This window comes from Nocardia carnea (genome assembly GCF_029868325.1).
GTDB classification, from domain to species: domain Bacteria; phylum Actinomycetota; class Actinomycetes; order Mycobacteriales; family Mycobacteriaceae; genus Nocardia; species Nocardia carnea_C.
On sequence record NZ_JARWNW010000161.1, the window covers coordinates 1 to 43,581 of the forward strand.

Annotated in this window: 41 protein-coding genes; 14 read left to right on the forward strand and 27 right to left on the reverse strand. The window is 67.6% G+C overall.

Annotation, left to right across the window (positions count from 1 at the left end):
* Positions 1-144: helix-turn-helix domain-containing protein (locus tag QH196_RS11900; RefSeq protein ID WP_280415867.1), on the forward strand; the 144-nt coding region annotated here is incomplete at its 5' end.
* Between the two features lie 21 nt (positions 145-165).
* On the opposite strand, the gene QH196_RS32525 is transcribed toward QH196_RS11900, so the two are convergent.
* Together QH196_RS32525 and QH196_RS11910 are read right to left on the reverse strand one after the other, a co-directional pair.
* Positions 166-315 (reverse strand): AraC family transcriptional regulator, encoded by a 150-nt coding sequence (locus QH196_RS32525; protein WP_432279478.1) that lies wholly within the window; start codon positions 313-315, stop codon positions 166-168.
* A gap of 36 nt (positions 316-351) precedes the next feature.
* Positions 352-1,044, reverse strand: coding sequence for an O-methyltransferase (locus tag QH196_RS11910; protein WP_280415831.1), 693 nt, complete (start codon positions 1,042-1,044; stop codon positions 352-354).
* 122 nt (positions 1,045-1,166) lie between these two features.
* Here QH196_RS11910 and QH196_RS11915 point away from each other — a divergent pair, with 122 nt between their 5' ends.
* Positions 1,167-1,877, forward strand: coding sequence for a TetR/AcrR family transcriptional regulator (locus tag QH196_RS11915; protein ID WP_280415832.1), 711 nt, complete (start codon positions 1,167-1,169; stop codon positions 1,875-1,877).
* Positions 1,878-2,150: 273 nt separating this feature from the next.
* Positions 2,151-3,287 (forward strand): nuclease-related domain-containing protein, encoded by a 1,137-nt coding sequence (locus tag QH196_RS11920; RefSeq protein WP_280415833.1) that lies wholly within the window; start codon positions 2,151-2,153, stop codon positions 3,285-3,287.
* Positions 3,288-3,321: 34 nt separating this feature from the next.
* Here QH196_RS11920 and QH196_RS11925 read toward each other — a convergent pair whose 3' ends face one another.
* Positions 3,322-3,966, reverse strand: coding sequence for a DNA alkylation repair protein (locus QH196_RS11925; protein WP_280415869.1), 645 nt, complete (start codon positions 3,964-3,966; stop codon positions 3,322-3,324).
* Between the two features lie 161 nt (positions 3,967-4,127).
* Positions 4,128-4,634, reverse strand: a complete 507-nt coding sequence (locus QH196_RS11930) for an MmpS family transport accessory protein (RefSeq protein ID WP_280415834.1) — start codon at positions 4,632-4,634, stop codon at positions 4,128-4,130.
* 252 nt (positions 4,635-4,886) lie between these two features.
* Between QH196_RS11930 and QH196_RS11935 the strand changes: the two genes are divergently transcribed.
* The gene (locus tag QH196_RS11935) at positions 4,887-7,055 is read left to right on the forward strand and encodes an elongation factor G-like protein EF-G2 (protein ID WP_280415835.1); all 2,169 of its coding nucleotides are present in this window, start codon (positions 4,887-4,889) and stop codon (positions 7,053-7,055) included.
* A 305-nt stretch (positions 7,056-7,360) separates the two neighbouring features.
* On the opposite strand, the gene QH196_RS11940 is transcribed toward QH196_RS11935, so the two are convergent.
* Positions 7,361-8,641, reverse strand: coding sequence for an RNA polymerase sigma factor (locus QH196_RS11940; protein ID WP_280415836.1), 1,281 nt, complete (start codon positions 8,639-8,641; stop codon positions 7,361-7,363).
* Positions 8,642-8,653: 12 nt separating this feature from the next.
* Positions 8,654-9,073 carry a YciI family protein gene (locus QH196_RS11945; protein WP_280415837.1) on the reverse strand — a complete coding sequence of 140 codons (420 nt, stop codon included), beginning with the start codon at positions 9,071-9,073 and terminating at the stop codon, positions 8,654-8,656.
* Positions 9,074-9,338: 265 nt separating this feature from the next.
* On the opposite strand from QH196_RS11945, the gene QH196_RS11950 reads away from it, so the two are divergent.
* Positions 9,339-9,788 carry a DUF7144 family membrane protein gene (locus QH196_RS11950; RefSeq protein WP_280415838.1) on the forward strand — a complete coding sequence of 150 codons (450 nt, stop codon included), beginning with the start codon at positions 9,339-9,341 and terminating at the stop codon, positions 9,786-9,788.
* An 85-nt stretch (positions 9,789-9,873) separates the two neighbouring features.
* Positions 9,874-11,106, forward strand: coding sequence for a cation:proton antiporter (locus QH196_RS11955; protein WP_280415839.1), 1,233 nt, complete (start codon positions 9,874-9,876; stop codon positions 11,104-11,106).
* Positions 11,107-11,161: 55 nt separating this feature from the next.
* On the opposite strand, the gene QH196_RS11960 is transcribed toward QH196_RS11955, so the two are convergent.
* The 4 genes from QH196_RS11960 to QH196_RS11975 all read right to left on the reverse strand — a co-directional run bounded on the left by QH196_RS11960 (position 11,162) and on the right by QH196_RS11975 (position 15,021).
* Complete coding sequence (locus tag QH196_RS11960; RefSeq protein WP_280415840.1) at positions 11,162-12,238, reverse strand: hemolysin family protein; 1,077 nt, start codon at positions 12,236-12,238, stop codon at positions 11,162-11,164.
* Positions 12,231-13,595, reverse strand: a complete 1,365-nt coding sequence (locus QH196_RS11965) for a hemolysin family protein (protein WP_280415841.1) — start codon at positions 13,593-13,595, stop codon at positions 12,231-12,233. The genes QH196_RS11960 and QH196_RS11965 overlap by 8 nt, the downstream gene beginning before the upstream one ends.
* A gap of 138 nt (positions 13,596-13,733) precedes the next feature.
* Positions 13,734-14,414 carry a TerD family protein gene (locus QH196_RS11970; RefSeq protein ID WP_280415842.1) on the reverse strand — a complete coding sequence of 227 codons (681 nt, stop codon included), beginning with the start codon at positions 14,412-14,414 and terminating at the stop codon, positions 13,734-13,736.
* Positions 14,415-14,445: 31 nt separating this feature from the next.
* A complete protein-coding gene (locus QH196_RS11975; RefSeq protein WP_280415843.1) occupies positions 14,446-15,021 on the reverse strand; it encodes a TerD family protein in 576 nt (191 codons plus the stop codon).
* 300 nt (positions 15,022-15,321) lie between these two features.
* On the opposite strand from QH196_RS11975, the gene QH196_RS11980 reads away from it, so the two are divergent.
* Positions 15,322-15,717 (forward strand): MerR family transcriptional regulator, encoded by a 396-nt coding sequence (locus QH196_RS11980; RefSeq protein ID WP_280415844.1) that lies wholly within the window; start codon positions 15,322-15,324, stop codon positions 15,715-15,717.
* 189 nt (positions 15,718-15,906) lie between these two features.
* Here the strand turns inward: QH196_RS11980 and QH196_RS11985 are convergent, their stop codons facing one another.
* The 3 genes from QH196_RS11985 to QH196_RS11995 all read right to left on the reverse strand — a co-directional run bounded on the left by QH196_RS11985 (position 15,907) and on the right by QH196_RS11995 (position 18,560).
* A complete protein-coding gene (locus QH196_RS11985; protein WP_280415845.1) occupies positions 15,907-17,100 on the reverse strand; it encodes a Dyp-type peroxidase in 1,194 nt (397 codons plus the stop codon).
* A 22-nt stretch (positions 17,101-17,122) separates the two neighbouring features.
* Positions 17,123-17,677, reverse strand: coding sequence for a copper chaperone PCu(A)C (locus QH196_RS11990; RefSeq protein WP_280415846.1), 555 nt, complete (start codon positions 17,675-17,677; stop codon positions 17,123-17,125).
* 370 nt (positions 17,678-18,047) lie between these two features.
* Positions 18,048-18,560, reverse strand: a complete 513-nt coding sequence (locus QH196_RS11995) for a hypothetical protein (RefSeq protein ID WP_280415847.1) — start codon at positions 18,558-18,560, stop codon at positions 18,048-18,050.
* 106 nt (positions 18,561-18,666) lie between these two features.
* Between QH196_RS11995 and QH196_RS12000 the strand changes: the two genes are divergently transcribed.
* Positions 18,667-19,620: an LLM class flavin-dependent oxidoreductase gene (locus QH196_RS12000; protein ID WP_280415848.1), complete on the forward strand. Its 954-nt coding sequence runs from the start codon at positions 18,667-18,669 to the stop codon at positions 19,618-19,620.
* Between the two features lie 7 nt (positions 19,621-19,627).
* Here QH196_RS12000 and QH196_RS12005 read toward each other — a convergent pair whose 3' ends face one another.
* The 5 genes from QH196_RS12005 to aztA all read right to left on the reverse strand — a co-directional run bounded on the left by QH196_RS12005 (position 19,628) and on the right by aztA (position 23,958).
* Positions 19,628-20,404: a crotonase/enoyl-CoA hydratase family protein gene (locus tag QH196_RS12005; RefSeq protein WP_280415849.1), complete on the reverse strand. Its 777-nt coding sequence runs from the start codon at positions 20,402-20,404 to the stop codon at positions 19,628-19,630.
* 62 nt (positions 20,405-20,466) lie between these two features.
* A complete protein-coding gene (locus QH196_RS12010; RefSeq protein WP_280415850.1) occupies positions 20,467-21,750 on the reverse strand; it encodes an acyl-CoA dehydrogenase family protein in 1,284 nt (427 codons plus the stop codon).
* An 8-nt stretch (positions 21,751-21,758) separates the two neighbouring features.
* Positions 21,759-22,760, reverse strand: coding sequence for a phosphotransferase family protein (locus QH196_RS12015; protein ID WP_280415851.1), 1,002 nt, complete (start codon positions 22,758-22,760; stop codon positions 21,759-21,761).
* A gap of 52 nt (positions 22,761-22,812) precedes the next feature.
* Complete coding sequence (locus QH196_RS12020; RefSeq protein WP_280415852.1) at positions 22,813-23,109, reverse strand: DUF6285 domain-containing protein; 297 nt, start codon at positions 23,107-23,109, stop codon at positions 22,813-22,815.
* 177 nt (positions 23,110-23,286) lie between these two features.
* A complete protein-coding gene (gene aztA / locus QH196_RS12025; RefSeq protein ID WP_280415853.1) occupies positions 23,287-23,958 on the reverse strand; it encodes a zinc ABC transporter ATP-binding protein AztA in 672 nt (223 codons plus the stop codon).
* 59 nt (positions 23,959-24,017) lie between these two features.
* Between aztA and aztB the strand changes: the two genes are divergently transcribed.
* The 6 genes from aztB to QH196_RS12055 all read left to right on the forward strand — a co-directional run bounded on the left by aztB (position 24,018) and on the right by QH196_RS12055 (position 31,691).
* Positions 24,018-26,252 carry a zinc ABC transporter permease AztB gene (aztB, locus tag QH196_RS12030; RefSeq protein ID WP_280415854.1) on the forward strand — a complete coding sequence of 745 codons (2,235 nt, stop codon included), beginning with the start codon at positions 24,018-24,020 and terminating at the stop codon, positions 26,250-26,252.
* On the forward strand, positions 26,249-27,166 hold the full coding sequence (aztC, locus tag QH196_RS12035) for a zinc ABC transporter substrate-binding protein AztC (RefSeq protein WP_280415855.1): 918 nt from the start codon (positions 26,249-26,251) through the stop codon (positions 27,164-27,166). Before aztB ends, aztC begins: the two co-directional genes overlap by 4 nt.
* 60 nt (positions 27,167-27,226) lie before the next feature.
* Entirely contained in the window at positions 27,227-28,381 is a 1,155-nt protein-coding gene (gene aztD / locus QH196_RS12040) for a zinc metallochaperone AztD (protein ID WP_280415856.1), read from the forward strand.
* Between the two features lie 286 nt (positions 28,382-28,667).
* Positions 28,668-30,017, forward strand: coding sequence for a TerD family protein (locus tag QH196_RS12045; protein WP_280415857.1), 1,350 nt, complete (start codon positions 28,668-28,670; stop codon positions 30,015-30,017).
* A gap of 135 nt (positions 30,018-30,152) precedes the next feature.
* A complete protein-coding gene (locus QH196_RS12050; RefSeq protein WP_280415858.1) occupies positions 30,153-30,680 on the forward strand; it encodes a DUF1990 family protein in 528 nt (175 codons plus the stop codon).
* A 204-nt stretch (positions 30,681-30,884) separates the two neighbouring features.
* Entirely contained in the window at positions 30,885-31,691 is an 807-nt protein-coding gene (locus QH196_RS12055) for a FadR/GntR family transcriptional regulator (protein ID WP_280415859.1), read from the forward strand.
* A 1-nt stretch (position 31,692) separates the two neighbouring features.
* Here QH196_RS12055 and QH196_RS12060 read toward each other — a convergent pair whose 3' ends face one another.
* The 9 genes from QH196_RS12060 to QH196_RS12100 form a co-directional block, all read right to left on the reverse strand.
* Complete coding sequence (locus QH196_RS12060; protein ID WP_432279477.1) at positions 31,693-32,589, reverse strand: acyl-CoA thioesterase; 897 nt, start codon at positions 32,587-32,589, stop codon at positions 31,693-31,695.
* Positions 32,586-32,990 (reverse strand): DUF427 domain-containing protein, encoded by a 405-nt coding sequence (locus QH196_RS12065; protein ID WP_280415860.1) that lies wholly within the window; start codon positions 32,988-32,990, stop codon positions 32,586-32,588. The genes QH196_RS12060 and QH196_RS12065 overlap by 4 nt, the downstream gene beginning before the upstream one ends.
* 265 nt (positions 32,991-33,255) lie before the next feature.
* Positions 33,256-34,692: an aldehyde dehydrogenase family protein gene (locus QH196_RS12070; RefSeq protein ID WP_280415861.1), complete on the reverse strand. Its 1,437-nt coding sequence runs from the start codon at positions 34,690-34,692 to the stop codon at positions 33,256-33,258.
* A complete protein-coding gene (locus QH196_RS12075) occupies positions 34,692-36,398 on the reverse strand; it encodes a thiamine pyrophosphate-binding protein (RefSeq protein WP_280415862.1) in 1,707 nt (568 codons plus the stop codon). Before QH196_RS12075 ends, QH196_RS12070 begins: the two co-directional genes overlap by 1 nt.
* A 2-nt stretch (positions 36,399-36,400) precedes the next feature.
* Positions 36,401-37,327, reverse strand: coding sequence for an SDR family NAD(P)-dependent oxidoreductase (locus tag QH196_RS12080; protein WP_280415871.1), 927 nt, complete (start codon positions 37,325-37,327; stop codon positions 36,401-36,403).
* Positions 37,328-37,398: 71 nt separating this feature from the next.
* Entirely contained in the window at positions 37,399-39,222 is a 1,824-nt protein-coding gene (locus tag QH196_RS12085) for a flavin-containing monooxygenase (RefSeq protein ID WP_280415863.1), read from the reverse strand.
* A gap of 39 nt (positions 39,223-39,261) precedes the next feature.
* Positions 39,262-40,623, reverse strand: coding sequence for an aromatic ring-hydroxylating oxygenase subunit alpha (locus QH196_RS12090; RefSeq protein ID WP_280415864.1), 1,362 nt, complete (start codon positions 40,621-40,623; stop codon positions 39,262-39,264).
* 58 nt (positions 40,624-40,681) lie between these two features.
* Positions 40,682-41,527 (reverse strand): SDR family NAD(P)-dependent oxidoreductase, encoded by an 846-nt coding sequence (locus tag QH196_RS12095; protein WP_280415865.1) that lies wholly within the window; start codon positions 41,525-41,527, stop codon positions 40,682-40,684.
* Between the two features lie 7 nt (positions 41,528-41,534).
* Positions 41,535-43,142 carry an SMP-30/gluconolactonase/LRE family protein gene (locus QH196_RS12100; RefSeq protein ID WP_280415866.1) on the reverse strand — a complete coding sequence of 536 codons (1,608 nt, stop codon included), beginning with the start codon at positions 43,140-43,142 and terminating at the stop codon, positions 41,535-41,537.
* Positions 43,143-43,581 lie beyond the last annotated feature (439 nt).

The window sequence follows — 43,581 nt, forward strand, 5'->3', positions numbered from 1 at the left end:
GTCGCGACCGGTGCGACGACGAAGGAGGTGGCCGGCAGCCTGTTCCTCAGCCCGCGGACGGTGGAGGCCCACCTGCGCAGCATCTTCCGCAAACTCGGTGTCACCTCGCGCAGGCAGCTCAAAGACATCCCCGATCTCGGGTGACGCGCCGAGCGAGCAGATCGGTTACACCGCCGCCCCACTACCACCAGAGCCGGGGAGGTCATCGCGATGTTGGGCGCGCCAGTCCGTTGGTGTGCAGCCCAGCACACTGCGAAAGCGGCGCGAGAAGTGCGATGCGTCGATAAACCCGCGCGCGGGCCACAGCGGCGACAGGACGGCCCCGCGGAACCTGTCCGTGAAGGGCCGGAGTCATCGTTTGATCGCGAGTTCGAGACCACCGCGGAACGGCAGGGTTTGGGTGAGCAGGCCGTTGCCCGGGTCATCGATGAATTCGAAGGCGTCGCGGTAGCTTTCGGGATGGTTTTCGGTGTTGTCGATCAGGATCATCCCGCCGGGGCGGAGTTTCGGGGTGATCAGCTCGAGTGCCGGTCGCGCCATGACCGGCCAGATATCGATCAGCGCCAGGTCGACCGGAGCCTCCACGTTCGCGAGCGTTTCCCGGAGATCTCCTGGACGCAGGTCGATATGGGCGTCGAGTCCCGCTCTGCGGAAATTGTCCGTGGCAGCCGCGATTTTGCCGGGTTCGTTCTCGGTGCCGATCACCACGCCGGTACCACCGTCGGCTTCGGAGACGAGCCGTACGGCCTGGGCGAGGTAGAGCGTGGAAACCCCGAAGGACGTCCCGACCTCCACAATCCGGCGCGCCCGCAGCGCCAGGCACAGCCGGTGGCACAGCAGCGCCTTGTCATGTTCCAAGGCTACGAGCTTATCGGCGAGGAACTCGTTGGCTGCGGTATCGAGTGCGCTCAGATCGGCGGCGTTGCCTCGATCGGCGCGATCGGCGAAGTAGCCGGCGATCCCGGTGATCTGGTCCGAGCTTCGCTGTTGCAGCTCGGCGACAAAACGGTCGAGTTCAGGATTCTGCAGGGGGCTGGAGTTCATCGTGGGCCTTTCGGTCGCGCGGTTCGGGCGCCACCACAGGCGGCGGCACCTCAGTGTCCGAGCAACGCTCCTTGATGTCAACGGGTTGTGAACGTCAAGGGTGGTTGGGTAGTGTTCTGCCGATGTCCGAACCGCTTCCACCGGGCCGTCGGCGCCGCAGCCCGCGCACCCGCGCCGGGCGCGCCACGCTCACCGCCGATTCCATCGCCGCCACCATGCTCGAGCTGGCGGGCCGGCGCGGATTTCAAGCGGTGACGATGCAGGATCTCGCCGGTCACCTCGGTGTCACCGTCCGGGCGCTGTACCGACACGTCCAGGACCGGGCGGAAGTCGTCGACCGTGCTGTACAGCTGTGGCTGTCACAATGGCCCGAGCCCGCACTCGACCCCGAGAACTGGCAGGTGAGCCTGCGCGAATTCTGCCGATTGCATCGCCGCATCGCTCGCCGCCACCCCCGGGCGCTACTGGTATCGCTGGACGAACAGGTCGGCGATACCCGGGTGCCGGCCCAGCGCCTCACCGCCCCCGAAGCGTTCCTGCAGTTCCTGACCGAGATCGGGCTCGGCCTCGATGATGCCCTGCTCGTCCACGCGGATGTCATGATCCGGATCTACGGATTCGTGTTGCTGGTCGACTACCGGGCGGACACCGGCGCCCCGGTAGACCAGCAGTATCCGGCCCCGCAGGCCTGGCTCGAACACCACAGCGACCTCGAACTCCCCCTGCTGCACCGCGCATCGGCGCAGACCGGTTTCGGCGCCGACCGCCTCTTCGACCATATGGTCACCGAGGTGACCCATACGATCGAACGCCTCATCAGCTCTGCCGAATGAGAGGCCGCATGTTCCGGACTCCGGCGAATCGCGGTCCCGCCACGAGCTCCCCGTCGCTGGTAGCGGCGGCTACCTGATCGCACGGTCAGGGGCGGGCACTGCTCGGCGCACCGCGACGCCGGCTCCGGCACCTCCCACGACGCCGTTCTTGGACATTGGCTCGAGTACGCCATGGGCTGGCCCAGGAATAGCTTCTCCCACAACCGTTCTCGAAGCGAGAAGCCCGCGGCGGCTATGGTGGCGACATCACCAGCGAAGGGAGGGGTGGGCTCGATGCTCGTCATCGCCGACAAGCTCAGATCCGGGGCGGAGAAGCGGGTCGTCTCCTGGCTGCGGAAATGGCAGGACGATTACCGCGTTCCCGGTGTGGCGATCGCGAACTGTTTCGTTTCCGGGCAAGAAGTCGACCTGGTGATCATCACCCCGTACACCACCGTCGTCTGCGAGATCAAGGGCTTGAACCCGGGGATAACCAACGGTGTCCTGCACTGCACCACCAACAGCCGGTGGAAGGTGCCGGGGTTCGACGGCGACCCGGTCGGCGTGCGGCAGAACGACACCACGCCCTACGACCAGGTCAGGGACGGCGTTTTCAAGGTGAAGAACGCGGCCGCGCGGGCCGGTGGGCCCGCGTTCGTCACCGGCCTGGTGGTCGTGGTCCCGCCGCGCGGATCGAAGCTGCGACTCGACAAGAGGTCGGCACCGCAGGGTTGCGATGTGCTGCTGTGCAATACGCAGAACCCGCTGCGCGCCTGGTTCCATCGCGCCCATCACCGCGCCGCCGTCGTGTGGACCGCGGAACAGGCCTACGCCTTGATCGAGGCCCTGGAACACGGCGACAGCACCAGCGTCGCCGGCCTGGCCGCGGAAGGTTTTCCGATGGAAGCGCCGGCGCAACCGTCCGCACCGCTCACCGCCGGGCCCCCTTCAGAAGCGGCAGCGCCGACCGTCACACCGCCGAGCCGAACACCGCCGCACCCCGTAATTCGCACCCCGCCACCGTCTTCCCGACCCCCGCTCCCGCCGCCGGCAGCGCAGCCGAATGTTCCGCCTTCACCCCCTGCGCAACCCACGCCTCCACCCCAGCGCGATGATCCGGTTCCGGAGCCCGCCCCAGCACCACCGGCTGCAGCAGCACCACCGTTACCGGCCGCCGACGCCGTCGACGACCGCCGTCACCGCCGTGCCCAAACCGCCGCGGCTTTCGCGGCGATCGGCGTCCTGGCCGCCGGGATCTGGCTCGTGGCCCAACTCGGCAACGGCCGCACCGAACCCCGGGAGACCCCTGGTCACCACCAGAACAGCGCGGTCACCGAACAGACGAGCACGCCGCCCCCGCCGCCGCTCGCGCCGGAAACGAAACCACCCGCACCCCCGGCCGCCTGTTTCCCCTTCCAGCCGGACTGCTGACCTGCGCCCTACTCCACGAGTAGCGGCATGACGCTCACTTGCTCTCTTTCCGGCGCACGATTTCGGTGATCCAGATCGGCGCGAACGGGGATGTGCAGTTCGGGGGTGTCGGGTAGTCCTTCAGGACCTCCAGGCGCTCGCCGATCTCGAGGGCGCGGGCTCGGTATTCGGCATGGTCGATCCCGATCTGGGCCAGGCAGTTGTTCATCGCCCACTGCAGGCGGTCCGGTGCTGTTTTCATCTCGGCCTCGATGATGTCCAGCAGTCCGGGCAGGTCGAGGCCCTCTGGTTTCTTCGCCACCCGCTCGGTGGTCAATGCCCAGCCGGCGCTCGCCACCACCGGGTCGGGGTCGGCGAACCAGGCCACTCGCAGTTCCTCGGCGTGCGGGTTCTTCTTCACGACATAGCTGACCAGCCAGTCCTGGACCTTGGGGGTGGCGGCCTGGCGCAGCATGGTGTCCAGCTCGGTTCGGTCGAAGGCCTTCGGGCGGCAGATCAGCAGTGCCAGTAATCGCGCCGCGCCGTCCCCGGTGTTCCAGAGTTCCCGGGCGAGGTCGTGCCGGGTTTTCAGCTGTTTCCCGAGCGCGCGCAGTTTGGTGAGGTTGACCCCGTGGTCGTCGCCGTGTTTCTCGTTCACCGCACGGATCCTGGGATCCTCGAGCGCGGCAAGTTCGGCCATCACGTCGGCCACGGTTACCGGGTTGGTCGTAGCCTGGGCCACCTCGATCTCCTTCCAGCATGTCCGCCACTCAGCGTACGACGGCGGCCGGCCCTCGAGGTCGGCCGGCGGACGGTCTCGCGGCGGCGGGGGCGCCGCAGACCTACGCCGCGAGGCAAGCCCTACCGTTCCCCGGCATCACCCGAACAACTCGCCGAAGCGTAGGGACCGCTGGAGGTCTGTTCGGTCATCACCCGGCCCTCGACCAGGATGCGGCAGGTGATATCGCCGCCGCTGGGACCGTTGGCGGCGGTCATGGACACTATCCGGTCCCAGCTGCGGACGGGGACGACCTTGCTCCAGGGCAGCGACACCCCCGTTTCCTGCGCCATACCTTGGTCCTGGCCCAGGTAGGTGACCTCGGCCTCGGAGCCGGTGCCCCGCACCTCGTAGGTCACGGTGATCTCGTTACCTGCGCGCTCGTCGCCCTCGTTCCCGAACAGCGTGAATCCGGCGGCGACCAGAAGGACGAGTATCAGCGCGAAGCCTCCGGCGATCCACGGCCATCTCGCCTTCTGCCGAGGCGGACGGTATTCCGGCGAAGCCATACCGGCGGGCGGGTTCTGCCCCTGCCGGTATCCCTGCGGCTCACCGGAATACTGCGGCTGATCGCCGGAAGGGTAGGACAATGTGCCTCCTCTGTTCGGGGCGCTACCGGACGCCATTAGGAGGTAGATCACATTTTCATTCCGTGATGTTACACCGCTATTTACCCAGTTCATAGCCATAACGGCGCCCGGCCGGACCGCCTACCGGTTCCAACGCGGACGAACAACCGCCGAGCGTTCGGTCCCATCGGTTGCGTCCGGGCCGTGGACCTGCGCGCGTCCGGGTGGGAAGCTCATAGACAACCGCGTGCCGATTCCCGAGGACGGTGAGTCATGGTGGACAGAGCGAACGGGGCGCCACGGCCGGTGGATATCCGGAATGTGGTGCTGGTCGGGGGCAGTGGAGCCGGAAAGACGACCCTGGTCGACGCATTGGCGCTGGCCTCCGGGGCGGTGAACCGGGTGGGGCGGGTCGAGGACGGCACCTCGCTATCGGATTACGACGAGATCGAACAGCGCCGGCACCGGTCGGTGCAGCTGTCGGTGGTACCGGTGCTGTGGGGCGGGGTGAAGGTGAACCTCATCGATACGCCGGGGTACGCGGATTTCGTGGGTGAGCTCCGTGCCGGTCTGCGGGCGGCCGACGCCGCCCTTTTCGTGGTGTCGGCCGCCGACGGGGTCGAGGGGGTCGGCGGTGTGTCGCGGGCATTGTGGGAGGAATGCGCGAGCGTCGGGATGCCGCGGGCCATCGTGCTGACCCACCTCGATACGGCGCGCGCCGATTTCGACGAGATGACGCAGACCTGCCAGGCGCTGCTCTGCGGAAGTTCGGCCGAGAACGTCCTGCCATTACATCTCCCGGTGTACGGGCCGGCCGCCGCGGACGGGCACCGCCCGGCCACCGGGCTGGTGGAATTGCTGGAACAGCGGGTGGCCGATTATTCGACCGGGGAACGACGGTGGGTCCCGGATTCGCCGGACGATACGGCGATCGTCGAACACGCCCGGGAGCGGCTCATCGAGGGCATCATCGCCGAAAGCGAGGACGAAACCCTCATGGACCGCTACCTCGCCGGAGAGGCCGTCGAACTCAGCACGCTGGTCGCCGATCTCGAACGCGCGGTGGCACGCGGCAGTTTCCACCCGGTGTTGTTCGCTGCCCCGGCGGCGGGTGAGGGCCGGCAGGGGCTGGGTACCGTCGAACTGCTCGACCTGGTGACCGCCGGTTTTCCCACCCCGAACGAGCATCCGGTGTCGGCCGTTCATCTGGCGAACGGGTCGAAACCGGTCGCGTTGCGCTGCGACCCGTCCGCGGACCTGGCGGCCGAGGTCATCCGTACCTCCTCCGACCCGTACGTCGGCCGGATATCCCTGGTCCGGGTGTTCTCCGGAACCTTGCACGCCGACGATACGGTGCATATCTGCGGGCACGGCCCGGTCACCGACCACGACGCCGAGGAACGTATCGGGGGTGTGACCGCCCCGTTCGGGCGGGAGCAGCGCCCGCTCGACGAAGCGATCGCCGGGGATATCGCCTACGTGACCAAACTCGGGCACGCCGAAACCGGCGATACCCTCTCGGGCACCGGCTCACCATTGCTGATCGAACCGTGGCGGATGCCGGATCCGCTCCTGCCGACTGCCGTCCGCGCGCACAGTAAAGCCGACGAGGACAAGCTTTCGCAGAGCCTGGCCCGGCTGGTCGCGGAGGATCCGGCGCTACGGGTGGAGAACAACGAACGTACCGGGCAGCTGGTGCTGTGGTCGCTCGGCGAAGCGCAGCGTGACGTCGCGCTGGAACGGTTGCACAGCCGATTCGGGGTTTCGGTGGATATCGAGGACTACCGGGTCGCGCTGCGGGAGACATTTGCGGGCAAGGCCACCGGCCGCGGGCGCCATGTCAAACAATCCGGCGGGCACGGGCAGTACGCGGTCTGCGATATCGAAGTGGAGCCGGCACCGGAAGGGTCGGGGATCGAGTTCGTGGACAAGGTGATCGGCGGGGCGGTACCGCGGCAGTTCATCGGTTCGGTGGAAAAGGGTGTGCGGGCCCAGGCCGCGCGGGGTGTGACCGCGGGATATCCGCTGGTCGATGTGCGCGTCACCTTGGTGGACGGTAAGGCGCATTCGGTCGATTCCTCCGATGCGGCGTTCCAGACCGCCGGGGCGCTGGCGTTGCGCGACGCGGCCGCTCAGGGCCGGATCGACCTGCTCGAACCCATCGCGCAGGTGGATGTCCGTGTCCCCGACGAACATCTCGGTGCGGCGCTGAGCGATCTGTCCGTCCGCCGAGCCCGCATCCTGGGCACCGAACCCATCGAGGCGGGGCGGACGCTGATCCGCGCCGAAGTACCCGAATCGGAACTCGCCCGCTACGCGGTGGATCTGCGCTCACTCACCCACGGCATCGCGCATTTCACCCGGGAGTACCTGCGCCACGACCGCTTACCCGCCCAACTTGCGGACAAGGCCCGCGCCGGAGCGCCGGTGGGATCAGGCTGAAGGGGAACGGTGACGAAGAGCGGGCCGCCCCGCCTCGAACCGGTGGCGGTGGGCCGTCGAGGTCGGTGATGCTCATGGAGCGTCGAGGGCCGCGGAGTCACCAGGTCGACCCGCCGCAACTGGTCCCTGCTCGATGGTCTCCGGGCGGCTGCCGCCATGACTACGCGGCTCAACCGGCTCCGATAGAGCGTGATCGCGAGCGTCACCGAGGCGGCGTCCAGCCGAGGCCGTCCGGAGTCCCGAGTGACGGCGCCGGCTGCGGCTGCACGTCCCGCGTTCTGGGCGCGGCCTGTCGACTCACCGGGTCAGGAGTCGAGGCGCCGGATCTTGTCTTGGAGTACCGCGCGTTCGCGTTCGTTTCCGCAGCGGGCCACCGCGTGTTCCAGTTCCGTGCGCGCCTGCGCCGGGCGGCCGAGGCGGATGAGCAGTTCGCCGCGGACGCTCGGCAGCAGATGCGAGCCGGGCAGCGCACCGGCGGCCACGAGTTCGTCGACGATCTCCAGGGCAGCGGCCGGGCCGTGGGCCATGGAGACCGCCACCGCCCGGTTCACCTCGACCACCGGCGACGGTGCCAGCCGGCCCAGCGCCTCGTAGAGCACAACGATTCGCTCCCAATCGGTTTCCGGGACCGACGGCGCCACGGCATGGCATTCCGCGATCGCGGCCTGTAAACCGTAGATCCCGAGTCCACGCCCGGCTTTCCCGGCCCGGGCCAGGGCGGCCCGCCCGCGGCGGATGGCGCTGCGGTCCCAGCGGCGCCGGTCCTGCTGTTCCAGCAGCACCGGCGCACCGTCGGGACCGGTGCGGGCGGGAAAACGTGCGGCGGTGAGTTCCAGGAGCGCGAGCAGGCTCTGGGCTTCCGGTTCGTCCGGGACCAGCCGGGTCAGCACACGGGCCAGGCGTTGTGCTTCGGCGGCGAGGTCGACTCGGATCAGGTCGGTGCCCGAACTCGCCGACGACCCCTCGGTGAAGATCACGTACACCACCCGCAGGACCGAGCCCAGCCGCGCGGGCCGCTCGGCGGCGGGTGGTACCTCGAACGGCACGCGGGCCGCGGCGAGAGTTTTCTTCGCCCGGGTGATCCGCGCCTGTACGGTGGCCGTCGGCACCAGGAAGGCGCGCGCGATCTCGTCGCTGGTCAGACCGCCGACAACGCGCAGGGTCAACGCCACCCGCGCCTCCGGTGACAGCACCGGATGGCAGGAGATGAACATCAGCGCCAGCACATCGTCGTCGATCCGGTCCGGATCCCACAGCTCCTCCCCTGCCCGCGCCGCCGCGTCACTGCCCGCGGCTATACCGCCCTCGCCGAGATCGCGGGCGAGGGCGGTGTAGCGGTCGTCGAGCGCGGCGCGCCGGCGGAAACCGTCGATGGCGCGCCGTTTGCCGACCGTGAGCAGCCAGCCGGCCGGGTTTCGCGGCACCCCTTCCCGCGGCCAGGTCACCAGGGCTTCGGCGAGTGCCTCCTGGGCGAGATCTTCGGCGAGGGTGAAATCGCCGGTGTAGCGGGTGAGGGCGCCGACGATCCGTGCGGATTCGATCCGCCAGACCGCCGCGACCGCCTCCCGGCCTTCGTGACCGGCCACCGTCGGCACTCCTCAGAGCTGACCGGTGGCTTCGCGCCAGGCCCGCTCCTTCTGGATCCAGATATTGTCCTGCGGGAATTCGTCGATGGTGCTGACCCGGCGGACCTCGGTTTTGAAGCCTGCCCCGGTCATCGGCATCCGCTTGGCCCATTCCACGGCCTCTTCCTTGGAGGCGACGTTGAGAATGTAGAAGCCGTTGAAAAGCTCCTTGGTCTCGCCGTAGGGGCCGTCGGTGACCACCGGGTCCGCGGAGGAATAGTCGACGACCACTCCGTCGGCGGCATCGTCGAGGCCTTCCGCGGCGAGCAGCACGCCCGCCCGGATGAGCTCGTCGTTGAACCGGCCGACCGTTTCCAGCATCTGGTCGAAATCGATCTCCCCCATCTGCGCGAAGGCTTCGTCGGTCGCGCGCATGATCAGCATGTATTTCATGGTCGGTCTCCCTTGTGTCGTAGGGCCCCGTTCGAACCCTTTCACCCATAGGTCGAACGAGGAGCCGGCGGATCGACAACCCGCCGGATTATTTTTCCGCAGTATCGCGACTCGGCACCGAAACCGCGCAGTTCTGTTCGAACTACCTGGCCAGTGGCATAATCCCCCCTCAGAACAAGGGAATCGAAGTGTGGCGTATGAGGGCGTCATCGGCGATCAGTTCTCAGGGTCCGGTGTTGGCCCCTCCCGTCCCGAAGGGAGCACTATGACCACCCAGCCCGCAGCGCAGGCCCCCCGGACCGGGGCACATGCGGCGCCCGAAGAAGGACAACCGGTGAAACAGGCGGTGGCCGGTGGCGCGTCCATCGCCGCCGCCGCGCTGTTGCTCACCGCGGGATTCATCACCCTTTTCCAGGGCATCTCCGCGGTCGCCGAGGACGAGGTGTTCGTCTCCGGTCCCCAGTACGTCTACGAGCTCGATCTCTCCAGTTGGGGCTGGGTGCATATCGTTTTCGGCATCCTGCTGATCCTCACCTCGCTCGCGCTGATGACCGGCGCCACGTGGGCGCGGGTCACGGCCATCGGCCTGGCCGCGCTGTCGATCGTGGTGAACTTTCTGTGGCTGCCCTACTACCCGCTGTGGTCGATTCTGATCATCGCCCTGGATATCGTGATCATCTGGGCGATCGCCACCTGGGACACCCGGCGTATCTGAACAACCGGCGACCGGCACGGAACAGTAACAGCGCTTCGCCGTGTCGGCGCCGGGGGTGCGGGCGCCACGATGCGACCATGATCGAATGACGGTATGGGCGGCGTCCGTGGAGTCGGAACCGTCGGCGATTGTCTCGCTGTTCTGGATCGCGGCCGCCGCCGTGGCGGCCCCGCTGCTGTCGCGGCTACTACGCGGACTGATCCCCGATGTGGTGCTATTACTCGGCCTGGGCGTCGTTCTGGGGCCGCATGTCCTGGCGCTCGCGGGCACCGGTGGCGGTGTCGACCTGCTCAGCGAGCTCGGGCTGGGCATGTTGTTCCTGCTCGCCGGCTACGAATTGGATCCGAAACTCCTCGGCGGCAAACCCGGCCGCACGGCCTGGCTGACCTGGCTGGCCGGGCTGGTGCTGGCCCTGCTGCTGGTGTGGCTGGCGGCGACCGATGCCGGGTTCACGGCGCTCATCGCGGTAGCCATCGCGCTCAGCTCCACCGCGCTCGGCACCCTGCTGCCGATCGTGAAACAGGACGGTGTGCTGGAGCAGCCGCTCGGCCGCGCCGTACTGGCGCACGGGGCGGTGGGCGAACTGGGGCCGGTGCTGGCCATGTCCATCCTGCTCACCGGGCACAATCTGCTGGCTTCGGTGGTGGTCCTGATCCTTTTCGGGGCCGCGGCCGCGGTGGTGGCGTGGGTACCGCAGCGCATCCTGGATCGCCATCCCGGCGCCGATCGAGTGATGACCGCCCTCGCCACCGGAACCACCCAGCTCCCGGTACGCCTGGTGTTCCTGCTGCTGCTGGTCCTCATGACCGTGGCGGAGGTGTTCGAACTCGATGTGGTGCTCGGCGCATTCGCGGCGGGCCTCGTCCTGCGCCGGCTCATGGCCGAAACGCATCCGGAGATCCAGGATTCCCTGGAGACCATCGGCTACGGGGTTCTCATCCCGATCTTCTTCGTCACCTCGGGAATGGGTATCGACCCCGCGGCCGTGGCCACCGAACCCCTGATGTGGGTGCTGTTCGTGGTGGCGATCGGGGTGGCGCGGGGTTCGACGGTGTGGCTGAGCGAAGAATTCGTCCCGCACGGCGCGAATCTCGAACACCCGCACGAACGGGTCCAGCTGGCGTTGTACGCGGCAACAGGCCTGCCGATCATCGTCGCGGTCACTCAGGTCGCGGTGCGGGGCGAACTCATGACCGCGTCCATGGCCTCCACCCTGGTCGCCGCCGGTGCCACCACGGTCCTGTTGTTCCCCTTGCTGGCCACCTGGGTCGGCGGCCGGGCGGACAGGGTGATTCCCGAACGCGATGCCCGCGGCTAGCGGAGGTGGAGCACCGGCACACAGAATCCTGTCGACTTGCGGACCGAGACGTTTCCTACCGTCCTGCTGGTGGGTGACCCGCCTGCCTGCGTGCGGCGCCACCGCTCTCCCGTGATGCCTTGTCCGTGGAGGCTGCGGGGAGCAGTCGCTGGAGGACATCGGTGATGGTGATGAGTCCGATGAGTTCGCCGGTATCGGGGGCGGTAACGGTGGCGAGGTGACTGCGGGTTTCCCGCATGGTGCGCAGCGCCTCGTACACCGGAACAGCGGCGGTCAGGGTCAGCACCGGCCGCATCAGCTGCCGAGCGGTGGTGGCACCGGCCTGCAGACTGTCGCGGACGTGCAGGACTCCTTCGATCCGGGTGCGGTCGCGGACCAGCAACCGCAGGTGCCCGGTCTCGCGTGAGGTGGCCTGGATCGTCTCGGGCGCGGCGTCGGGCGCCACCGCACTGGGGGTGGTGTTGGGGCGCACGATATCGGCGACGGTGAGCTGTTCGAGTTCGAGCGCACTGGTGAGGTTGCCGTGGTATCGCTCGTCGAGGGTGCCGGCGGTGGCGGAGTGTTCGACGAGGTGGCGCAGCGCCGCCGGATCCTGCCCGGTTTCGACTTCGTCGACGGGGCTGACCCCGGCTTTGCGCAGGCACCAGTTGGCCGCGTGGTTGAGCGCGGTCAGCAAGGGGCGGGTGAGCCACATGAAGGCACGCATCGGGAGGGCCAGGATCGTAGCCGATTTCTCCGGGTGCGCGATGGCCCAGGATTTGGGTGCCATCTCACCGACGACGAGGTGCAGAAACGTCACGATGATCAGCGCGAGGACGAACCCGACGATATCGGCGGCCCACAAGGGCGCGCCGAAGCCCTCGAACAGGGGTGTGAGCCAGTGGTGCACAGCGGGTTTGGTGGTCGCACCCAGGGCAAGGGTACATACCGTGATACCGAGCTGGGAGCCGGCCAGCAGTACCGACAGCTCCGAGGAGCTGCGCAACGCCGCGCGCGCCGCGCGGCTGCCGGGTGCGGCGTCTTCGAGGCGGTGGCGGCGCGCGGCGATGAGCGCGAATTCGACCGCGACGAAAAACGCGCTCGCGGCGATCAATCCGACGGTGACGGCCACAACGACCCAGGGGTTACTCATCGCCGGTCTCCTGCGATTCGGTGCGCACGGTGAGGAACACCGAGGAAGGAACGTGGTTCTCGACACCACGCACCTGCGCGGTCACACTCCGGCGCGGTGCCGGCTGGTCGTCGAGGAAATCGGCGCCGTCCCGGGGCAGCGGAATATCGATCCGGTCACCGACATCGGGCAATCCGTTGAAGACGGCGATGACCAGACCGGCGATCGTTTCGTAATCACCGGCGGGCAGGCTCAGTTCGAGCCGGCGTTCGACTTCGTCGAGGTGCACATCACCGGCCACCCGCCAGCCGTCGCCCTCGGCGACGATATCGCCGGCGGTACTCGGATCGTGTTCGTCGGCGATCTCACCGACGAGTTCTTCGGCGATGTCCTCGACGGTGACGATCCCGGCGAAACCACCGTATTCGTCGACGACGAGCGCCATTTCCTCACGCTGCGTACTCAGCCGGGTCACGACCTCCGGCAGCGGCAAGGTTTCGGGCACCAGGACCGCGGGCCGCAGCCGGTCGCCCGCGGTGCCGTCGGCCGCGCCGGCGAGCAGGTCGTGCAGGTGGATCACCCCGCGCAGATCATCGGTGGACGTGCCGACGACCGGGTAGCGGGTATGCCCGGTGCGCATCCGGGCCAGCACATCGGCGACGGTGTCGTCGATATGCACGGTGTCGACCCGGGCGCGCGGGATCATGGCATGCTCGGCGGTGCTGGTCGGAAAGTCCAGGATGCGATCGAGCAGAGTCGACAGCTCGGGTGGGAGTTCACCGGCGTCGCGGGAAGCGGCGACGATATGTTCGAGATCGCGCGGGGTGGCCGAATGCTCCACATCGTGTACCGGTTCGATGCGCAGCGCCTTCAGCAGCAGGTTCGACGACTGGTCGAACAACCGGATCAGCCACCCGAATACCTTCAGGTACACCGTGGTCGATGCGGCCAGCCAGCGCGCCACCGGTTCGGGCCGGGCGATTGCCAGATTCTTGGGAACCAGCTCACCGAACAGCATCTGCACCAGGGTCGAGAACGCGATGGCCAGCACCGCGCCGACGCCGACGCCGACCGCGGTGGGTATGCCGATGCCCCCGAGTAGTTCGCCGAGGCCGCGACCGATGAGAGGTTCGGCGACATAGCCCACCAGCAACCCGGTGACGGTGATACCCAATTGGGCACCGGAGAGCATGAACGATGTCCGGCGCGTGACGCGCAGCGCGCGCCCGGCGGCCTTGTCACCATCGGTGGCGCGGGCTTTGAGCCGGGAGCGGTCCACGGCCATATACGCGAATTCCTGGGCGACGAAGTACCCGGTCAGCGCGGTGATCAGCAGGACCACGGCGATACCGAGCACAATGTTGAGCACGGTCACCACGACCTCACCTCCCGAGGGGTTCCGGGAGGTTGCTCATCACTGGGCGAGCCGGGTTGTCGGTATTTGCGCTTGGCGCGTCTCATCTGCTCTCTTTGTCCGAGGAACAAGGTCGGGAAAGGTTTCCGGCCGGGACAGGCGCTATTTGCGTCCCGCTGCCCAGCGCATCCCCCACTGGTAGGCGCGGTCGAGGTCGGCCTGGCTGCCGGAGATGTATTCGACTTCGCGCTGGACGGTCAGCCCGCTACCGCTGTCGGTCAGCATGGCGACCGCACAGATCTGCGCACCGTCGACGGCGGAATCCAGGGGGACCTCGATCTGCGGGCCGGAGGTCGGAAACATCGTGACCACACCGTCGACCGCCGCCCAGTTCGCCGCGCCCCGATAGATCATCGCGAACACCAGGATCCGGCGGAAGGCGGCCGGATCGGCAAGGTTGATGTGCAGGTTCTCCCCGCCGGCGACGGTACCGGTGCGGTCGTCGCGGTCCAGGGCGATGAAAGGCCGCTTGTGCAGTTCGCCGTAGCTGTTGCCCAGCGCCTGGATGACTCCTTTGGAGCCGTCGGCGAGCTCGTAGAGACAGCCCAGATCCAGGTCGATACCGCCGCCCCCGAGGAGTTTGGCGAAGAAACCGGTTTTGACCGGTTGCGGGTTGCTCCAGTTCAGGTTGACCCGCATCACACCCTGACGTTCACCGGCTTTGGTGAGGTTGACGCTGCGTTCGGTCTTGGTCAGGGTCAATTTGTGCAGACTGACCGCCGGGTCGGCGCCGGGCGCCGACCGGTCGACCGGCGCCGGTTTTTTGTTGTAGTCGATGCCCATCAGGTGTGTATTTCTCCTATCGGTGGGAACGTCAGATATTCACGCCGTAGTCGCGGGCGATCCCCGCCAGACCCGACGCGTAGCCCTGCCCGATCGCGCGGAACTTCCATTCCGCGCCGTGGCGGTAGAGCTCACCGAACACCATCGCCGTCTCGGTCGAGGCGTCCTCGGTCAGGTCGTAGCGCGCGAGTTCCGATCCCGTGCCACGGTCGACGACCCGGATGAACGCGTTGCGGACCTGCCCGAACGACTGCTGGCGCGCATCCGCCTCGTGGATCGACACGGGGAAGAAGATATTGGTGATCGTTTCGGGCGTGGCCGCCAGATCGACATTGATCACCTCGTCGTCGCCCTCACCTTCACCGGTGAGGTTGTCGCCGGTGTGCTCGATGCTGCCCTCCGGCGAGCGCAGGTTGTTGTAGAACACGAAATGCTGGTCCGAGACGACCTTGTGTTCCGCGCCGGTGGCGATGGCGCTGGCGTCCAGGTCGAACTCCGCGCCGGTGGTGGAGCGGACGTCCCAGCCCAGGCCGACCGCGACCGCGGTCAGGTTCGGCGCTTGCTTGGACAGCGAGACATTGCCGCCTTTGGCGAGACTGACACTCATTTCTGCTACTCCTGATCTCGTGCGGTCAAGGAATGCCCTGCGATGTACCGGAATCCGCCCCGCGGCCACCGTGCACCGAGGCAACAATTCGCCGGCCGTCCGGGCCGCCACGCCGAGCCGGCCGTCATGCGGCGCCCGCACTCGCGACCCCGGGGCCGCGTACTGCGGGGAACGTCGACATGTGCAGGTGACACACCCGGCCGGCCATCGCGTGCCGGTGCGGTCGTGGAGTCCCGCTCGTGGACATAGAACCCACACTAGCACGCGGCACTGTATGGTAGGAGGGAAGGGAGGTGACCGATGTCGTCCCTACTGAGAATCGGTGAATTCGCCACACGCGCCGAGGTCAGCCCGCGAACGGTCGATTACTACACGAGTCTGGGCCTGCTGACCCCCGCCGAACGCACCGCCGGCGGCTATCGGCTCTACGACGACGCCGATATCGCCCGCGTCCACCTGATCCGGCAACTCGAAGCCCAAGGGCTCTCACTCGAGGAGATCACCAAAGCCCTCACCGCCGGGACAGGCGATATCAGCGATGCCCTGGCCCGGCTCGACGACGACCTCAAACTCCTGCACACGGTCGCCGAAACCGCCCCCTCCGAAGTCCACGGCCTACTCACCCTGATCAGCGCCCGCGTCCACTCCCTGATCACCGTGGCGCTGCAGATACCACCCGATCTCCCGATCCTGTGAGCCGGCGCGGGGCACCTGGGAAAGGTGCCACCGCACCGCCCGCGCCGAAGACTTCGGCCACAATCCAGAGCAGCCGGACCGAAGCACGAAACCGCAGGGCACGCGCCGGCCGGGTGCCCCGCGGCTCGCCACGCCGAGGCCGTGGACGGAAACCGCCGTGCGCCGGGGCACCCGGCACATCGCGCTGTGTCAGCGCCCGAACAGCTCCTCGCCGATATAGCTACCCGAGCCGATTCCCGGTGGGATCGCGAATGCCGCGGACCCGACGGGGGTGGTCCATTCGTTGAGCGCGTCGAATTCGTCGAGGCGTCGCTGAATGGGCACGAACTGGGCGGTGATATCGCGCTGGAACGAGACGAACAGCAGACCCGAGTTCGATACCTGCCCCGGCACCGGCGGATCGTCGTAGTTGTAGACGCGCCGGAAGATCCGTTCACCTGCATGAGTGTGGTGGGCGCGGGCGATATGCGCACCCGGCGGGATGACCGGTATGCCGTTGCGGTCGGTTGCCGTGAAATCGGGTTCATCGGTTTCGTGTCCACCGGTAAGCGGAGCCCCGGTGGACAGTGTGCGGCCGACGCTGAGCTCGCGACCGGGCCGGTCCAGCTCGTCCCAGGTATCGAGTTCGATCCGGATCCTGCGGATCACCATCGAGGTTCCGTCCCGCATCCACGGCCGGTCGGCGCCGTCGTCCCACACCAGCGAATCGAAATCCGCGGTACCGGGTTCCGGATTGGTCGTACCGTCCACCTGCCCCATCAGGTTGCGCATCGTCGTGCCCGGGGTTTCGGTACCCCGGGCACGACGGAACCCGCGCTGCGTCCACCGCACGGTGACCAGCGACCTGACGTTCTTCAGCAGAACCCGCACCGCGTGCGCGACGGTGACCGGATCGTCGGCGCAGACCTGCAGCGCCAGATCCGCACCTGTGTAAGCCGGGTCGAGGCGGTCGATGGTGAACGCGGGTAGCGGCGTCAGCCACGGCGGCGCGGCATCCGGCCGGCCGAGCGCCACGAAGACACCGGGACCGTATCCGACGGTCACGGTGAGCCGCGCCGGCGCGGCGGCCAAATAGGGTTCGGTATCCGCCAGCGCGGGCCGGCCCTGCGTGAGCCTGGCGATATCGGCCGTCCAGACCTTCATGATGCCGATCAGCTCGGCGGGACCCACCTTCGGCAACAGGTCGAGTCCGGCGAATATCGCGTGCGCTTGCGGCGGGCTGGTCGCGATCCCGGCTTGGCGCGGGCCGTCCCAGGCGACGGTATCGGTTCCGGTGCCGGCTTCCGCACGCTCGGCTCCGTCGACGACACCGTAGATTCCCGCACCGGCTCCCGCGGCACCGACGGCGGCGGCGCTCGCGCCGAGCAGCCGCCGACGGCTCATCGCGCGCCGCCGCGGGTCCCGCTCACCCACCGTGCGCGGGGGTCGACGGGGCGGCCGGGGCATCGGCAGTATCGCCGCCGCCCGGCTGGTAGTTCTCCTGGGCGCCCGCGAAATCGCGAACCTGCGCGGTGAAGGTCATGGTGGACCGGTCCGCAAATTCGAGGGTGATCTCGGTTTCCGCACCGGGTGTCAGCGGAGCGAGCAGATCCATGAGCATGAGGTGGTCGCCGCCGGCGGCGAGTGTGTAGGTGCCGTCGGCGGGGATGACGAAACCTCCGGCTTTCGGCCGCATCACCGGCGCACCGGTATCCCCCGGCGCGATCTCGTGGAGTTCGGCCCATCCGGCCGCAGGTGAGGACGCGGCGACCACACGAACCTCGCTATCGGCAGAATTGCGGAATTCGGCGAATGCCGACGTCATCCCGGAATCGGCGGCCTTCACCCACTGTTCGTGGACAACCACGGAATCGGCCTCGCGGTGAGCGGATTCCGCATCATCGCTGGAACAGGCCCCCGCGAATGCGGCGGCGAACGACAGCGCCGTCACGAAGACGCTGCGTCGGATCGATGTTTTCATTTGTGATCACTTTCGATTCGGAAGTCGGCGAGCATGCACTGTTCCCACCACACGGCTCGCACGCGGCTCGCAGCTCGCGCACACGGCACACGGCACACGGCACACGGATATACGGATCGCGCTCACCGATATCGAGCAACGAGACAACCCGAGGGCGGGGCAGCTCCGGTCGGGACGAGATCTCGTCGATGTCTCGTCCTGTCGTCAGGTGAAATTTTTCCGCCCCACCGTCTCGTGACCTCGGGCACGGACCGATCGAGACCGAGCAGGCGGTCACCGATCTGCCGGAGGAGGCCGGTGGCGCTGCCGGGTCGCGGACGGCAACCCGCTGCTCGACAGCACTACCCGTTCTGCCGGGTGGTGGAGCGGATCAGTCGGCGGCCGGAGGGCCGCGGGTGCCGGTGCCGGAGAGGTCGACGAGTCGCGATGTGCGGGTGACCCGATAGACCGTCACCGGCACCCGCATTGTCCGGACGATGGGCACGGGTCCCGGGCCGGGTACTACGCGCCGGAGTGTGGAAACCGCCCACCGGGAACCCCGCTCGGCGGCATCGATGAGATAGGCCCCCGCGACGACCGCCACCAGATGCGCCCAGAGCATGCGGTTGTCGACCGTCGCGCTGTGCGGGTGTCCGTCCATCGCCGACAGGGCGAAATGGCCGAGTGCCTGCGCAGCCGCGAGGGCGCCCATCAGGCGGATTCGCGATATTCGGCGCTTCGATGCCGCGGCACAGCTGATGGCCGCGCATACGACGATGAGCAGTAAGGCGCCCGCTTCGGACGGAAGCGCCCCACCCCCGGCGCCGTGCGCCGCGGCCGTGACGATCGCCGAGAGCGCGCCGACGGATACGCCACGCAAAACGCGGTTCGCATCCGAGGCCATAACGGAAGTCTAGCTTCTACTACACAGCGTAGTTATCGAGGGTGTGGGCGGTGGGAACCGCGCACGATTCCCACCCCATCCGCCCGACCCGGAAACGGCTCTCATCGTGGCTGTTACTGCTACCTTCGGTGCGGTGGAATTCGGCATCTATGTACCGCAGCTGGTTTCGGAGTACCGGCCCCTGATGGATCTCGCGAAAACGGCCGAACGCACCGGTTTCACCAACTTCTGGCTCTTCGACCATCTCTGGGCACCCGGGTTGCCCGAACATCCTGCCCTGGAAGCGTGGACCGCGGCGACCGCACTGCTCGCCGGCACCACGACGTTGCGGGTGGGCGCCCTGGTGCTGTGCAACAACTTCCGGCATCCGGTGGTACTCGGCCGGATGGCGACGTCACTGGACGTGATCTCCGGTGGGCGGCTCGAATTCGGGCTCGGCAGCGGTTCGATTCCCGGCGAACATCAGCAGGCCGGAGTGCCCTGGGGTCCGGCGCGCGAACGGGCCGAACGGCTGGGCGAAGCGCTCGAGATCATCACCTCGATGTTCGCCCGCGAGCGAACCTCGTTCGAAGGCGAGCACTACCAGGTCAGCGATATTGCCAATGTGCCCGGCCCGATTCAGCGCCCGCGCCCGCCTATCCATATCGGAGGTACGGGCCCGAAGTACACGTTGCCGCTGGTCGCGCGCTACGCCGACGTCTGGAACGTTCCCACCTACGGCCTGCGCGACCACCGCCGGTCGGCCGAACTGCTGGACGCCGAATGCGGCCGCATCGACCGCGACCCCGCCTCGATCCGCCGCTCCCACCAGGCAATACTGGCGATCGCCGAGAACGAACGTGATCTCCCCGAGGTCCAGGCCCGGGCGCGCCGGCATTACGGGGCCGAAGCGTTCGCGATCGACGAAGGCTACGTCGGTACACCGGCCATGCTGGTGGACCGGCTGACCGAACGCGCGGAGCAGGGAATCGATTCGGTGATCTTCATGACCGGCGCGAAGCAGGCCGCCGCAACCATGGAGTTGTTCGCGGCGGAGGTCATGCCGCACCTGCCTGGTTGAGGGTCCGTCAGCCCAAGTCGGCGAAGGACCCGCCGCGGCCCGCACCGTCGGCGAAGCGGCGAGCGCCGGTCGCGGCGTCGGCGAGGGAGATCAAGCCGTGTTCCCATTCGTTGGCCAGGGCTTCCTGCTCGGCCATACCTTCCTGTTCGAGCAAAGAGAGCCGGTCCTGGCGGGCGCAGGTCTGCGGGAAGCGGGCGATCTCGGCGGCCAGTTCCTCGGCGGCCGCGCGTTCGTCGCCGGCGGGCACGACCCGGTTCACCAGCCCCATGGACAGGGCTTCCGGCGCGCTGACGGGGCGGCCGGTGAGTACCAGATCCATGGCCCGCCCGGTGCCGATCAGCCGAGGCAGGCGCACGGTGCCGCCGTCGATGAGCGGAACTCCCCAGCGGCGGCAGAACACACCGAATACCGCATCCTCGGCCGCGACCCGCAGATCGCACCAGATCGCCAACTCCAGACCGCCGGCAACGGCATGCCCGGCGACCGCGGCGATCACGGGTTTACCGAGCCGCATCCGGCTCGGCCCCATCGGGCCGGGGCCGTCGGCGGCCAGCCGGTTTCCCCGCTCGGTGCCCACGGATTTGAGATCGGCACCGGCGCAGAAGGTTCCGCCCTCGCCCCAGAGCACGGCCACCGCCGCCGACTCGTCGTTGTCGAAAGCGGTGAACGCCTCGTACAGCGCCGCGCCGGTCGGGCCGTCCACGGCATTGCGGGCTTCGGGGCGCGACAGGATCACCGTGAAAACCGGGCCGTTGCGTTCGATGCGTACTGCCGGATGAGTCATGGAAGCTCCTTGCCTGGAGGGATCGCTACGTTACGAGGCATACGGCGGGGCGCGGCCGCAGGCTACCCCTGACCGGTGGTGCCGCCGACGCCTTTCACCGCAGCACGATCCATGAATCCGAACAGGTAGCCCGCCACCCGGCGCATCTGGATCTCCTCGGCGCCCTCGGTGATCCGGTAGCGGCGGTGGTGGCGGTAGATATGTTCGAACGGGGTGTAGCGCGAGTAGCCGAGACCGCCGTGCACCTGCATGGCCCGGTCGGCGGCTTCACAGCAGAGGCGGTTGGCCCAGTAGTTGCACATCGAGACCTGCTCGGACACCGCGAACGTGCCGTACCTATCCATCGACCAGGCGGTTTTGTGCACCAGGGCGCGCAGCATCTCGCACTGGGTGTGCAGTTCGACCAGCTGGAATTGGATGGCCTGATTCGACGACAGCGGTTTGCCGAACGGTTTGCGCTCGTTGGCGTAGGCGACGGCCCGGTCGACGCAGTACTGTGCGGCGCCGAGACTGGAGGCGGCCTGCCGGATGCGGTTCTCGTTGAAGAAATGCTGGACCACGGCCAGCCCCCGGCCCTCCTGCCCGAAGATCGCCGAATCCGGTACCCGGACGCCGGTGAGCGAAACCCGCGCGTGGTCGGTGGGCATATTGAAGGTCCACAGGTATTCCTCGACCTCGAACCCTGGCGCGTCGGTGGGGACCAGGAATGCGGTGATGCCCCGGCCGTCGCCGGCGTTGCCGGAGGTGCGGGCGAAGATGAGGTCGGCGTCGGCGATATGGACGCCGGTGTTCCAGGTCTTGGTCCCGTTGATCACCCAGTCGTCGCCGTCGCGGACGGCGGTGGTCTCCATATGGGTGGCGTCGGAACCGTGTTCGGGTTCGGTGATACCGAAGGCGAAGAACCGGGTGCCGGCCGCCAGACCGTCCACCCACTGCTCTTTCTGCGCCGGGGAACCGTATTCCAGCATCAGCAGCAGCCCGACATTGTTGGCGACGATGGCGTGCTCGTTCTGCAGATCGCAGTGCAGGCCCAGTCCGCGGTGCGCGAGATGCTCGCGGATCACGGCCATCCCGAGATTGGTCCCGTCGCGGCCGCCGAACTCCTTCGGGAAGGCGTAGCGGTAATGGCCGGCGGCATCGGCGCGACGCCGGGATTCGGCGAGCAGTTCCTCCCATTCGGCACTCGGCAGGCCGCCACGGTCCCAATCGGTGCGGGCGTCCTCGCGGCGGTGGTCGAAGAACCGGATGTTGTCACCGGTCTGTTCGAGGGGTTCGATCTCGCGTTCGATGAACTCGTCGAGTTCGGCCAGATAGGCGCGTAGGTCGGCGGGCAGTTCGAAATCCACGGTGACTCCTAAGCTTTCGCAGCGGGACGGATCTGCATGAGCAGATCCCATTCGATCTCCGAGACACGGCGCCCGCTGGCGGCCATGACGATATCGCGGACGGTGCCGTCCAGGTGGGCGGCCGCCTGCTGGGCCAGGCCGGCACCCCAGTACAGGGTGCCCATCACCTTCCACCAGCGGTAGCGGTCCGGATCGAAGGTGCCGCCCGCCTCCTCGTAGCCGCGGACGAAGGTGCCGCGGTCGGCGAAACCACCGAATTCCTTTGCGTCCTCCCGGAACCGCCACATACGCAGCGCGGGCCAGGCCACATCACGCATGGGGTCACCGAACCGTTGCGTGCCCTCCCAGTCGAGGACGGCCCGCAACCCGTCCGCGCCGATGATCAGGTTGCCGTTGCGCATATCGGTGTGCACGAGCGCGGGCCGCGGCGGCGGGCCGGGCAGCCGCTTTTCCAGCCAGCGCAGGGCGAGCGAGAACACGGGCCGGTCGGCCAGGAGCTCGCCCACCACCGCAGTCACCTCGGCGAGATGTTCGGCGGCGGGGTCGGCACCGGCCGCCGGCACGGATTCCGGGGCCTGGGCCGGGTCGATGCTGTGCAGCCGGGCCATGGCCGCGCCCCACTGCCGAGCGGTGTGCTCCGCGGTCCCGGCGGCGGCGAGGGTGCGCAGCACCCGGCGTGGCACGGTATCGCCGTCGATATGTTCGGAGATCAGGAACGGTTCACCGACGTAGGAGGTGTCGGTGCATGTCGCGACGACTTCCGGAACAGGCACGCCGTGTGCGCGCGCCAGCTCCCGGACACCGGCTTCCGCTTCGACGGGCATGAGTTCGACGGCCGGCGGCACCACAGTCGCGACCAGACGCCGCGGAGCGTCACCGACGGTAGCGGTGAAGGCGATATTGCGGCGCCGCGCGCCGGCCGAGAGGAACCGGAAATCGGAGATGGTGACCTGATCACCGAGTTCTCCGGTGAGGAAATCCGCGAGGCCACGGGCGGGGTCGGTACTCATACCGCCTCCACTGCGCGAGGCCCCGGGTGATCACGCTTCGCCACTGCCACGCTCACTCACCTTCCCAGCTGTCGTAGCCCGGTTTGGCGATAGCGAGATCGGCCCGCACCACCTCGGCCAGAGCCTGCCAGAGCGCTTCTTCGTCACCGGCCGGAACGGCCTCGAGCAGTTCCTTCTCCCGGGCGGCCGCGGCGGGGCCGAGTTCGACCTCACGCCCCAGGATGCGCGCCAGATTGGCGCCGACCCGCGCACGATGCTGCAGATCGGCGGGTAGTGCCGGCAGCAGGGTGTCCTCCAGCAGTTCGGCGAGTGATTCCAGCAGCTCGGCTGCCGTGGGTCTGTTCTGCACTGCGACTCTCCCCTCGACGGATTCCGGCGCTCGCCGACCCGGCGGCCGGTGCCGCGGCACACTCGCTGGAGTCCACGATCCGACCTCCTTGTCGTCGCTTATGGGCGCGGGTGAGACAAACAGTAGAGGATCTTCTCACCGTCGCACCAGGGTTCGCTGCCCCGCCATCACCGCGGTCTACGCCGCAGCGGCGAGGACGGCCTCGGGTTCCCCCGTTCCCACGACCCGGCCGCCACGCAGCAGGACGCAGTGGTCCGCATGCCGGACATCGGCGAGATCGTGGGTGGCGTGCACGACCGTGATCCCGGCTGCTGCGGCCTCCCGGACCGCGGCACCGATTGCTTCCTGGGCCGAGGTGTCCAATCCCGTGCTCGGTTCGTCCAGGAGCAGCAGATCCGATTGCTGCGCCAGCGCGCGGGCCAGCAGGACACGCTGGCGCTGGCCGCCGGACAGGGTATCCAGGCGGCGGCCGGCTAGTTCGGCGATATCCATGCGCGCCAGGCAGTCCGCGACCACGGCCCGGTCGGCGCGGGTGAGCCGGCGCCAGAGACCGCGCTGCGCCCAGCGACCCATCGCGACGGTTTCGGCGACCGTGATCGGCAGGGTCGGCGGGACCGACTGCTGCTGGACGACCAGCGCCGGGCGCTGGGTGCCGGGGCGGTCGACCGCGCCGGATGCCGGAGTCAGGATGCCGGCGAGCACCGCGAGCAGGGTGGATTTCCCGGAGCCGTTGGGACCCATCAGCGCGGTCACCCGGCCACCCGGCAGGGTCGCGGTGACGTCGCGCAATACCGGGTTGTCCCGGTATCCCGCCGACAGGCCGGTGATTTCGATATCCGCCGTGCGCATACTGTGACTCCCGCAACCAACTTGTAATGACAATCGTTATCAGTTTACAGTGTTCGATCATGGATTGGCTGATCGCCCCGTTCGAGGTTTCATTCGTACAACGGGCTCTCTGGGGCGGACTGCTGGTCTCGTGCCTGTGCGCCCTCGCCGGCACGTGGGTTGTGGTGCGGGGCATGGCTTTTCTCGGGGAAGCCCTGGCGCACGGGATGCTGCCCGGGGTGGCGGTGGCCGCGCTGCTCGGCGGAAATCTGCTCCTCGGTGCGCTGGTGAGCGCGTCGGCCATGGCGGCGGGCGTCTCGGTGCTCAGCCGCAACCGCCGGCTGTCCACCGATACCGGGATCGGGCTGCTGTTCGTGGCGATGCTGGCCACCGCGGTGATCCTGATATCACGGTCGCAATCGTTCGCGGTCGACCTGACCGGGTTCCTGTTCGGCGATGTTCTCGCCACGCGACCGGGTGATCTGCTCTTCCTGCTCGCGGCACTGGTGGTCGCACTGGTGATCACCGTGACGGGGCATCGCGCCTTCGTCGCCCTCAGCTTCGACCCGCGCACCGCCCACACTCTCGGGCTGCGGCCGCGCGCCGCGCAGATCGCCCTGCTGGCATTGCTCACGCTGGCGATCGCGGCGTCGTTCCACATCGTGGGCACCCTGCTGGTTCTGGGCTTACTCGTGGCTCCCCCGGCCGCGGCGACCTACTTCACCCACCGCATCCCGCAAATCATGCTGATGGCGGCCGGAATCGGCGCGCTGTCCACCGTGGTGGGGCTGTTGGCCTCCTGGCATGCAGGCACCGCGGCCGGAGCAACCATCGCGTTGACCGCGGTCTTGATCTTCTTCCTGTCCGCCCTGGTAGCGCGAGTTCGCAGCGCAGTGCGGGCACGCCCCGGAACCGGCGGTTCCGGGGACGGCGGTGAAGGCGGGCTCGCACCGGCGAACAACGGCGGAAGTCCCGCGGCGGGCCATTCGCCACGACGCCGTGATTCCGTGGCCACCGCGATCGACGGCCCCGGTTCACCGGGATCCCGCACCGCGCCCTGCGGCCCGATCGCACCGCGCCCCGGCGACTCCGCACTCGACGGTTCCCGTCCGGGCAAGGCGCGGCGGTTCCGCCCGACCACACGACCATTGAACAGGAAAACCCTTGCGCGGGTGGCATTGTCCGGGCTGCTCGTGGTTCCGGTCGCCGCCTGCGGTAGCGAGGAGCCGGCCGAATCGGCGGAATCGGTGCCGCACGGGTATGTAGAGGGCGCCGAGGAGAGTGCGAGCGCGCAGCCGCGGCTGGTGATCGCCGACCGGGATTCGGGTGCGGTCCGGCTGCTCGATGTGGTGACCGAGGAGATCGCGGATCTCGAACCGGTCCCGGGCGTCAGCGGAATCGCGGGCGACGGGCGCTATGCCTATCTCGCCGCCGGCGACGCGACCACCGTGGTGGACAGCGGCAGCTGGGTCGTCGACCACGGCGATCATGTGCACTACTACCGCGCGCAGCCGCGCCCGGTAGGTGTCGTCGACGGATCCGTCCGGTCCGTCCAAAGCGATCCCGTGGTATCCGCCGCGGTGCTCGACACCGGATCCACCGTGCCGGCCGATCGCGCAGCTCTCGATGAGGGGGAGCTGCGCACCCGCCCCGTGGTGAAGGGTGTGGCGGTTCCCTACGGTGGGCACCTGCTCGTCGCGTCCCCGGGTTCGGCGCAGATCGAGATCCGCACCCGCGAGAACGAGCCCGTCGAGACATTGACACCGCAATGCCCGAATCCGGGCGGAACCACGGTGACCCGGCGCGGCGCGGTGTTCTCCTGCGGTGACGGAGCATTGCTGGTGACCGAGCGGAACAATCGGTTCACGGCCGAAAAGCTGCCGTATCCTGCCGGGACGACCGGCAGCGTCGCCGAGTTCCACCACCGGCCGGGCAGTGACGTGCTGGTGGCGGTGCGGGAGTCGCGGGTTCTGGTACTCGATATCGCCCGGCGCACCTGGCGGCCGATCGAGACCGGACCGGTGACCGCCGCGACCACGGCGGGCGCGGGGACCGCGATTCTCGCCCTCACCCCCGACGGCGTACTGCACGCCTACGATCCGGCCACCGGCGCCGAAACCGCTCACCACCGGGTGCTTTCCGCGCCCGTGGATCCGGCCGCGGTGCCGGTGCTGCTGGTCGATTCCGAACGGGCCTACCTCAACGATCCAGCCCGCCGTGCGGTCCATGAAATCGACTACGCCGACGATCTGCGGGTCGCCCGCACCTTCTCTTTCGATATCGACCCCGACCTGATGGTGGAGACCGGCCGATGACCACGATCACCCGTATCTGCGCCGCCCTCGTCGCCGGCGTACTCGCGCTGAGCGGCTGCGGTCTCACCGATTCCGGGGGCGGCGGGGTCGTCGTGACCACCGATATCCTCGGCGATATCACCCGTGCCGTGATCGGTGATACGGCGCCGGTCACGGTGCTGATGCCGCCCGGATCCGATCCGCATTCCTTCGCGCTCTCGGCGCAGGACGCCGCGGTGCTCGACCGGGCCGACCTCGTCGTCGAGAACGGTTTGGGCCTGGAAGAAGGCCTGGCCCGGCATGTCACGGCGGCCGCCGAGGCCGGGGTGCCGACACTGTCGGTGGGTGACCGGATCGACCCGCTCCCCTACCGGTCCGGCGATTCCGCGGGCACACCCGACCCGCACTTCTGGACCGACCCGCAGCGGGTGCACCGGGCGGTCGAGGTGATCCGCGACGAGGTGATCGCCTCGGTCCCCGATATCGATACCGCGGCCGTGCGGGCGAACGCCGACCGCTATCTCACCGAACTCGACACCCTGCAGCGATGGATGACCGAACGCTTCGCGACCGTGGCACCCGAACGCCGCAAACTGGTCACCAACCATCACGTATTCGGTTATCTGGCAGAGCGGTTCGATCTAGAGGTGGTGGGTGCCGTGATTCCCGGCGGCACCACCCTGGCCTCACCGAGTGCCGCCGATCTCGCCGACCTGGCCGGCGCCATCCGTACCACCGGGGTACCCGCGATATTCGTGGATTCCGCCCGGCCCGACCGGTTGGCGCAGGCACTGGCCGAACAGGCCGGTGTCCAGGTGCGGATCGTCGGCTTGTATTCCGAATCCCTGACAGAGCCCGGTGCGGGCGCCGCCACCTACCTGGAGATGATGCGCGCCAACACCACCGCGATGGTGACCGGCCTTACGCCCGCCTGACCCCGCAATCCCCGCGGTGGATCGCCGCCGCGGGCAGCACGAAGAAGATGAGGGAACACAATGCACAATCGATCCGGCACCAGAAGAGCGGTCGCACTGTCCGGCCTGCTCACTGCGGTGGTCGCGTTGAGCGGCTGCGGCAACGACGATTCCGGCGACCAGACCGCGATTGCCGAACCGCTGGCCGTTACCTACGACGGCGGTATCCATCTACTGGACGGCACCACCTTGGAGCGCGGCGGCGGGGTGGAACTCAGCGGATTCAACCGGATCAATCCCGCCGGTGACGATCGGCATGTGATCGTGTCCACCACGGACGGTTTCGAAGTGCTGGACGCGGCCGGTGCACACTTCACCGATATCGAATTCCCCGGCCCGAAACCGGGGCATGTCGTCCGCCATGCCGGCCGCACTGTGCTTTTCTCGGACGGCACCGGAAAAGTGATCTCCTTCGATCCCGCCGATCTCGCCGGCGGCGCACCGGAAACCACCGAATACCAGGCCGCCGAACCACATCACGGTGTGGCTGTGGAACTGGAGAGCGGTGAACTCGCCGTCACCCTCGGCAACGAGGAGGAGCGGACCGGGATGATGATCCTGGACGCCGACCGCAAGGAGATCGCCCGCAACGAGAAGTGCCCGGGGGTACACGGTGAGGCGACCGCTGCCGGTGACACCCTCGTCGTCGGGTGTGAGGACGGTGTCCTGGTCTACCGGGACGGCAAACTCACCAAGGTCGACAGCCCGGACCCGTACGGCCGGATCGGTAACCAAGCGGGCAGCGAGGTCTCCCCGATCGTCCTCGGCGACTACAAAACCGACGAATTCGCCGAACTCGAACGCCCGGAACGTATCTCGCTGATCGATACCGAAAAGGGCACGCTGCGGCTGGTGGACCTGGGCACCAGCTACACCTTCCGTTCGCTGGCGCGCGGCCCGCAGGGTGAGGCGCTGGTGCTGGGCACCGACGGCGCGATCCATGTGATCGACCCGGTCGCCGGTACTGTCGGCCGGACCATCGAGGTCATCGACTCGTGGCAGGAGCCGATCGATTGGCAGCAGCCGCGTCCCGCGCTGTTCGTCCGCGAGGGCACCGCCTACGTCTCCGATCCGGCCACCAAGCAGATCCACCGGATCGATCTGGCCGCCGGCACAGTGACCGGGTCGGCGACGCTGCCGGATGTGCCGAACGAACTCAGCGGTGTGAGTTCCTGACCGATAGCTACGCGGCCCGTTGACAGGGCCCGCCGCGCGGTGCGGACCCGGACCCTGCCGGGCCCGCACCGCGCGCAGCGCAGCTCCACCGTGGCATCGGCCCCCGAGTCCGCTGCTACTCGGCTCCCGACCGGCATCAGCAGCACCTCCCAGGACAGGCGGCGAGCACTCGCCGCCTCGGGCGACCAGAGTAGCCCGACCTGCTGTACTCACCGCTCCCCACCCGCTGAGTCGTTCCGGCCCTACCCTGGTCGAGAACGCCACGAACGACAGGGGTGCGGTGCGGATGTCCGAGATGATCGGTAAGGGCGCGAATACCGCGCTACGAGGTGGGCAGGTGCGGATATCGGCGGCCCCGGCCGGGATCGACCTCACCGTCCTGTGCCTGCGGGAGAACGGGAAGGTCGGAAGCGACGCCGATTTCGTGTTCTACAACCAGCCGGTATCCCCCGACTCGTCGGTGCGGTTGGTGGCCGGTGAGATCACGATCGACCTGGCGGCGGTGGCCGGCGGCACCCACCGGCTGGTGGTCGCGGCGTCGGTGGATACCGGGACCTTCGGCACGATTCCGCTCACCGTGCGGATCACCGAGGCCGGCGCCGGTGCCTACGAACTGCCCATCACGGGCCTGACCTCCGAGACGACAGTGCTGCTCGCCGAGGTGTACCGGCGGGCGGGTGGCTGGAAAGTCCGCAATATCGGCCAGGGGTACGCCACCGGATTGGCCGGCCTGGCCACCGATTTCGGCATCACCGTCGACGACGAACCCACCCCGCCACCTACCGCTCCGGGATATCCCCCACCGAACGCGCCCGGGTATTCGCCGGCCCCGGCCGGCCATCCGCCCGCGGTGCCGGGCAACCCGCCGATCGGTCCCGCGGCTACACCAGGCCATCCGCCGGCACCCACGGCACCGGGTAGCCCACCGTCCGGTTTCGCCGGTGCGCCCGGTCAACCGCCCGCGCCGACGGGGGCCGCAGGAATCGGGCACTCTCACTCCGCTCCACCCGGTGTGAATTTCAGTAAGGGCGCGGTCACGCTCACCAAAGGTGCAGGGCCGGTGTTGCTGGAGAAGGCGCCGCTCGTCCGGCTGCGAGTGGCGTGGGCCAGTGGTGCCGACTACGAGGCCTACGCCCTGGTCGTGCTGTCCGACGGGAAGGTTGTGCATGTAGCCACTTTTCCGGCCGCGGGTATTCCGGCGGCCCCGCAGTACGGCGATCTGGTGCGCCATCTCGGTGATCGCGGCCGCGGGGATGTGCAGCGTGGCGGCGGCCAGACCGAGGAGATCATCGAGGTGCGGTTGGCGCCGGAGATCGTCGCGGTGGTGCCGGTGGCGTATTCGGCGATCAACAACGGGACCGGCTCCTTCCACAAATACCGCGTCACGCTGTCCATCGAGAGCGGCGCGGATTCCGTGCGCATCCCGGCCGACCAGGCGAAGAAGTCCAGCTGGATCTTCACCTGCGTTCCGGGCATCGTCTACAACCGCCCCGAGGGTGTGCTCATCGAACGCCTCGAGCTGTACAGCCGGCGCTTCTCCGAACATCGCCCCGCGGTGACCTTGCAGCCCGGCGGGCAAATCGAGGTGCGGATGGACAAGGGCCCGGTGAACCAGTTCAAAGCCGACCGCACCTGACCCTCCCGCTGGGCGACAGCTGGTCGGTGCGGAGGCAGGGCCGCCGATACCCCGGGTGTACTCGCTCGGCTCTGCGACCGGGTTCGTTATCGCCCTGCACACGTTCCACTGTCGGGCACGAGAGACAATTGTGCCGTGACGAGTTCCGCCCACAGTCCGGCCTTCACCTATCCCGAGGTGGGCGCCACCCGCGGCTCGATGCCCGCCGGCTATCACCATTTGGAGGTACGCCGCCCACTCGGCCGCGGACACGACGATTTCCGGCGTTTCGGGGATGCTGTCCTGGCCTACCGGATACAGCGCGGTCTGGGCCTGCTGGCCGATGCGCAGACGCCGCGGGCCGAACCGGGGACGCACGTCACGGTCCGGCTCGGGATCGGGCGATTGGGTGTACTCGCGCCGTGCCGGGTGGTGTACGTCCTGGATGAGGAGGACCGCCGCGGATTCGCCTACGGCACGCTGCCGGGCCATCCCGCGTCGGGTGAGGAACTGTTCGCGGTCGAATACGACCGCGCGACGGCGACGGTGTCCGGGGTGGTCAGAGCTTTCTCGCGGCCCGCGGCCTGGTACACCCGCATCGGTGGGCCGGTGACCCGGGCTGCGCAGCGCCTGGCCGCCGAGGCTTATCTCGCCACCTTGCGCCGGACGCCGGCCTTGCCGTGAAGCCCACCTCCCTGCCCGGAAGCGGCCCCAGCGCTCACCGGTCGAGATCCACAGCCCCGCACTGCAGGGCCGGCGAACCCACCTTCCGCCTCGACGCCGTCCCACCCGTTCGCTGTCTTCTCAAATATTGCAATCATTGATGAACTAGCTGTTTCGCTATAAACTCGCGGCTATGCTGCACTTTTCCGGCCGTGAGCGGCTGTCGTGACGGCCCCCCGGCGTGGACGGGTCACCCAGCACCGGGTGGCGCAGACGGTGGCGGACGAGCTGCGTACGCGCATCCTCAACGGCACCGACGATTACCGGCTGCCCACCCAGGATCAGCTGGTGCAGGAATTCGGTGTCTCCTATCCCTCGATCCGCGAGGCGATCCGCATTCTCGAAACCGAAGGCCTGGTCACCGTGCGCCGCGGCAATGTCGGCGGCGCCGAGGTGCACCGGCCCGACGAGACGTCGGCGGCCTACCACCTCGGTCTCGCTCTGCAGGGCGGCCGGGTGACGTTGCGTGATCTGGCGTCCGGGCTGCAGATGCTGGAGCCGATGTGCGCGGCCGAATGCGCCCGCCGGGACGACCGCCTCGAGGTGGTGGTGCCGGTGCTCACCGAGAACATCGAGAAATCGAAGGATCTGGTGGACGACGGGGTCGCCTTCACGCAGACCGCGCGCGAATTCCACGATCTGGTGGTCTCGTTCACGCCGAACGCGACCGTCCGCTATGTGGTGAGCAGCCTGGTGGCGCTGTGGTCGGCGCAGGAGGAGGCGTGGGCCGAGGCGCTCACCGGGCGCGGCGAGTATCCGTCGCGGGAGCAGGCGCGGGCCGCGGTGCGCACCCATCAGAAGATTGTCGACGATATCGCCTCCGGGCAGGCCTCGGCGGCCGAGCATATGGCGTGCGCGCATCTCGCGGCGACGCAGGCGCTACTGCTGGACCGGTTCGACGACGGCATCGTGAACGCATCCTCGACGATGGCACAGCAGGCGATCCGCGGCGCCCAGAGCCTGCGCCGCTGACCTACAGCCGGGCCGCGCTCGGAATATCGGTGACGGGTCCTCGTTCGAACGCGCGGATCATCGCGTCCTGGGTGAACGAGGCGATCAACCGGCCGCTGCCGGTGCTGATCTGGCCACGGATATGCGCGGAACCGGCCCCTACGAAGGTGGCCTCGTGGTGGTAGCGCAGCCAGCCGTCCCACTTCACGGGGTCGTGGAAGGTCACCGCGATTCCCATCGGTGCCGTCGACAGGGTGTGGTGGGCCTGTGCGGTGCCGAGTCCGGGATGTGGGCGCAGGGCCGTGGAGATCCCGAGATGTCCGGTGAAATGCGCGAGTACGGCACGGTGCAGGTCGTCGCGGACGGGGATCTCGTCGTAGCGCAGCCAGGCGTCCACCACCGGCGGGCCGATGTCGTCGGGGTCGTTGATATCGGCGCAACCGACGATTCGGACCTCACGTCCGGGCAGCGGCAGGCTCTCGGCCGGTAGGGCTTCGTCCGGACCGGGCACGGGGGCTCCTGCCGGTTCGTCGCGGCGGACGAGATCGGGTTGCGGCGTGTCCAGCAGCACCGTGCAACTCGTGCGGACCTTCGATTCCTGCCGGGCGGTGACGGTGGCGCTCGCGAAACTACGACCGGCCCTGATCGGGGTGACGGTGAATTCCAGCGGAATATCGGGATCGGCGGCGGAGACGAACAGTGCGTGCGCGTTGCGCACGGTGCGGCCGGGCAGGGCCTTGGTGGCCGCGACGATGCTCTGCCCGAGGATCTGGCTACCGTCGACCACTCGCCGCGTTCCGCCGTCGCTGTCACCGAGATAGCGCGCCGGAACCTCCGGGTCGGGCCGGAGGTCGAAGATCTCCAGCATCCGTGCCATCGACGATGCGGGGAGGCCGCCCGGCGGTTGCGTGGCGTTCACGACCGCACCCCCGTGTACCGGCCGGCACCGATCGTCACCTGCACCACGGACTGGTCGAACGCGATATAGCCGGCCAATCGCGCCACCTGCGGGTGCGGTTGCGGGTAACACCATGCGATCCAGGGACGGTCGCTGCCCGGCACGGTCCAGTACGACGCCTCACCCTTGAAGGGGCATACGGTATGCAATTCGATCGATTCGAGAAGATCCGAATTCACCGCTTGCGGCGGGAAATACACCACCAGGCCGTGATCCTGTTCGTCCACCAGCAGGCATTCACCGCTCACGGCCAGTTGCTGCCCGTCGAGAGTTGCGGTCATCCTATTGGTGCGGGCCAGCAGTTCGACCCGGTAGTCGGGGCGGTGCCGATACCCGGAAGGTGCGGCTTCTTCGCTCATCATTGCTCCGAATCTCGATCGCACGGGTCCTCGCCACATGGTCGGCGATTCCGATTTCTCTGTTGCACAGGCAGGTAGGTGCGAGATCCGGTTCGGGCCGGACCCCGCACGACCGCATCGTCATGGCCGGCATCACGTCCGCACCCACCCCACCGGTCGGAGATCGGCGTCCTGCGATCGGTTCCGATCCGGCTACCGTCGACCGTGCCATACGGCGCGTTCGGTCATGGTCAGCCCCTGCCACAGCTGACCGAGGCAATACCGAACGCTAAGCGCCGGCCGCTTCGGGTGCGTAACCGAGAATGCCTTTGACTTCGAGGTATTCTTCAAAACCGGCTTCACCCCATTCGCGGCCGTTACCGCTCTTCTTGTAACCGCCGAACGGAGCCGCGAAATCGAAACCGCCGTTGATCCCGATCGAGCCCGCACGCAGGCGCCGGGCGACAGCGCGAGCCTGATCCAGGTCACGGCCGGCGACGAACCCGGCGAGACCGTACTCGGTATCGTTGGCGATGGCTACGGCATCGTCGATATCGCCGTAGCCGATGATCACCAGCACGGGCCCGAAGATCTCTTCGCGGGCGATGCTCATATCGTTGGTGACATCGGCGAATACGGTGGGTTTGACGTAGTAGCCCTTCTCCAGTCCGTCCGGTCGCCCGGGACCGCCGGCGACGAGAGTGGCGCCCTCGTCGATCCCCTTCTGGATGAGGGATTGGATCTTCTCGAACTGCGAGGCGGCGACCACGGGACCGACAGCGACGTCGCCGGTGGGGTCGCCGACGGTGATTCCCTCGGCAGCGGCACGGGCGGCCTCGATCGCCTCCGCCATCCGGGCGGTGGGGACCAGCATGCGCGCGGGCGCACTGCAGGTCTGCCCCGAGTTTCCCATCATATTCCCTACACCTGCACCGACATTGGTGGCGAAATCCGCGTCGTCGAGGACGATATTGGGACCTTTACCACCCAATTCCTGCGTCACTCGTTTCACGGTGGGTGCGGCATTGCGGGCGATTTCGACGCCGGCGCGGGTGGACCCGGTGAACGAGATCATATCGACCTCGGGATGCGAGGACAGCGGGACGCCGACGCCCGGGCCGTCGCCCTGCACCAGGTTGAACACACCGGCGGGCACGCCGGCGGCGGCAAGGATCTCGGTGAAGATCTGCCCCGTGAACGGTGAGCGTTCCGACGGTTTCAGCACCATCGTGCAACCGGTGGCCAGTGCGGGGAAAACCTTCACCGCGATCTGGTTCATCGGCCAGTTCCACGGGGTGATCAGCCCGCAGACCCCGATCGGTTCCTTCACGATCAACGTCGCGCCGCGCTGTTCTTCGAACCGATAGTTCTGCAGCACTTCGATCGCCTGCTGCAGATGCCCCGCCGCCAGATCCACCTGGAATCCGTTCGCCAGTCCGGCCGGTGCGCCCATCTCCTCGGTGAGTGCCGCGGCCAGATCGGTGGTGCGTTTCTGATACTCGGCACCGATGGCACGGAACAGGTCCAGCCGTTCGGCGACCGTACTCGCGGCCCAGGCCGGGAATGCCGCGCGTGCCGCGGTGGCGGCCGCGTCGACATCCGCGGCCGATCCGGCCGCGACCTTACCGGTCACCTCCTCGGTGGCGGGGTTCACCACGTCGAAGGTCTGGTTTCCGGCCGGCTCGACCCAGTGCCCACCGATATAGAACTTCAGGTATTCGCGCATCACTGCATCCCTTCCGCGTACCAGGTGCGGAACTCGTCGTAGCTGGGCATTTCCTCGGAATTCGCCTTCGGGTCCACCGCCACATGGATGACGCCCGGTTTCCCGCTGGCGAAAGCGCGTTTGATGGCGGGCGCGATCTCGGCGTCGGTTTCGACGTATTCGCCGTAGCAGCCGAAACCCTCGGCGACCTTGTCGAGCCGGGTCTCTTTACTCCAGTGCACCGCGGTTTCCCGGGAGCCCTGACCGAATGTGCGTTTGTAGACGCCGACCTCGAGACCCCACGCGTAGTCGACCGCGACAACGGTGACGAGCGGAAGATTCAGCCGGGCGGCGGTTTCCAGTTCGGCGATCTGGAATTGGAACGAGGAATCGCCGGTGATCAGCAGGACCGGCCGTTTACCGCCGTCGGCGACCGAGGCGCCCACCGCGTACGGCAGGCCGGTGCCGAGGTGCCCGAAATTCTGGTTCCAGACCACATCGTGTGGTTTGCACTGCGTGTAGGTCCAGCCGAAGATCGTGGTGGCGCCGCCGTCGCGGACCAGGATCCCGTCGGCGGGGAAATCCTTGGTGGCCTCCACAACCAGCCGGGCGGGATGTACCGGCGACATACCGGACGGCGCGGATTCGGCGAGTTCGGCCAGCCGGGTGGCGTCCTGTTCGATCCAGCGGGCCAGTTCCGGGGTGGCGGTGCGCGGAGTGTTCTTCAGGGCGGCGGAGAGCTGGGGGACGACGGCCCGCAGATCACCGACCAGTGGTACGTCGATGGGGCGGTTGACCCCGATGGCGGTGGGGTCCTGTTCGATCAGCACCCATTTCCGGATGGCTTCGTTCTGCAGCCAGTGCCGGCCCCGGCCGTAGTGCACCGGTTCGCCGAGTTCGGTGCCGATGGCCAGGCACAGATCGGATGTCACCACGGCCTCCACCGCGGACGGCGAGAAACCGTACGGGAAGGTGCGGTCTTCCAGGCCTTCGATGAAGGAGGTGCCGCCCGATGTCTGCACGACCGGGCAGGCCATGAGATCGGCGAGTTCTTTCACCGCGGCGCCGGCCCGGGAGGTGTGTACCCCGTGCCCGGCCAGCAGAACCGGCTGCTTCGCCTGACGGATGAGCTCGGCGGCCTCGTCGATCTTGTCCTGACCGGCCGTCTGGCCGACCAGGCGGTAGCGGTGCGGCGGCAGCGGCGCCGGAACGTCGAGCTCCTCCTGGATGACATGCGACGGGTATTCTATGTACACCGGGCCGGGCACCCCGGTCAGCGCCTTGCGCAGGCCTTCGCGGATGATCTCGTCGGTCTGGTCCGCGTACTCGATACTCGCCGCATACTTCACCGACGGTTCCAGCAGACCGGACTGTTTCACGAACTGGATCCGGCCGCGGCGCACCCGCTGTTCGGTGATCCGCGCGCGCTGCCCGCCCAGGAAGATCACCGGCGAATTCTCCACTTTGGCGCACATCATCGCACCGGCCATATTCGCCATACCGGGCCCGAGGGTACCAATACACACGGCGGCCTTACCGGTCATCCGGGAGACGGCCTCGGCCATGAACCCGGCCGATTCCTCATGGTGCGGGGACACCACATTCCAGCCACGTTCATCGGCCAGATGGAAAAGGTGCACGAAATTCGGGTCGGGGATTCCGAAAATCGTATTGATACCTTCGGCCTCGAAGAGGTCCAGAATTCGTTCGTAAACCTTGACCGCCATATTCACTGTCCTCCCATGGCCATGGCGAAACTCCGGCCGATATGGTCGCTGTGCGCCGACGGCACCACCGGCAGCAACCACGAATCGGCGGTATCGCGTATATCGTCGATCTGTTCGCCGACGTCCTCGATCGACCACTGCGGCCGGTAGACGCCGGGGGTTTCCGCTATATAAGCCCGTGCCACCCGCCCTGCCAGTGCGACCAGCATCTCGCCGCTGACCGTGCAGGATTCGTGGGCCAGCCAGCCCACGGCGGGCGCGACCAGCTCGGGTTCCATCGGCGGATAATTCGAGGTATCCAGGCCGTCGGCCAGCCGGGTCACCGCTGCGGGCACGATCACATTGGATTTCACCCCGTGCTCGGCGCCCTCGAGCGCGACCACATTCGACAACCCGATCACGCCGGCCTTGGCGACAGCGTAATTCGCGACATTCTGGTTGCCGTACAGTCCGCCGATCGAGGACGTCAGGACCACCCGGCCGTAGCCGGCGTCGCGCATCACCGGGAAGGCCGCGCGCACCACGTGGAAAGCGCCCCGCAGATGCACGTCGAGAACGGAATCGAAATCCTCGTAACTCATCTCGGTCAACGGTGCATAACGAACGTTACCGGCGTTGTGGATGACGATATCGACGCGACCATAGGTATCGAGGGCCGTATCGATGATCGCGCGGCCACCCTCCGGGCTCGCCACAGAATCCGCATTCGAGACCGCTTCCCCACCGGCAGCGCGGATCTCGGCGGCCACACCGCCGGCTACCCCCGCATCTATATCACCGCCCGGGATACCGCCGCCGATATCATTGACCACGACTTTCGCACCACGCGCGCCGAGCAGCAAAGCGTAGGCCCGCCCCAGCCCGCGACCGGCACCGGTCACGACGGCCACCCGGCCGTCGAACCGCTTTTCCGAGCCCGCCCCGCTCATGCTTTGCCCGTCACGAATGAGCGAGGGCCCTGCGTGGTCACGCTCCGCTACCGCCTCCGGGCCTGATTCGCTCATTCGCCCAGTACCAGACCCTCGAGGCGGCCGTTACCCCGCCATTCCTGCAGCAGCTCCTCCAGGGCGTAGAAACCCGGCCAGTACGGCTCTCCGAGATGGGACCGGATGTTCTGCTCGCCTTCGTTGTTGTAGTAACCCGGCGTGCACTCACGCTGGAAATTACTGTTGTCGACGGCGGTTTCCTTGATGGTGGCACACCATCCGTCGACGGCCTCCGGAGTCGGTTCCACGACCTTCGCGTCCCGGTTCAGCGCTTCACCGATGATGTAGGCAGCATGGGTGGTCTGCTGATCGAACATATCGGTCGTGCTCGCGGTCACGCCGCCCTGCACGAATCCGGTGAAGAAGATATTCGGGAAGCCGTTACTGGTGAGGCCGTGCAGGGTGCGGTAGCCGTTCGCCCAATGCTCATAGAGCGACAGGCCGTCCCGGCCGGTGAACGGGTGGATACCGTAGCGACGATCCAGATCGGTGGTGATCTCGAATCCGCTGGCGAAGATGATGCAATCCACCTCGTGTTCCACCCCGTCGGCCACGATGCCGGTGGCGGTGATCCGCTCGACGCCCTTGGTCTTCGATACGTCGACCAGGGTGACATTCGGCCGGTTGTACGTCGGCAGGTATTCGTCGTTGAAACAGGGCCGCTTGCACAGGAATCGGTAATACGGTTTGAGCGCGGCCGCGGTCGCCGGATCTTCGACGATCTCGTCCACCCGCTGCCGGACCCGTTCCATGGCCCGGTAGTCCTGGATCTCCCGGATCTCCATGAACTTCTCCGGGGTCACCTCGGCCCAGCCGTTCGTTTCGTCCAGGTAGGCCTGCACATTCCGGCTCACCTCGGTCCAGCCGTCGCACACCAGGTCCGGCTGGCCGGGTGCGAACGCCTCGAACGCGGCAGTGTGGAAATTGCGGCGCCGCTCCAACTGCCAACCCGGCTGTAGCGATTTCGCCCATTCCGGATCGGTCGGGACGTTTCCGCGTTCGTTGATATAGGACGGGGTCCGCTGGAAAACGTACAGATGCTCGGCCGCACGGGCGATATGCGGAATGATCTGGATCCCGCTGGCACCGGTCCCGATCACGGCGACCTTCTTGTCCTCCAGCCCCGTCAGGCCGCCGCGCATATCACCGCCGGTGTAGGCGTAATCCCAGCGGGCCGAATGGAATGTGTGCCCGGTGAAATCGTTGATACCCGGGATACCGGGCAGCTTCGGCTTGTTGAACGGGCCCTGCGCCATCACGACGAACCGGGCCAGGATGCGATCGTCGCGATTGGTGCCGATCCGCCAGCGCCGCAGCGCCTCATCCCATTCCAGCGATTTCGTCATCGTCGAGAAGATCGCCTTCTCGTACAGCCCGAAATGCTTCCCGATCCGCTGGGCGTGCTCGAAGCACTCGTCACCGTAGGCGTACTTCTGGGTCGGGATGTACCCGGTTTCCTCGAGCAGCGGCAGATAGCAGTATGCGTCGGAATCGCATTGGATACCGGGATAGCGGTTCCAGTACCAGGCGCCGCCGAAATCGCCGGCCAGTTCGATGATCCGGAAATCCTCGACACCGGCCTGGGTGAGCCGCGCGCCCGCGGTCAAACCGGCCCAGCCGCCGCCGAGGACCACCACATCGACTTCCTCGGTGATCGGTTCGCGCGGGGTCACCGGGGTATAGGGGTCGCCTTCGAAGACCTCGGCGAACCCGTCCTCGCTGGCGACGTACTGCTGTTGCCCTTCCGATCGCAGCCGCTTATCGCGTTCGGCCAGATATTTGGCCCGTAACGCGGCATGGTCGATATCGGGGGTCTGCGTGGGTGCGCAGTTGTTCATTCGGAATCCTCGGTGGTGGATCGGGCCGGCGGCGCCGGGTCAGGTGAGGTCACGCGGTGCGCCGGTGCCCATGTACTTCGCGAGGTTGTGATGCAGGTTGACGACACTGCGCTCGCGATACGGATTCGGTTTCGGGCCGGCGAAACCGGCGGTTTTCATCCCCTGCTGGACGGCCGCCATATTGTCGAAATCCTGCGGCAGCACGGTGCGCCAGCCCGGATCGTCCTGCGGGGTGTGGACCCATTCCGTGTCCGGCGCTTCGCCTTCCGGGAACAGTTCGTAGACCGCGGCCTCGAAAATACATTTGTCCGGGTCGTAGCCGTAGGGTCGCGCGCTGTAGCAGAGCATATTGTTCACCGCGTGCCCGATCTGGAAGTTCGGGAAGATCTGCCACGCGGTACCGGCCGCCGCCACCTGGGGCGGGGAAACGGTCGGCCAGATGACACCGCGTTTCTCGTCGGCGGCACGCGCCGACGCCAGCCAATGCTGCATGACCTCGGGCGCCGGAGTGCCCTCCGGTAGTTCGTCGGTGAGCCGCCGCGCCGCCTCCACCATGGTCCAGGTGGTGTTGGTATTGGCGTTTTCCCAGGTGAAATTCTGTAGTTCGATAGTCGATTTACGCGCGTCGGGACCGTGGCCGAGCCGGATCTTGCCCTGGCTCTCCTCCTGCCCCTTCGGCGCGTCGTAGCCGATATTGCTGTGTTTACCCTGCGCCCGCGCCCAGCCCAGGAACATGCCGAAGTTCATGAACTCCGGATGGGTGTAGGGCACGTGGTAGGTCTCCATGAAGGCTTCCAGCGCGACCTTCCAGTTGCAGTCGAACACCAGCCACCGCCGCCAGCGATATCGCATGTTCTGCAACTGGAACGGATCGAGCAGCGTCGCGGCCGGCTCCAGGTATTCCAGCAGGGTTTCCGACGGATTCGGGTCCAGGTTGACGAAGATCCAGCCGCCCCAGGTATCGACATGCACGTCGACCAGTCCGTCGTTGCGTTCGGTGAGCCCGCAGGGCCAGTCCTCGCGTTCGGGGACGAAGGTGTTGCGGCCTTCGAGGTCGTAGCGCCAGCCGTGGAATCCGCAGACGAACTGTTTCTTCTGCCCCTTGGCATTGCGCTCACCGGGCGGGGTGTCGACCAGTCTGCGGCCGCGGTGGGCGCAGACATTGTGGTACGCGCGGATCGTGTCCGCGGCGGTGCGCACGATGATGATCGAATCGTCGAGGATTTCGTAGGTGAGGTAATCGCCCACGCGTGGGATCTCCTCGACCCGGCCCACCTGCTGCCAGACCTTGCGCCACAACTTGTCGCGTTCGGCTTTCACGTATTCGGGACTGAGATAGGCCTCCACCCCGATCGTCATCGGCGCGGACAGCGGTTCGGTATTCGTGGCGATATCGCGCATGGCGTTCTCCCACCCCGGGTCCGGGGACAGTCGGTGTCGGTGCAATACATTTCGGTGGTCAGCTGGTGATGGCGGCGCGGAAACCCTCGTCCTTCAGGAACAGGGAGGTGTTGTCGGCGCCCAGATGGGTCCATTTCAGATTGAGCCCGCCGTCGACCAGAATCGTCTGCCCGGTGATATAGGACGACAGCTGGGAGATCAGGAACAGTACGGCGCCCGCCTGCTCCTCGGGGCGGCCGCGGCGGCCCATGGCGATCGCGGTGCGGTCGCGTTCGACGTCCTCGTCGACGTAGGTTCCCGAGGCCGGAGTTTCGGTGACACCCGGCGCGATCGCGTTCACGCGGATATCGCTGAGCGCGAGTTCGACCGCCAGCGTGCGGGTCGCGGCGACGAGGGCGGCTTTCGCGGTGCCGTAGGCGATATGGAACGGGGCAGTGTTCATCCCGCTGATCGACGACAGCGAGACGATCGAGCCCGGCCGGCCGGCCGCTTTGATCTCAGCGGCCACCGCCTGACTCATGAAGAACATTGATTCGAGGTTCTGCGCGAACAGGGCCCGCCAATCGTCACGCGTGACCCGGGTGGCCGGCATCCAGGTGGCGGGGGCGGCGCCGCCGGCGATATTGACCAGGCCGTAGAGGTCCCCGTCGGCCTGCCGCGCGGCCGCGAGGACGGTGGCCACACCTTCGTCGGTGGCGGCATCGGCCTGCACCGGCACGACCTTCAGTCCCTCGTGCGCAAGGGGTTCCACATGTTTCGCCAGGTTCTCCGCGCCCCGGCCGACCCCGAGCACGGTCGCCCCGGCCTGCGCGACCAGCCGCGTCACGGCGGTACCGATTCCACCGCCGCCCGCACCGGACACGATCACCACGCGCCCGTCGAGTCCGAAGAATTCACCGGTCATGGTTGTTTCACCCGTCCTTCCGGAATGCGAGCACACTGCCCTCGGCGTCGGCGGCGATATACAGGGTTCCGTCCGGGCCGGACGCAATACCCGCGAACGGCCCCTGCGGGCCGGAGAACGGCGGCATCCCCAGCAGCGGTTTCGGCGTCACCCCGGGGGGCGCGCCCACCGGGAGATTCCAGGCGAGCACCTCGCGCGCCTTGGTCTCCAGATCGACCGCGACCAAGTTCTTGGCACCGGCATCGACGATCAGCAGCTGCGATCCGCGGATGAGCAGGCCCTGCGGGGTATCGAGACCGTCCACCACGGTGTCCACTCCCCCGGCGGTCACCGAGACCACGCGGCCCGCACCGGATTCGGCGACCAGGCAGGTGCCGTCCGCGGTGAACGCGATACCGATCGGCTTGTCCAGCCCGGCGGCCAGCACCTCGACTCCGCCGTCACCGCGCACCCCGAGCACCCGGCCGGTGCCGAATTCGGTGGTCACGATCCTTCCGCCGGGCCCGGCCTCGATCCCGTACAGCTGATCGAGCGGCGCTTCGGCACCGGCAAGGAATTCGCTCTCCCCGCTCGCGGGCCGCCACCGGGCAACCTGACCGCCGGCGGTCGCGACGAGGAATTCACCTGGCCCGGCGGCTGTCACACCGCGGACGAAGCCCGGATAGCCCGGGCTGAACAGCATGCCCAGGGCTTGGAGCCCATCGGGGCCGACCGCGTAGAAGTAGGTACCGTCGGCGACGAACAGTGTGCCGTCGGGACCGACCGTCAGATCCAGCGGCCAGTTCAGTCCGCCCGGCAGCGTGGTGCGGGTGGTGCCGTCGGCGCGGATTTCGGTGATCTCACCGGTGAAGTTGGAGACGAACAGCCGGCCGTCCACCAGCGTGCAGTTGTCCAGGCCCGGGTTGAGCTGGGCGAGGACCGTTTTCTCGCCGTTGCGCGGGTTGATCCGAAGCACCTGCCCCGAGGCGACCTGCGTGGAGACGATGCACCCTTCCCGGTCGAACTTCACCGAATCGGGGACGCCGAGATCTCCGGCGACCCGTTCGGGTTCACCGCCGTCGGGATGGATCCGCCAGATCTCGTTGAGACCCATCACCGGGTAATAGAGCAACCCGTCGGGGCCCACCTCCATGGCGTTCGGCTGTTCGAGGTTCTCCAGCAGGATGCGCGGCGTACCCCCGTCGAGCGGCAGCTCCATGAGCCGGCCGCCGGGCCGGCATTCGTTGACGAACAACCGGCCCTGATACACCGTGATGCCGTTGGCGCTGGGCAGATCCGCGCGCAGCAAGCGGGTGGTGCCGTCGGCGTTGCGGGCGCTCACGCGGCCGTCCATCACCTCGGTCGCGTACAGGTTGCCGTCCGGATCGAATGCGCAATCGTCGGGCGCGACGATATCGCCGCCCTTGGCGCTGATGGTTTCGATCGCGCCGGTATCGATATCGAGTGCGCTGATCTGACTGCCGGTCACCTGGGCGATATAGATCCGGCCGTCCGGCCCGGTACGTAACCCGTTGGCCCCGAACAGCCGGCTGGGCGGGGTGATCCGCCGTCGACTCCAGCCCGCCGCGACCCCGATCGATTGGCCGCCCTGGTAGCGGGCCTCGTGCTGCTTCATTCCGACTGACTCCCAACCGACCCGGCCGATAGCGCTGATCCGCCTCGATGTCGAGGACTTTGTAAGGAATCTAACGCCCCATCCCGCCAAGCGCAATAAGTATTGCAATCTTTGTAAGGATAGTTGCGAGCATGCGGTATCCGTGTGTCTACCAGAGCTTTCGGTGTCACCCGAACGGGCTCAGAGGCTCTTCAGCTTCACTGTGGAGAATACCATTCTCCATTTGGGAAATATCGAACTCTGCCGAGATCGGTGGGTACGCCCGTCGCAGGTCAGGCCGGAGGCGCGCCGCCCGGAGCAAGAGTCGGGGCACCGATCACCGGCGGCAGAAAAGCGGGGGGAACGGGCCCCGCGGGCGCCCGGGGGGGCCGGGCGGGGGGGGGGGGGGGAGAGCGAGAAGGCCCCGCGCGGGGTGTGGCGGGGGCCCCCCGGGGCGGGG

Bases quoted from the DNA above. Each gene is read 5' to 3' on its own strand.
- QH196_RS12015 (WP_280415851.1), bottom strand. From the start codon at position 22,760: ATGAGTACCGACCCCGCCCGTGGCCTCGCGGATTTCCTCACCGGAGAA.
- QH196_RS12075 (WP_280415862.1), bottom strand. From the start codon at position 36,398: ATGGCGGTCAAGGTTTACGAACGAATTCTGGACCTCTTCGAGGCCGAA.
- QH196_RS11980 (WP_280415844.1), top strand. From the start codon at position 15,322: ATGTCGTCCCTACTGAGAATCGGTGAATTCGCCACACGCGCCGAGGTC.
- QH196_RS11945 (WP_280415837.1), bottom strand. From the start codon at position 9,073: ATGAAATACATGCTGATCATGCGCGCGACCGACGAAGCCTTCGCGCAG.
- QH196_RS11935 (WP_280415835.1), top strand. From the start codon at position 4,887: ATGGTGGACAGAGCGAACGGGGCGCCACGGCCGGTGGATATCCGGAAT.
- aztB (WP_280415854.1), top strand. From the start codon at position 24,018: ATGGATTGGCTGATCGCCCCGTTCGAGGTTTCATTCGTACAACGGGCT.
- QH196_RS11910 (WP_280415831.1), bottom strand. From the start codon at position 1,044: ATGAACTCCAGCCCCCTGCAGAATCCTGAACTCGACCGTTTTGTCGCC.
- QH196_RS12085 (WP_280415863.1), bottom strand. From the start codon at position 39,222: ATGAACAACTGCGCACCCACGCAGACCCCCGATATCGACCATGCCGCG.
- aztA (WP_280415853.1), bottom strand. From the start codon at position 23,958: ATGCGCACGGCGGATATCGAAATCACCGGCCTGTCGGCGGGATACCGG.
- QH196_RS11995 (WP_280415847.1), bottom strand. From the start codon at position 18,560: ATGGCCTCGGATGCGAACCGCGTTTTGCGTGGCGTATCCGTCGGCGCG.
- QH196_RS12080 (WP_280415871.1), bottom strand. From the start codon at position 37,327: ATGAGCGGGGCGGGCTCGGAAAAGCGGTTCGACGGCCGGGTGGCCGTC.
- QH196_RS11955 (WP_280415839.1), top strand. From the start codon at position 9,874: ATGACGGTATGGGCGGCGTCCGTGGAGTCGGAACCGTCGGCGATTGTC.
- QH196_RS11990 (WP_280415846.1), bottom strand. From the start codon at position 17,677: ATGAAAACATCGATCCGACGCAGCGTCTTCGTGACGGCGCTGTCGTTC.
- QH196_RS12045 (WP_280415857.1), top strand. From the start codon at position 28,668: ATGTCCGAGATGATCGGTAAGGGCGCGAATACCGCGCTACGAGGTGGG.
- QH196_RS11970 (WP_280415842.1), bottom strand. From the start codon at position 14,414: ATGGGCATCGACTACAACAAAAAACCGGCGCCGGTCGACCGGTCGGCG.
- QH196_RS12065 (WP_280415860.1), bottom strand. From the start codon at position 32,990: ATGATGAGCGAAGAAGCCGCACCTTCCGGGTATCGGCACCGCCCCGAC.
- aztD (WP_280415856.1), top strand. From the start codon at position 27,227: ATGCACAATCGATCCGGCACCAGAAGAGCGGTCGCACTGTCCGGCCTG.
- QH196_RS11920 (WP_280415833.1), top strand. From the start codon at position 2,151: ATGCTCGTCATCGCCGACAAGCTCAGATCCGGGGCGGAGAAGCGGGTC.
- QH196_RS12070 (WP_280415861.1), bottom strand. From the start codon at position 34,692: ATGCGCGAATACCTGAAGTTCTATATCGGTGGGCACTGGGTCGAGCCG.
- QH196_RS11960 (WP_280415840.1), bottom strand. From the start codon at position 12,238: ATGAGTAACCCCTGGGTCGTTGTGGCCGTCACCGTCGGATTGATCGCC.
- QH196_RS11950 (WP_280415838.1), top strand. From the start codon at position 9,339: ATGACCACCCAGCCCGCAGCGCAGGCCCCCCGGACCGGGGCACATGCG.
- aztC (WP_280415855.1), top strand. From the start codon at position 26,249: ATGACCACGATCACCCGTATCTGCGCCGCCCTCGTCGCCGGCGTACTC.
- QH196_RS11985 (WP_280415845.1), bottom strand. From the start codon at position 17,100: ATGAGCCGTCGGCGGCTGCTCGGCGCGAGCGCCGCCGCCGTCGGTGCC.
- QH196_RS12100 (WP_280415866.1), bottom strand. From the start codon at position 43,142: ATGAAGCAGCACGAGGCCCGCTACCAGGGCGGCCAATCGATCGGGGTC.
- QH196_RS12090 (WP_280415864.1), bottom strand. From the start codon at position 40,623: ATGCGCGATATCGCCACGAATACCGAACCGCTGTCCGCGCCGATGACG.
- QH196_RS11915 (WP_280415832.1), top strand. From the start codon at position 1,167: ATGTCCGAACCGCTTCCACCGGGCCGTCGGCGCCGCAGCCCGCGCACC.
- QH196_RS11975 (WP_280415843.1), bottom strand. From the start codon at position 15,021: ATGAGTGTCAGTCTCGCCAAAGGCGGCAATGTCTCGCTGTCCAAGCAA.
- QH196_RS12095 (WP_280415865.1), bottom strand. From the start codon at position 41,527: ATGACCGGTGAATTCTTCGGACTCGACGGGCGCGTGGTGATCGTGTCC.
- QH196_RS12005 (WP_280415849.1), bottom strand. From the start codon at position 20,404: ATGACTCATCCGGCAGTACGCATCGAACGCAACGGCCCGGTTTTCACG.
- QH196_RS11925 (WP_280415869.1), bottom strand. From the start codon at position 3,966: ATGGCCGAACTTGCCGCGCTCGAGGATCCCAGGATCCGTGCGGTGAAC.